The organism is Streptomyces sp. NPDC030021 (genome assembly GCF_055574035.1).
In genome coordinates this window covers 56,387-102,186 of sequence record NZ_JBVIAH010000019.1, presented here as the reverse complement: position 1 = coordinate 102,186, position 45,800 = coordinate 56,387, and the positions used below count along the sequence as shown (strand labels likewise).

Genomic DNA, 45,800 nt, shown 5'->3' with positions numbered 1-45,800 from the left:
CCTAGAACCCCAACTGAAATAACAGTTACGCGCTCGACCCCGCTCTCACGGGGAGAGGGAAATGGCCCTGGGGGATTGGGTCCCACTGGCCCCGTTCCCGTATCCGTCTCACTCTTCCGAGTTGGTGCCGCCTCCGCCACCGCCACCGCCGGGACCACCGGCGCCGCCGGTCGTCTCCGTGGGCTTGGTCGACGGGGTCGTCGAGGGCTTCGTCGGCGGGGTCGTCGGGGACTTCGTCGCCGCCGAGCTGCTCGGCGAGGCCGTTCCCGTCGGGGTGTGCGTCGCGGTGGCCGTCGGCGTCGGGCTGAAGCTCTGCGTCCGGCTGCGGGTCGCCTGGGGCGAATTGTCGCTGGTCGGCGGGGTGTTGTCCTGGGTCTGCGGCGGCGGAGTGAGGTTCGGGGACGCCGACTTGCTCGGCTGGTCGCCCGGCGTGGTCTGGGTGGTCTCGGGCTTCTTCTTGCCGCCCTGGCCCACGCTGTTGACGGCGTAGGCCACCCCGCCCATCACCGCGACGATCGCGAGGACCGCGAACAGCCACGCCTTCCAGCGGCTGCCGCCGCCACCGCGGTCGTCGTAGCCGTCGTAGCCGCCGTTGCCGACCGGGCCGTGGCCACCGGGGAAGGCCGAGCCGTCGTCCGGGTTCAGCGACGGCACCATCGGCTGCTGGAACTGCGAGGTCGAGGCGTGCGCCCCGTACTGCTGGCCGCCGGTCCCGCTCACGGGCATGGCCGTGGTGGCGGCGGCACCGCCCCGCCCGTGCGGCAGGGACATGGTGACCGGGCCGGTGCCCCAGGTGCCGGTGTTCGGCCCCTGGTCGTGCAGCATCTGGAGCGCGTACTGCACCAGCCCGCGCATCTCCTCGGCGCTCTGGAACCGGTCGTCCGGATCCTTGGCGAGGGAGCGCATGACCAGGCCGTCGAGCTCCTGCGGGAGGTGACGCCCCTCCGGCAGCTGCGAGGGCGGCACCGGCGCGTCCTGGACGTGCTGGTAGACCACCGACAGCGGGGTCTCGCCGGTGAACGGGGGACGCAGCGCGAGCAGTTCGTAGAGCAGACAGCCGGTCGCGTACAGGTCGGAGCGGTGGTCGACGGCCTTGCCGAGGGCCTGCTCGGGCGACAGGTACTGCGGGGTGCCCATGACCATGCCGGTCTGGGTCATCGTCGACTGGGCGCCGTGCAGGGCGCGGGCGATGCCGAAGTCCATCACCTTGACCGCGCCGGTCTCGGTGATGATGACGTTCGCGGGCTTGATGTCCCGGTGCACGATGCCGTGCTGGTGCGAGTACGCCAGGGCTTCGAGGACGCCCGAGGTGATGATGAGCGCCTGCTCGGGGCCCGGGGCCTCGGCGCTGAGCAGGAGGTCGCGGATGGTGCGGCCCTCGACGAGCTCCATGACGATGTACGGGACGGTGTTCGGGCCGACCCGGTCCTCGCCCGAGTCGTACACGGCGACGACGGCGTGGTGGTTGAGTCCGGCGACGGACTGCGCCTCGCGCGTGAAGCGGGCCTTGGACACCGGGTCCTCGGCCAGGTCCGCGCGCAGCAGCTTCACGGCGACGGTGCGGCCCAGCCGGACGTCCTCGGCCGCGAACACCTCGGCCATGCCGCCGCGGCCCAGCCGGTGCGTCATCCGGTAACGGCCGTCTCCCACCAGGCCGCCGGCGCCCCAGTGCTCAGGACCATCGGTCATCCCGGCGCCGTTTCCATCGGGTTCGGGTGCCATCAGTCCTCGCCGTCGTATCTCTCGGCCGCCGCTCAGCGGTCGTCCTCTTCGTCGGTGCTCCGGTGAACGCTACAGCCTCGGAACCGGTCACCGTTCGGACAAGGCGGCCTGTGCCCGTGTGGTCACGGAACGGGCACCTGGCTTGACGTGTGCTTGCCCTCGGGCAGACTGGGCGCCATATGCGCCCGGCCAGCGGCGTGGGGACACATCCCGAGGGGAAGCAACAGTCATGAGCCAGGACGGCACTCAGGGCCAGTACGCGGGCGGCTCTCTGGCCGGTGGCCGTTACCAGCTAAGGGACTTGCTGGGTGCGGGCGGCATGGCGTCCGTGTACCTGGCGTACGACTCGGCCCTCGACCGGCAGGTCGCCATCAAGACGCTGCACAGCGACCTCGGCCGCGAGCAGTCCTTCCGCGAACGATTCCGCCGCGAGGCCCAGGCTGTAGCGAAACTGTCGCACACGAACATCGTCTCGGTGTTCGACACCGGCGAAGGCGAAGTCACGTTCGGCGGCGGCGGCGCCGCGGGCGACGGCACGGTGATGCCGTACATCGTCATGGAGTACGTGGAGGGCCGGCCGCTGGGCTCGGTGCTGGAGGAGGACATCCGCCTGCACGGGGCCATGCCGGCGGACAAGGCGCTGAAGGTGACGGCCGATGTGCTGGCCGCCCTGGAGACCAGCCACGAGATGGGGCTCGTCCACCGCGACATCAAGCCCGGCAACGTCATGGTGAACAAGCGCGGCGTGGTCAAGGTGATGGACTTCGGCATCGCCCGCGCCATGCAGTCGGGGGTCACCTCGATGACGCAGACCGGCATGGTCGTCGGCACCCCCCAGTACCTCTCGCCCGAGCAGGCGCTGGGGCGCGGGGTCGACGCCCGTTCCGACCTCTACTCGGTCGGCATCATGCTGTTCCAGCTGCTGACCGGGCGGATCCCGTTCGACGCGGACTCGCCGCTGGCCATCGCGTACGCCCACGTGCAGGAGGAGCCGGTCGCCCCGTCCTCCGTCAACCGGTCGCTGACCCCCGCGATGGACGCGCTGGTGGCACGGGCCCTGAAGAAGAACCCGAACGAGCGTTTCCCCACGGCCGCGGCCATGGGCGACGAGGTCGCGCGGGTACTGGGCGCCGGGCAGACCGGAGCGCCGGTCATCGTCCAGGGCCAGGGTCCCCTGAGCAGCGGCGCGGGCGTGGCCTCGGCCGTGTTCCCGCCGGTGGAGTCCGGGTACCAGGCGCCCCCGCAGTCGGTGCAGCAGCCGTACCAGGCGCCGCACACCCCGACGCCGGCCCCGTACGCGCCGACGCCGGCCCCGCAGCAGCACGCGCAGGGCGGCTACGCCTACCCGCACACGCCCCCGCAGCAGCAGCAGTACGCCCCCCAGACCCCGCCGCCGTACACGATCTCCCCGACGGGCGCGCCGTCCGCGGCGGGCTCGTCCGCGGCGTCCGGTGACGGCAAGCGGAACAGGCCGGTGGTCATCGGCGCGATCGCGGTGGCCCTGCTGGCCGTCGGCGGTCTGATCGCGGCGATCTCGATGAACGGGGACGACAAGGACAAGGGGGAGACCACGGCGGACCCGGGGAGCTCCGCGTCCGCGTCGGCCTCCGCGAAGGCCGGGTTCAAGGGGCCCGACCTCACGCGCACGATCGACAAGAAGAAGTGCACGGAGCCGGTGAAGCACTACAGCGAGGCCGGCAAGTACTCGGCGCCGGACCTCAAGTACAAGAACCTGCTCTCCGTGAAGGAGTGCATCCAGGCCTCGGGCGGCAGGTACAACATCGTGCCGAAGGACGAGGCCGTGTACGGCAAGGACACGGTGCTGTTCCAGTCCCCGGCCGCCGGCGAGAAGATCGACAAGGAAGGCACGGAGTACACGCTGACCGTGTCGACCGGCAACCCCGAATAGCGCGACAGGCTCCGCCGGGCGCCGCCGCGCGGCGGCGCCCGGCGGAGCCCCGGCGGCGCGGTACGCAGCGCAGTCCGACACACCGGCATCCCGGACACTCCGATGAGGCGTCCGAGATGCCGGTTTTGCCCCACCATGTAAATCTGGGCGCATATCTCTGACGCGCAGCGAGCAGCTCGTGGCTCGGGACGGGAGGGGCTCCCCGTGATCCAAGGCTTCCGCCCGCCGCACTGGCTGGCCTGCGCGGCCCTGGCCGCCGCCGCGCTCGCACCCACCGCTTCCGCGTCCGCCGGCCCTTTCCTCACCCCGGCCCGGCAGGTCGCCGCACCCGCCTCGCCCGACGACCCCTATGAGGAGCTGGCCGGAAGCGTCGCCGGGGTCGGGCGCGAGCGCCCCGGGCGGCCGGTGGGCGAGCCCGCCAACCCGGAGCTGACGGTGGCCTCCCGCCCGCTGCCGGCCCGCCCGCGCACCGAGCCCGCCGAACCCGCCGAACCCGCCGCCACCGCCACCGCCACGCGCCCGCCGACGGCCGCCGTCGCCGCCCCGAGCCCGCCGTCGGCGGTGGTCACCGCCCTCGGCACCGGGACCAACGACCGGGCCGCCGACCTCGCCGCGCACATACTGCCGCTCGGCACCGGATTCGCCCTGATGGGCCTTGGTCTCGGCTACCTGGGGATGCGTCTGCGCCGGGGGATGTGAGCGGCCCGGACCTCCCGTTCCGGGCGGCGTCCCCCTTGCGGCGTACACCTCACGACGGTTGCCGCACGTGAACATACTCGGTATATATACCGAGTATGTCGATCCGTCACGGGCTACTCGCCCTGCTGGAACGGGGTCCTCGGTACGGCTCCCAGCTGCGCACCGAGTTCGAATCCCGCACCGGCTCCACCTGGCCCCTCAACGTCGGGCAGGTGTACACGACCCTCGCCCGTCTCGAACGGGACGGCCTCGTCGCCCCCGGCGGCGAGGACGCCGCCGGCCACACCCTCTACGCCATCACCGACGCCGGGCGCACCGAACTGCTCCAGTGGTACGAGCGGCCCGTCGACCGGGCCAACCCGCCCCGCGACGAGCTGTCCATCAAGCTCGCCATGGCCGTGGGCGCCCCCGGCGTGGACATCCGCGCCGTCATCCAGTCCCAGCGGCACGCCACGATCAAGGCGATGCAGGACTACACCCGGCTCAAGGCCAGGGCGCTCGCCGCGGTCGAGAGCGGCCAGTCCCGCGAACGCGACGACGTGGCCTGGCTGCTCGTCCTGGAACAGCTGATCTTCCAGACCGAGGCCGAGGCCCGCTGGCTCGACCACTGCGAAGCCCGGCTCGTCCGGCTCTCCCTGCCGGCCGACCGGAGAGCCGCGGAACCCGAACGACCCCAGGCCGCCGCAGCCGGAACTCCGGCCCCGACCACGACCACGACGCCCCGTACCGCTCGTACGCGCCGTGGCTGAACCACCGTTCCAGGGGGGACACTCCATGCCTGACCAGCCCCAGTCCCAGCAGCCCGTGCTGCAGTTGGACCGACTCGTCCGCACGCACGGCAGCGGCGCCACCGAGGTGCACGCCCTGCGCGGGATCGACCTCTCCGTCTTCCCCGGCGAACTCGTCGCCGTCATGGGCCCTTCCGGCTCCGGCAAGTCCACGCTGCTCACCCTCGCGGGCGGCCTCGACACCCCGAGCAGCGGCCGGGTGATCGTCGAGGGCACCGACATCACCGCGGCGAGCCGCAAGCAGCTGGCCGCCCTGCGCCGCCGCAGCATCGGTTACGTGTTCCAGGACTACAACCTGATACCGGCCCTCACCGCCGCCGAGAACGTGGCGCTGCCCCGGGAACTCGACGGGACCTCCGCCCGCAAGGCCCGCGCCTCCGCGCTCGCCGCACTGGAGGAGATGGGCCTCGGCCAGCTCGCCGACCGCTTCCCCGACGAGATGTCCGGCGGGCAGCAGCAGCGCGTGGCCATCGCCCGCGCCCTCGTCGGCGACCGCCGCCTGGTCCTGGCCGACGAGCCGACCGGCGCCCTCGACTCCGAGACCGGCGAGTCCGTCCTCGCCCTGCTGCGCGCCCGCTGCGACGCGGGCGCCGCCGGAATCCTCGTCACGCACGAGCCGCGCTTCGCCGCCTGGGCCGACCGCGTGGTCTTCCTGCGCGACGGCAGCGTGGTCGACGAGACCCTGCGCAGCCACGCCGACTCCCTCCTCTCCGGGCAGGCGGCCGGCCAGTGACGTCTCCGCTCCAAGGCTGGTACCACTCCTGGGTCGCGGCCCTGCGCATAGCCCGCCGCGACGCCTGGCGCGCCAAGGGCCGCAGCTCCCTCGTCCTCGCGATGCTCGCCCTGCCGATCGTCGGGGTGAGCGCCGCCGACCTCACGCTGCGCAGCGCCGAACTCTCCCCCGAGCAGGCCGTCACCCGGATGATCGGCGCCGCCGACGCCCGGGTGAGCCACTCGCACGTGTCCGGGCCCCTCAACCAGACCCCCGACGGCACGAGATCCGTGCCCGTCGGCGGCTACAAGGACTACGACCCCTCGAAGGCCTCGCGGGAGAAGCCGGAACCGGTGGAGTCCCTGCTCCCGGCCGGGTCGCAGGTCCTCAAGGACAGCAGCGGCTACGCCAAGGTCCGCACCACGCACGGGCTGCTCGACACCCAGCTGCGCGAACTCGACACGCACAGCCCCCTGGTGAAGGGCCTGATCACGCTCGACCGCGGCCGGCTGCCCGAGGCCCCGGGCGAGGTCATCGCCACCCGGGCCTTCCTGAAGGACTCCGGCCTCTTCGTCGGCTCCTCGGTCACCCCGCGCGGCGCCACCTCCCCGAACAAGATCGTCGGCGCCTACGAGCTGCCGGACGAACTCGGCCGCCCCGAGATCATCGCCCCGCCCGGGACGCTGATCGCCCCGCTGAACAAGGCGCTGACGGCGTCCGGCGGGCGCACCGTGACCGCCGACGACAACTACCTGGTCAAGGTCGGCGGCTCGGGTGTCACCTGGGACGCGGTCAAGGCGGCCAACGCCAAGGGCCTGGTCGTCGTCTCCCGCGCCGTCATCCTCGACCCGCCCGCCGACTCCGAGGTCCCGCTCTACCGGGACGAGCCGAAGGCGATGTTCGAGAGCAACGCCAACAAGGCCGTCGAGATGGCGATCCTGGCCACCGTTGTGGGCCTGGCCATGCTGGAGATCTGCCTGCTCGCCGGACCGGCCTTCGCGGTCGGCGCCCGCCGCTCGCGCCGCCAGCTGGGCCTGGTCGGCGCCAACGGCGGCGACCGGCGCCACATCCGCTCCATCGTGCTCTCCGGCGGCCTGGTCATCGGCGCCGTCGCCGCCGTCATCGGCACCGTCGTCGGCGTGCTGCTCACCGTCGTGCTGCGGCCGGTGCTGGAGGAGACGCTCGGCAACCGCTTCGGCGGCTTCGACTTCCGCCCGCTGGAACTGGCCGGCATCGCCCTCCTCGCCGTGATCACCGGCCTGCTGGCCGCGATCGTCCCGGCCGTCACCGCCTCCCGGCAGACCGTGCTGGCCTCGCTGACCGGCCGCCGCGGCATCCGCCGCGCCAACCGGGTGCTGCCCGTCCTCGGCCTGATCGCCGTCGCCGCCGGCGCCGCGATCGCCCTCTACGGCACCACCTCGAAGCTGGGCAGCACCGTCGTCGCGGGCGGCAGCGCCCTCGCCGAACTCGGCATCGTCGCCCTCACCCCGGTCCTGGTCGGCCTGTTCGGCCGGCTCGGGCGGTGGCTGCCGCTGTCGCCGCGGCTCGCGCTGCGCGACGCCGTGCGCAACCGCGGGCGTACGGCCCCCGCCGTGGCCGCCGTACTGGCCGCCGTCGCCGGAACCGTCGCCGTGGCAACGTACCAGCAGAGCTACGACGTCCAGATGCGCCAGGAGTACCGGGCCGTGCTGCCGCACGGCACCGGGCTGCTGGAGACCGGCGAGAACGGCGCCTACAAGGAGGTGCCCGCGCTGCGCGAGACCCTCTCCCGGGAACTGCCGCTGGCACAGCGGGCGGACATCGACCGGGTGGTCGTCGGCAAGCCGGGCTGCGAGTCGTTCTCCTCGGACCCCGGCTGCGGCCGCGCCGAGGTCATCACGCCCAAGGAGCAGCGCTGCCCGCTCTACGAGGACGCCAAGGGCAGCGCGGCCTTCCCCGAGGAGCAGCGCAAGGAACTGCGCCAGGACTGGCGCTGCCAGGAACCCCGGCACGGCACGCAGCACTCCGTCGTCGTCGGCGACGAGAAGGTACTGAGCGTGCTCGCGGTCACCGACCCGGGCTCCGTGGCCGCGCTCAAGGCCGGCCAGGCCGTCTCCTTCGACAAGCGCCAGGTCAGGCACGGCCAGATCACCCTGCGGATCATCACCGAGCAGGGCGAGGACGACATCATGCGCGGGCGCTACGACGATACGCCCGGCGAGGACAAGCTCCTCGCCGTCCACCAGGCACCCGACTCGGCCGAGAGCTGGGGCGTCGAGCTGATCCTGCCGCCCTCGGCGGCCAAGGCCGCCGGGCTGGTCACCGCGCCCGTGGGCTCGTACTTCAGCCTCGACGGGACGCCGGCCAGCGAGCAGCGCCAGCGGATGGACGGGGAGATCGACCGGATGGGCGTGGAGGCCTCCCTGCGCATCGAGGCGGGCTATGAGGGCGACAACAGCCTCGTCATGCTGGCCCTCGCCGTCTTCGCGGGGCTCGTCACCATCGGCGCGGCCGGCATCGCCACCGGGCTGGCCCAGGCCGATGCCGAGGCCGACCTGAAGACGCTGGCCGCCGTGGGCGCGGCGCCGCGGGTGCGGCGGACGCTGAGCGGCTTCCAGTGCGGGGTGGTCGCCCTGATGGGCGTCGTCCTGGGCTCGGCGGCCGGGATCCTGCCCGCCGTCGGCCTGCGCCTGACGGAGCAGCGGGAAGCGGAGGCGCTCTACCGGGAGTCGATCGAGCAGGGCTTCTCGACGATGACGGAAGCGGTGCCGTTCGTGCCGATCTCCGTGCCGTGGGAGACCCTCGGCGGGCTGGTCGTCGTGGTTCCGCTGGGCGCGGCCCTGCTGGCGGCCCTGGTCACCCGCTCCAGCGGCGCGCTGGCCCGCCGGGCCGCAGGGTAGGGCTGGGGCCCGGGGCCGGTGCCACGCTTGGTGCCCCTGTACAGGGTGGATCACGACTGTACGGGGGCACACCGTGTGAGTACGGAGGTGTGCGAGAGAATGACGGCATGGAGATGCCGAGGAGTGAACGGTCGCAGGACAGCCCCCCGCACGTCCTGATCGTGGGACAGGACGGGACGGCGGTCGGCGACGCCGATGACGAGTCGCGCGAGGTCCCGGTGACGGAAATGGTCGAACAGCCCGCCAAGGTCATGCGGATCGGCAGCATGATCAAGCAACTCCTGGAAGAGGTACGTGCCGCGCCTCTCGACGAGGCGAGCCGGGTCCGGCTCAAGGACATCCATGCCGCCTCGGTCAAGGAGCTGGAGGACGGCCTGGCTCCGGAGCTCGTGGAGGAACTGGAGCGCCTGTCGCTCCCGTTCACCGAGGAGGCCATTCCCTCCGAGGCCGAACTCCGGATCGCCCAGGCCCAGTTGGTGGGCTGGCTGGAGGGCCTCTTCCACGGCATCCAGACGGCCCTGTTCGCGCAGCAGATGGCGGCGCGGGCCCAGTTGGAGCAGATGCGCCGCGCCCTCCCGCCGGGCGGGCCGCACGACGACGAGGACGGCGGCCACGGCGCGATCCGCTCGGGCCCCTACCTCTAGCCCCCGTCGGACAGCGGAAAGCGGGTCCGGCCCACGCCCACAGGCGCGGCCCGGACCCGCTTCAGCCGTCTTCAGCCTTCTTCAGCCCTGCCGGCGTTTGAGGCGCGGGGGTCCGGGGGCAGCGCCCCCGGCAACGGCGCCGCACTTGGCACCCGGCGGCAGAAGCCCCCGAGAAGTGCGGCTCCCGGCCAGGGACATGGCCGCCGCATACTCAAGGGCATGAGCTACGACGCGATCGTGCTGGCCGGCGGCGCCGCTCGGCGACTCGGCGGGGCCGACAAGCCCGCGCTGAGCGTCGGCGGCCGCGCACTCCTCGACCGCGTCCTCGACGCCTGCCCGGACGCCCGGACCACCGTCGTGGTCGGCGGTCGCCGCCCCACCGCGCGCCCGGTCCACTGGACCCGCGAGGACCCGCCCGGCGGCGGCCCCGTGGCCGCGCTGGACGCCGGGCTGCGCCGGACCACCGCCGAGCAGGTCCTCGTACTCTCCGCCGACCTGCCGTTCCTCGACCGGGAGACCGTACGGGCCCTGCTGGACGCCCCCGGCGCGGACGGGGCGATGCTGCGCGACCCCGACGGCCGGGACCAGCCGCTGGTCGCCGCCTACCGGGCCGAGCCGCTGCGCCGCGAGATCGCCCTGCTCGCCGCCGAGCACGGCACCCTCACCGGGCTCCCGCTCCGTGCCCTCACCGCCGAACTGGACCTCGCCCGCGTCACGTCACGGCCACTCGCCTCCTTCGACTGCGACACCTGGGACGATCTCGCCGCCGCCCGCGCCAGGATCAGGGAGCATGGAAGCGTGCTGGACCAATGGATCACCGCCGTCAAGAGCGAACTGGGCATCGACCTCCCCGTCGACACCAAGACCCTGCTCGACCTCGCCCGGGACGCCGCCCACGGCGTCGCCCGGCCCGCCGCCCCGCTGACCACCTTCCTGGTCGGCTACGCGGCCGCCCACGCCGCCGCCACCGGCGCCGACCCCGCCCAGGCCGTCGCCGAGGCCTCCCGCAAGGCGGCCGACCTGGCGCTGCGGTGGGCCGACGAGGCAGCGGCCGACACCGCCGAACAGAACGGCTCCGGATGACCCCCACGAACTCCGCCGAGCAGGCCCTCGACGAGGCCCTGGCGCTGGTCAGCCGCGCCCCGGAGGGCGGCGGCACGGGCAGCGCGGGCGGCGGCGCGGGCGGCCACCGCGCCTCCGGCTGGCAGCGGGCCCGGGACACCGCCGCCCACGCCGGGAGCAGGGTGCGGCCCCGCACCCACCGCGTGCCCCTCGCGGACGCCCTCGGCGAGGTCCTGGCCACCCCCCTGGACGCGCTGACCGACCTGCCGTCCTTCGACACCTCCGCCATGGACGGCTGGGCCGTCGCGGGCCCCGGCCCCTGGAGCGTGCGCGCCGGCGGCGTCCTGGCGGGCTCCGAGCGGCCGGAGCCCCTCACCGACGGCGAGGCCGTACGGATCGCCACCGGCGCCCGGATCCCCACCGACGCCACCGCCGTCATCCGCAGCGAGCACTGCCGCGAGTCCGGCACCCAGCTCTTCGCCGACCGGCCCGTCCTCACCGGCCAGGACATCCGCCCGCGGGGCCAGGAGTGCCGCTCCGGCGACCTGCTGCTGCCCGCCGGCTCCCTGGTCACCCCGGCCGTGCTGGGGCTCGCCGCGGCCGCCGGGTACGACGAGCTGACCACCCGGCCCCGCCCCCGCGTGGAGATCCTGGTGCTCGGCGACGAGCTCCTCGCCGAAGGCCTCCCGCACGAGGGGCTGGTCCGCGACGCCCTCAGCCCCATGCTCGGGCCCTGGATGGAGCGCCTCGGCGCCGAGGTCATCGGCACGCGGCGGCTCGGCGACGACCCGGCGGGGGCCGCGGCCCTGCTGGAGGCCGTCACCACGAGCACCGCCGATGTCCTCGTCACCACGGGCGGCACCGCCTCCGGACCCGTCGACCACGTCCACCCGGTGCTGCGCGAGGCCGGCGCCGAACTGCTGGTCGACGGGGTGGCGGTGCGCCCCGGCCACCCCATGCTGCTGGCCCGCATCGGGTCCGGGACCCCCGACGGGGACGCGGTGCGCCATGTGGTCGGACTGCCCGGCAACCCGCTGGCCGCCGTCTCCGGGCTGCTGACCCTCGCCGAACCCCTGCTGCGCGCCCTCGCCGGCCGCCGCAGGCGCCCCCGCTACACGGCGCCGGTGCAGGGCGACGTGCCGGGCCACCCGTACGACACCCGGCTGGTCCCGGTCCTGCTGAGCGACGAGCACGCGGTGCCGCTGCGCTACCACGGACCTGCGATGCTGCGCGGTGTGGCCGCCGCCGACGCGCTGGCCGTCGTACCGCCCAAGGGTGCGCGGTCCGGGCAGGAACTGGAGATTCTCGATCTGCCCTGGGCTTCTGGAGGATGTTTCACGTGAAACTGCACGGCCATGACTCCATGGCCCGCGGCGCCGACGAGAAGCTCGTATCCCGGCGCATCAAGCTGCCCAAACGCATCGTCGAGGCGCCGCTGAGCCAGGTCGGCAAGCGTCTGCTGATGGCCCTGTTCGTGCTCTTCCTGACGGTCTTCGTCGTGTGGCTGGACCGCGACGGCTACCACGACAACGCCAACGAGCAGGTCGATCTCCTCGACTGCTTCTACTACGCGACGGTGACGCTGTCCACGACCGGTTACGGCGACATCGTGCCGTACAGCGACAGCGCACGGCTGATCAACATCATGGTGATCACGCCGCTGCGCGTGCTGTTCCTGATCATCCTGGTCGGTACCACCCTGGAAGTCCTGACGGAACGGACGAGGGAAGAGTGGCGGCTCAAGCGCTGGAGGAAGAACTTGCGTGAGCACACGGTCGTCGTCGGCTTCGGTACGAAGGGCCGCTCGGCCCTTCAGACGCTGCTGGCCACCGGCCTCTCCAAGGAACAGGTCGTCATCGTCGACCCCAGCGCCAAGGTGATCGACATGGCCAACGCGGAGGGGTTCACGGGCGTGATCGGCGACGCCACCCGCTCCGACGTCCTGCTCCGCGCCGAGCTGCAGAAGGCCCGTCAGATCGTCATCGCCACCCAGCGGGACGACACGGCGGTCCTGGTCACCCTGACCGCCCGGCAGCTCAACCGCGGCGCGAAGATCGTCGCGGCGGTGCGCGAGGAGGAGAACGCCCCGCTGCTGCGCCAGTCCGGCGCGGACGCGGTCATCACGAGCGCGAGCGCGGCCGGGCGGCTGCTGGGCCTCTCGGTGCTCAGCCCGAGCGCGGGCACCGTGATGGAGGACCTGATCCAGCAGGGCAGTGGCCTCGACCTCATCGAGCGCCCCGCCCGCAAGGCCGAGGTCGGCAAGTCGGTACGGGACACCGAGGACCTGGTGGTGAGCGTGCTGCGCGGACACCGGCTGCTCCCGTACGACGATCCGCACGCGAGCCCGATCCAGCTGACGGACCGTCTCATCACCATCGTGCGGGCGGCGCCGCCGACTTCGCCGCCGGTGCGGCTGGGTCCTGCCGAGTAGCCGCGCCGTGGCGTAGCCTCCGGGCCATGCATGCGATCACCATCGAGCAGCCCGGCGGCCCCGAGGCTCTGGTCTGGGCCGACGTACCCGATCCGGTGCCGGGCGAGGGCGAGGTCCTCGTCGAGGTCGCGGCGAGCGCCGTGAACCGCGCCGACGTACTCCAGCGACAGGGGTTCTACGATCCGCCGCCCGGCGCCTCGCGCCATCCGGGGCTGGAGTGCTCCGGACGGATCGCCGCGATGGGGCCGGGGGTGTCCGGGTGGTCCGTGGGCGACGAGGTGTGCGCCCTGCTGGCGGGCGGCGGATACGCGGAGCGGGTGGCCGTGCCGGCGGGGCAGCTGCTGCCGGTTCCTGCGGGAGTGGACCTGGTGACGGCGGCCGCGCTGCCCGAGGTCGTCGCGACCGTGTGGTCCAACGTGTTCATGGTGGCGGGGCTGCGCCCCGGCGAGACCCTGCTGGTGCACGGCGGGTCCAGCGGGATCGGGACCATGGCGATCCAGCTGGCGAAGGCGGTGGGCGCGACGGTCGCCGTGACGGCGGGCGGCCCGGAGAAGCTGGCGCGCTGCAAGGAGCTGGGCGCGGACATCCTGATCGACTACCGCGAGCAGGACTTCGTGGCCGCGCTGCGCGAGGCGACGGGCGGGGCCGGGGCGGACGTGATCCTGGACATCATGGGCGCGAAGTACCTCGCGCGGAACGTGGACGCCCTGGCCGTGAACGGGCGGCTCGCGGTGATCGGGCTCCAGGGCGGGGTGAAGGCCGAGCTGAACCTCGGCGCGCTGCTGGCCAAGCGGGCGGCCATCACCGCCACCTCGCTGCGCGCCCGCCCGCTGGAGGAGAAGGCGGCCATCGTCGCCGCCGTACGCGAGCACGTGTGGCCGCTGCTGGCCGCGGGACGGATCCGCCCGGTGGTCCACGCGACGTTCCCCATGGCCGAGGCGGCCGAGGCCCACCGCGTGCTGGAGTCCGGCAGCCACGTGGGCAAGCTGCTGCTCACGGTGTGAGAGCCGGGCGCGGCGCCGCTGCGGCCGCCGCCCCCGAACCCCCGGCCCTCAAACGCCGGACGGGCTGAAATACAGCCCCGCCAGGGGGGTACCTCCCAGCGGTAGCCGGGGGAGTTTGAGGACCGGGTTCGGGGGCGGAGCCCCAGAACGCCAGCCCGCGCTGAGCTAAAGGCTGCGCAGCAGGACCGCCGGGGATTCGACGCAGTCCGCGACGTAGCGGAGGAAGCCGCCCGCCGTGCCGCCGTCGCAGACCCGGTGGTCGAAGGTCAGTGACAGCTGGACGACCTTGCGGACCGCCAGCTGACCCTCGTGGACCCACGGCTTGTCGATGATCCGGCCCACGCCCAGCATCGCCGCCTCGGGGTGGTTGATGATCGGCGTGGAGCCGTCGACCCCGAACACCCCGTAGTTGTTCAGGGTGAAGGTGCCGCCGGTCAGATCGGCCGGGGCCAGCTTCCCGGCCCGGGCCAGCTCGGTCAGCCGGGCGAACTCCGCCGACAGGGACTCCGGGTTGCGGTGCTGCGCGTCCCGGACCACCGGGACCACCAGGCCCCGCTCGGTCTGCGCGGCGAAGCCCAGGTGCACCGACGGGAGCCGCACGATCTCCTTGGCCGCGAGGTCCACGGTGGAGTTGAGCTCCGGGTACCGGGCCAGGGCGGCCGTGCAGATCCGGGCCAGCAGCGCGAGCACCGAGATCTTGGGACCGCCCACGGCGTTCATCGCGGCCCGGGCGGCCATCAGCTCGGTGGCGTCCGCGTCAACCCAGCAGGTGGCTTCCGGGATCTCCCGGCGGCTGCGCGACAGCTTCTCGGCGACCGCCCCGCGCACCCCCTTGAGCGGGATCCGCTCGCCCTGTGCCGACACCGCCGCCGGCGGCGCCACCGCAGCGGCCGGGGCCGGCTCGGGCGCCCGCAGCCCGGCCAGCGCCGCCTCGACGTCGGCCCGCAGGATCAGCCCCTCGGGCCCCGACCCCCGCAGCGCGCGCAGGTCGACCCCGCCGTCCTTGGCCAGCTTGCGCACCAGCGGCGAGATCACGGGAACCGGCCCGGCAGGAGCCACCGGGACCGCCGGAGCCGGAGCCGGAGCCGCGACGGGCGCCGAGACCGCGGCGGTGACGGGTCGCACCCGTCGCCGACGCGCCGGACGCGAGTGGTCCTCGCCGTAGCCGATCAGGGGCCGGGGCACGTTGCCGGAACCCTCGGCCTCGGCCGCCTGAGCGGCCGGGGCCTCCGGGAGCGACGCCGCCCCCACCGCCACGGTGATCAGGGGTGCTCCGACGGGCAGTTCCGTGCCCTCCTCCCCGAAACGGGCGGTGACCACACCGCCGTAGGGGCACGGAACCTCCACCATCGCCTTGGCCGTCTCGACCTCGACCACAGGCTGGTCGATGGCGACGACATCGCCCACCGCGACCAGCCAGCGGACGATCTCGGCCTCGGTCAGACCCTCCCCGAGATCGGGAAGCTTGAATTCCATTACCTGCGGCATCAGTTCTCCCACTGCAGGCGGGCCACGGTGTCCAGGATCCGGTCCACACCCGGCAGGTGGTGCTTCTCCAGCATCGGCGGCGGGTAGGGGATGTCGAAGCCCGTCACCCGCAGCACCGGCGCCTCCAGGTGGTGGAAGCACCGCTCGGTGACCCGGGCGGCGATCTCCGCGCCCGGTCCGCCGAAGCCGCCGGCCTCGTGGACCACCACCGCGCGCCCGGTGCGGCGTACGGACTCCACGACCGTGTCCTCGTCGAAGGGGACCAGCGAGCGCAGGTCGACGACCTCAAGGTCCCAGCCCTCCTCGCGCGCCGCCTCGGCCGCCTCCAGGCACACCGGCAGCGAGGGGCCGTAGGTGATCAGGGTGGCGCTCGTGCCGGTCCGCCGGACCAGCGCCTTCCCGATGCCCGGCACGGCCGCCGGCGCCTCGGGCCGCCAGTCGGCCTTCGACCAGTAGAGCCGCTTCGGCTCCAGGAAGACCACCGGGTCGTCGCTCGCGATCGACGCGCGCAGCAGCCCGTACGCGTCCTCGACCGTAGCCGGGGTCACCACGTGCAGGCCGGGCGTGGCCACGTAGTACGCCTCGGAGGAGTCGCAGTGGTGCTCCACGCCGCCGATCCCGCCGCCGTACGGCACCCGGATGGTGATCGGGAGCGGCATCGCGCCGCGGGTGCGGTTGCGCATCTTCGCCACGTGCGAGATCAGCTGTTCGAACGCCGGGTAGGCGAAGGCGTCGAACTGCATCTCCACGACGGGCCGCAGCCCGTACATGGCCATGCCGACCGCCGCGCCCAGGATTCCCGCCTCCGCGAGCGGGGTGTCCGTGCAGCGTTCCTCGCCGAACTCCTTCGCGAGCCCGTCCGTGATGCGGAAGACCCCGCCCAGCGTCCCGACGTCCTCGCCCATCACGTGGACCGTCGGGTCCTCGGCCATCGCGTCGCGCATCGCCCGGGTCAGGGCCTGCGCCATCGTCGCGGGCTTGGCCCCCGACTTCGCGGACTTCGCCGCCACCGTCGTCACGCCTGGTCCTCGGCTTCCAGCTCTGCGCGCAGCATGGCCGCCTGCTCCCGCAGCCGGTCCGTCTGCTCCGCGTACACGTGCGCGAACAGGTCCATCGGGTCCACCACCGGGTCCGCGTTCATCCCCTCGCGGAGCGCCGCGGCCATCGCCTCGGCGTCGTCGCGCACCGCCTGGATCGCCGCCTCGTCGATGATCCCGCGGGCGGTCAGCTCACGCTCCAGCAGCTCGACCGGGTCGTGCGCCTTCCAGGCCTCGACCTCGGCGTCACCGCGGTAGCGGGTCGCGTCGTCGGCGTTCGTGTGGGCCTCCATGCGGTACGTGACGGCCTCGATCAGGGTCGGACCACCACCCGCCCGGGCCCGCCGGACCGCCTCGGTCAGCACCTCGTGCATGGCGGCGATGTCGTTGCCGTCGACCAGCCGGCCGGGCATCCCGTACCCCACGGCCTTGTGGGCGAGGGTCGGGGCCGCGGTCTGCTTGGCGAGGGGGACGGATATCGCGAAGCCGTTGTTCTGCACGAGGAAGACCACCGGGGCCTGCCAGACGGCGGCGAAGTTCAGTGCCTCGTGGAAGTCGCCCTCGCTGGTACCGCCGTCGCCGACCATGGCGAGGGCGATGACGTCGTCGCCGCGCAGCCGGGCCGCGTGGGCCAGGCCCACCGCGTGCGGCAGCTGGGTGGCGAGCGGGGTCGAGAGCGGGGCTATGCGGTGCTCACGCGGGTCGTATCCGGTGTGCCAGTCGCCGCGCAGCAGGGTCAGGGCCTGTACGGGGTCCAGTCCGCGCGCCACGGCCGCCAGGGTGTCCCGGTAGCTCGGGAACAGCCAGTCCTGGTCCTCCAGGACCAGTGCGGCCGCGATCTCGCAGGCCTCCTGGCCGACGGTGGAGGGGTACACGGCGAGCCGGCCCTGCTTGGTGAGCGCCGTGGCCTGGGCGTTGTAGCGCCGGCCGCGCACCAGCTCGGCGTAGCAGCGGCGCATCAGCTCCGGGTCGAGCCCGTCCGCCGCCTCGGTGCCCAGCACCCGGTAGGGCTCGGGGTCCGGAAGCAGCGGCGCGGCGTCCGTGCGGGGGCTCCAGGCGGGCGGCTGGGTGGAACGGTGGGACGCACCGGCACCGGGCAGCTCTTGGACCGTCATGGCGGCGTACACCTCCTCGTGGGAAGCGGGCAGGGGGTGCCCCGGATGTGAGGCCCCTCACCTACCGATTGTTCGGTTGTCTGCGCAATTTGGCTACAGGCGGCTCCAGGCTGTGGACAAACGGGCGCCGGGGCCCTGGGATGGATGCAGGACGTCCAGGAGAGGGAGGCATCGGGCAATGCCGGATGAACAAATGGCCGGAACGGGTTCCGCACCGGCTGCGCCGGGCGGCGCCCCGGGAGCCACTTCAGGCCCGCCCGTCGCACCCCGTCCCCTGGATCCGATCGACCGGTCGATCATGCGGCTGCTCCAGGCGGACGGCCGCGCGTCGATACGTTCGGTGGCGGAGCAGGTGCACGTCTCGCGGGCGAACGCCTACGCCCGGATCAACCGGCTCATCGACGACGGGGTGATCCGCGGGTTCACGGCCCGCGTCAACCACGAACGCGCAGGCCAGGGCGCCTCCGCCTACATCACCCTGAAGATCGTCCAGAACTCTTGGCGCACGGTCCGCGAGCAGCTGCGCGAGCTCCCCGGCGCGGCGCACATCGCGCTGGTCAGCGGCGATTTCGACGTCCTGCTGCTGGTGCACACCCCGGACAACCGGACCCTGCGCGAGCTGGTCCTGACCCGGCTCCAGGCCATCCCGGAGGTCCTCTCGACGCGCACCCTGCTGGTCTTCGAGGAAACGGATCTGCTGGACACCGGCCCCGGCCCGGGCGGCGGCGCCCCGACGATCGCCGAGGACACCCCTTAGGCGGGTCCTCGGCCGTCCGGGTGCGACCGGGTACGACAGCGCCCCCGGTGCGGCCCGTACGGCCGTTCCGGGGGCGGTCGGGTGCCCGGAGGGGTCAGCGGGCGGTGCGCAGGCCGTCGAAGGCGAGGTGGACCACCGCGTCGGCGAGCTGGGCGTGGCCGTCGCCCGGGTGCGGGCGGTACCACTCGACCAGGGAGTTGACCATGCCGAAGAGGAGCCGGGTGGCGAGGCGTATGTCCACGTCGGCCCGCAGGTCGCCCTCCGCAGCGGCGGCCTTGAGCAGGTCAGCGACCTGGTGGTCGAACTCGCGGCGGCGTTCCAGCGCCCAGCGCTCGGTGCGGGTGTTGCCGCGTACGCGCAGCAGCAGCGTCACGTAGGGCAGCTCTCCGACCAGTACCTCGACCGTGCGGCGCGTGACGTACTCGACGCGCTCGACCGCCCGGCCGCGCACCGCGCCCGACTCTTCCAGGATCCCGAAGAGCCCGTCGAGGGCACGGCTCACGGCCCGCCGCAGCAGTTCCTCCTTGCCCGCGACGTGGTGGTAGATCGAGGATTTCGAGATGCCCGCGGCCTTGGAGAGGTGCTCCATCGAGGTGCCGTCGTAGCCGCGCTCGTTGAAGACCTGGACGGCGACCGACAGCAGTGTCTCGGGGGTGTACGTGTCCCGCTTGGCCGTCGTCATTCGTTCTCCCCCGTGTCGTCCTGGTCGCCCTGGTCGTCGCCGGCCTCGTCGCCGGCCTCGTAGCCCAGTTTGAACAGGGCGAGGGAGGGTGCGTAGCGGCCGCCGGGGACGCGTTCGTCGAGGTTGTGCAGCAGGTCGTAGGCCCAGTCGCGGCCGAGCCTGTCGTGCCATTCGGCCGGCCCCAGCGGGTAGTTGACGCCCAGCCGCATCGCCGTGTCGATGTCCTCGGCGGAGGCGGCCCCCCGGGCGACCGCGTCGGCCGTCAGGTCGATCAGCATCGCGACCGTCCGCGCGACGATCATGCCGGGGACGTCGCCGATCACGGAGACCTGCTTGCCCAGCTTCTGGAAGAGGCCGATCGCCTCGGCGAGGGTCCGCTCGCTGGTGTCCTCGCTCGCGGAGAGCGCGATCCGGGTGGCGCCGCGGTAGTCGAGGGCGAGGTCGAAGTAGACGACGTCCGCGAACTCCACCGAGGTCTTGCCGTCCGCGAGGACCAGCTGGCCCTCGCCGGGGAGCTGGATGTACGGGCCGCCCTGCTCGGTGGCCGCGACCGCGATCCCGGCCTCTTCGAGCAGCTCCACCAGGCCGGCGGCCGGGCCGAGGTCACCGACGACGGTGACCTTCGCCGGGGCCTGCTCGGGCGCGGCGGTGTGCGGGAGCGCGGGCTCGGCGTCCGGACCGTACGGGTACCAGCCGTGCCCGTTCTTGCGGCCGAGGCGGCCCGACTGGACGAGGCGGCGCTGGGCGAGGGAGGGGGTGAACTTCGGGCTGCGGAAGAAGGACTCCCACACCGAGCGGGTCACGGCCTCGTTGACGTCCTGGCCGATCAGGTCGGTCAGCTGGAAGGGGCCCATCTTGAAGCCGCCGCTCTCGCGGAGCACGGCGTCGATGGTGGCCGGGTCGGCGCCCTGCTCCTCGTACACCGCGAAGGCCTCGGCGTAGAAGGGGCGGGCGATCCGGTTGACGATGAAACCGGGGGTGTCGGCGCAGCGGACCGGCGTCTTCCCCCAGCCGAGGACGGTGCGGTACGCGCGCTCGGCGGCGGCCGGGTCGGTGGCGAAACCGCTGACCACCTCGACGAGCGGGAGCAGCGGAGCCGGGTTGAAGAAGTGCAGGCCGAGGAAGCGGCCGGGGTGCGTGAGCCCGGCGGCGAGCTCGGTGACCGAGAGGGAGGAGGTGTTGGTGGCCAGCAGCGCGTCCGGCGCGACCACCTCTTCGAGGGCGGCGAAGAGCGTCTGCTTCACGGTGACGTTCTCGACCACCGCCTCGATGACGAGGGCGGCCCCGGCGAGGTCCGCGAGGTCGCCGGCTGATGCGATCCGGCCGATCGCCTCCTCGGCCTCGGCGCGGTCCAGCCGGCCCTTGGCGGCCATCCGGTCGATCCGGTCCTGGACGAAACCGACGCCGTCGGCGGCGAGCGCGGCGTTGATGTCGTAGATCAGCACGCGGTGACCTGCGAGAAGGGCGACCTGGGCGATGCCCTGTCCCATGGTGCCGGCGCCGACGACCGCCACAGTGCGGGACCGCTCGATTGCTGTCATGCCCTGATCCTCCCGCACACACTTGTCCACAGGTCGGCCGGGCCCTCTTGTCCCGACCGATCGTTCGGTTACTCTAACTCCAGTCTGCTCTTCTTCGCCCGGCTCAACGAGGAGTTGGTCCCTGATGGCCGCCGAGCTCACCGTCCCCCAGCTGTCCGCCAAGCACCGGCCCACCCTGGACCAGGCCCTGTCGGCGATCCGCAGCCGCGCCTACTGGTCCCCGCATCCCGAACATCCCAAGGCGTACGGCGAGACCGCACCCGCCGACGGGCTCGCCGCCTTCGAGGCCGTCCGCGGCACCCGGCTGGACCTGGGCCAGCCCGGCACCGACGGCTGGACGGGCGCCGAGGTGTCCCCCTACGGCCCGGAGCTGGGTGTCGAGTACCCCCACGTGGACCCGGACGTGCTCCTGCCCGCCATGAAGGCCGGCATGGGTGCCTGGCGCGACGCGGGACCCGAGGCGCGCGCCCTGGTCTGTATCGAGATCCTGGCCCGCATCTCCGCCCGGACCCATGAGTTCGCGCACGCGGTCATGCACACCAGCGGCCAGGCCTTCATGATGGCGTTCCAGGCCGGCGGCCCGCACGCGCAGGACCGCGGCCTGGAGGCCGTGGCCTACGCGTACGAGGAGCAGACCCGGGTCCCGGGCCAGGCCGACTGGTCGAAGCCGCAGGGCAAGAAGGACCCGCTGCAGCTCGGCAAGACCTTCACCGCCGTCCCGCGCGGCATCGCCCTCATGATCGGCTGCAACACCTTCCCGACCTGGAACGGCTACCCCGGCCTGTTCGCCTCCCTCGCCACCGGCAACGCGGTGCTGGTCAAGCCGCACCCGCGGGCCGTGCTGCCGCTCGCGCTGACCGTCAAGGTCGCGCGGGAGGTGCTGGCCGAGGCCGGCTTCGACCCGAACCTGGTGGCCCTCGCGGTCGAGCGCCCGGGCGAGGGCATCGCCAAGACCCTCGCGGTCCGCCCCGAGATCAAGCTGATCGACTACACCGGGTCCACGGAGTTCGGGGACTGGCTGGAGACCAACGCCCGCCAGGCGCAGGTCTACACGGAGAAGGCCGGCGTCAACACCGTCGTCCTGGACTCCACCGACAACTACAAGGGCATGCTGTCCAACCTGGCGTTCTCGCTGTCCCTGTACAGCGGCCAGATGTGCACCACCCCGCAGAACCTGCTGATCCCGCGCGACGGCATCGCGACGGACGCCGGCCACAAGACCTACGACGAGGTCGTCGCCGACCTCGCGGCCTCGGTCGGCGGTCTGCTGGGCGACGACGCCCGGGCCAACGCGCTGCTCGGCGCGCTGGTCAACCCGGACGTCAAGACCCGGCTGGAGGCCGCGGCCGCCCTGGGCGAGGTCGCGCTGACCTCCCGGGAGGTCGTGAACCCCGAGTTCCCGGGCGCGGTGGTCCGCACCCCCGTCATGGTCAAGCTGGACGCCGCCAAGGCGGACCCGGAGGCGCCGTACCTCTCCGAGTGCTTCGGCCCGGTCTCCTTCGCGGTGGCCGTGGACACCACCGCCGACGCCCTCGACCTGCTGCGCCGCACGGTGCGGGAGAAGGGCGCCATGACGGTGGGCGCGTACACCACGTCCCCCGACACCGAGCGGGCCGTCGAGGAGGTCTGCCTGGAGGAGTCCGCGCAGCTCTCCCTGAACCTGACCGGCGGGGTGTTCGTCAACCAGACCGCCGCGTTCTCGGACTTCCACGGCTCCGGCGGCAACCCGGCGGCCAACGCTGCCCTGTGCGACGGCGCCTTCGTCGCGAACCGCTTCCGGGTGGTGGAGGTCCGCCGCCAGGCGTAACCGCGTCACCGCAGACCCCCGGCCCGGGTGGACCGCGCCCTCCTCCTACTCCTGCCGCTCCTCGGCGAAGAGGCGGGAGGAGGCGTCCACCTGGGCCATCCTGCGCAGGGCCGCGAACACCGCGTCGCCCACCACCGTGCCCACGACCACCGCCTCGACCAGGCCCTCGCGGTCCGCCCGGCGGGCCGTGTACTCCAGATCCGCACGGGCCACCCGCTCGGCCGCGTCGGCGTAGTCGTCGAGCAGTTCGGCGAAGGAGCCGTGGCCCACCCGCACGAGTGAGGCGAGGGCCGCCGCAAGCGCGTCGGCCGCCTTGTTCCCGGGCTGGATGCGCCAGCCGCGCACCTCGATCAGCCGCGTCACCCGTTCCCGGGCCAGCACCGCCTCGGCGTCGTCGTGGCCCCCGCCGTCGCCGTACTCGGGCACCAGCCGCTGGGCCGCAGCGCCGAGCAGCTTGTGCACCGGCCGCTCCTTGTCGTCGATGGCCACGAGGACGTCCCCGATGGCCGCCACCGACAGTCCGCCGACTTCCAGCAGGGCACGGATCAGCCGCAGCCGCCGCTCGTGCCCGTCGTCGTAGCTGGCCTGGTTCGGGCTGCTCAGCTCGCCCGGCGGAAGCAGGCCCTCCCGGACGTAGTACTTGATCGTCGGTACCGGGACCCCGGTTCGGCGGCTCAACTCTCCGATGCGCATGGCGTTTTCACTCGTTTCTTCTTGCCCCGTCCCCGCCCATCATAGATAGTGGGGCTATCAGATAGCGGCGAGCGTCACTATCCATTCTCCTGGGGGCTCCATGTCTGCGTTACGTACCTGGCACCGTCCACTGACCGTGTTCGCCGGCGTGATGGCGGTGTGGGCCGTCGGCTCGGCCGTGGGTCTCGCCGTCGACGGCCGCGTGCTGGTCGGCGCCCCGATCTGGGCCAAGCCCTTCAAGTTCGCCGTCTCGTTCGTCGGCTACGCGCTCAGCCTGGCCTGGATGCTCTCCCTGGCCGTCGCCGCCCGCCCTCGCCTGCGCAGGCCCGCCTGGTGGGCCGGTACCGTCGTCGTCGCGGCGAGCATGGTGGAAATGCTGCTCATGACGGGTCAGGTGGTCCGCGGCCGGCAGAGCCACTTCAACCGGCAAACCCCCCTCGACGCACAGATCTACAGCGCCATGGCCATCACCGTCGTCGTGCTGTGGACGGCCACGCTCGTCATCGCCGTCCTGCTCTTCCGGTCCCGCGTCGCCGACCGGGCCACCACCTGGGCGATCCGGATCGCCGCCGTCCTCGCCCTCGCGGGCGCGGGACTCGGCTTCCTGATGACCACCCCCACCGAGGCCCAGCTCGCGGTCGACGACGCACCGGTGGCGGGCGCCCACAGCGTGGGGGTGCCGGACGGCGGACCCGCCATGCCGCTGACCGGCTGGTCGACCACCGGCGGTGACCTGCGCATCCCGCACTTCTTCGGCATGCACGCCCTGCAGCTGCTCCCCCTGTTCGTGCTCCTGCTGGCCGCCCTCGCCGGGCGCTTCGCCCTGCTGCGCCGGGAGCGGGTACGGCTGCGGCTGACCCTGGTCGCGGCCGGGGTCTACGCGGCGGTGTTCGCGCTGGTGACCTGGCAGGCGCTGCGCGGCCAGGCGCTGGTCCACCCGGACGGGGCGACGCTCGGCGCGGCCGCGGCGATCGCGGCCGGGGGCCTCCTAGGAGTCCTCGCCGCCCTGTTCGTGGGCCGCCGGGGGGCCGCCCCAGTGGAAGAGGGTCATGGCCACGCTGGTGGCGAGGTTGTAGCTGGAGACCTGGGGGCGCATCGGCAGGGAGACGAGGTGGTCCGCCCGGGCGCGCAGCTCCGGTGAGATCCCGTGGCGCTCCGAGCCGAAGGCGAGCAGGGCGTCGTCCGGGAGGGTGAGGGCGCGGATGTCCGCGCCCTCGGGGTCGAGCGCGTAGAGCGGCCCGGGCGGCAGCTCCTCCAGTGCGAGGCGCTCGACGGTGGTGGCGTAGTGCAGCCCGGCCCCGGCCCGGACCACGTTCGGGTGCCAGGGGTCGAGGTCGCCGCGGGTCACGACGCCGGTGGCGCCGAAGCCGGCGGCGAGCCGGACGACGGCTCCGACGTTGCCCAGATTGCGGGGGTTGTCGAGGACGACGACCGGCGCCGGCCGGGGCATCCGCCCCAGCCCCGCGATGCCGGCGGCCCGGTCGGGCCGTACCGCGAGGGCCGCGACCCCGGTGGGATGCACGCGCGGCAGCACCTCCTTGAGCCCGGCCCGCCGCACCAGCCGCACCACGGCGGCCTCGACATCCGGAGCCAGCTCACGGGCCAGCGCCCATACGGCGCCGGGGTCCTCGGCGATGGCCATCCGCACATCGGCCCCGAACCGCAGGGCGTGCTTCAGCGCGTGAAACCCGTCGAGCAGCACGAGATCCCCCGCCTGCTCGGCCTCCCGCCATTCCCGCACCGTGTCGTCCATACCCCGACCCTACGGTCCACCGCACGCCGCCCGGACCGGATGATCCAGCCTCGCCGGCGATTGAGGCGCGGGGTCCGGGGCGGAGCCCCGGGAAGCGGCGCCGCAGGGCGCCGTCAGCGCGGCGCGGGCACCTGAACCGGCACCGGCGCGGCGGGATCCAGAACAGGTTCCGCAGCCCGCGCCCGCGAGCCCCGCGCAGCGCACCGTACCCCCACCCACACCAGGAACCCGGTCGGCAGGAACACCGCATCCGCGGCGATCATCGCCAGCGAGAAGAACGGCAGCCCCAGCAGCACCGCGATCCCCGCGTGCTCCAGCATCATCAGCGCGAGCAGCACGTTCTTGATCCGCCGGTTGAACAGCGTGAACGGAAACGCCACCTGCACCGCCACCGTCCCGTACGACAGCAGCATCACCAGCGTCCCGCTGCCCGCCACCAGCGCCGACAGCGCCGGCCACGGGGTGAAGTAGTCCAGCCCCAGCGGGTAGTACAGGGCCGTCCCGTCCTGCCACCGGGACCCCTGGATCTTGTACCAGCCCGCCGTCGCGTAGATCAGGCAGACCTCCGCCGTGATCACCAGCATGCCGGCGTTGTGCAGCAGGTTGGCCAGGACGTCCAGGACCGCCCGCCCCTCGCCCTGCGGCTCGTAGCGGTCGACCAGCCACCACAGCCCGCAGACCACCCACACCGCCGCGAGCGCCGCCAGCCAGCCGTAGCCGAACCGGCCGGTCACCGCGCCGAAGGCGAACACCGCGCCCAGCACACCCCACAGCACCGGCCCGGCCGCCCCGGCCGTCGCCGAGCCGCGCGTACGGGCCCTGCGCGCGTCCAGCGACCAGACCTGCGCGCACCGGGTCAGCACCAGATAGATCGCCATCAGGTGGATGACGTTGTCCCCGCCGTCGCCCATGAACACGCTGCGGTTCTGCAGCGACAGCACACCGACCATGAAGAGCACCGACGTCGCCCGCGTCCGCCAGCCCAGCAGCAGCCCCACGCTCGCCAGCACGGACACCAGGTAGACGAACTCGAACCACAACGAGGAGTCCGACCACATCAGCACCGTGAAGGCGTGGTTGGAATCGATCAGCCGCTCCGCGAGGTGCCAGCTCCACGGCCCGTCCGGCCCGTACAGCTCGGCGCGGTTCGGGAACTCGCGCAGCAGGAAGAAGAGCCAGGACGCGGCGAAGCCGATGCGGACCACGGCGCTCTGGTACGGGCCCAGCGCCCGCCCTGTGATCCGGGCGGCCGTCCGGCCCGCCGCCTCGCGGGCGCGCCTCACACCGTCCACCACGGCAGCTCCCGGTAGTAGGTCTGGGTGTCGGTGGTCTCGGTGCTCCACTTCGGCGCCGGCACCGCCGTGGTCGCCGAGCGCAGCTGGATCCGCAGGAGGATCCCGTCCCGCGAATGCGGGGGGAGCCTGTTCAGCGCGATCCGCCGGAGGTACTCCTCGGACAGCTGCCCGCGCTCGCCGTTCGGCTTGTTGTCCTCGTCGTGGGAGCCGGTGAAGAAGTCCCAGGCACGGCGGAGCTCGTTCTGCCGGGTGTGGCTCGGCATCAGGCTGTGCCGGATGGCCTCGCCGTCCTCGGCGCTCAGGTCGTGCCAGGGCGTGGTGACCACCTCGCCGTGGCCCATCCTGACCTCCGCGCGCACCTCCACCGCGATGTTCTGCTGCAGCGGGTTGGGGGCGAACAGCTTCCAGTTCTGTTCGAACTCGGGGTAGACCCAGCCGTCGATCGTCTTCGCGTGCTGCTTGCTGAGGGTGTTGCTCGGGGCCACGTGCAGGAAGACCAGTGCGAGGTGCGTACAGGCGGCCACCGCGATCACCCCCAGGGCCAGGGCGGTCACGACCCGGTACGGGGCGGACAGACCGGCGATTCCGGGCGTCCGCGGGGGCGGCGGAGCGGCCCCTTCGGACGGCTCGTGCTCGTTCGAATCCATCCCCACCCGATCGTCCGGCATCCACAGGGTTGACCTCAGAGGTTGACACCCTACGGGCCGCCGACCCACCATTGAAGCGAATGAACCGAACGATCGGTCGGTCGGGCGGACGGCGGACTCTGGCAGGGGGCCGGAATGGTGGCAGTGACCCCGGAGACGGGGCCGGACACGGCCCTCGGGACAGACGGGACGGACGGGACAGGCATGACTGCTGACCTGGGCGCACAGCTCGCGGCGGCATTCGACGCGGCCGTGGCGGCCGACGAGCGCGTGGAACCGCGCGACTGGATGCCGGACGAGTACCGCGCCTCCCTGGTGCGCCAGATGGCCCAGCACGCCCATTCCGAGATCATCGGCATGCAGCCCGAGGCCAACTGGATCACCCGCGCGCCCTCGCTGCGCCGCAAGGCGATCCTGATGGCCAAGGTCCAGGACGAGGCCGGCCACGGGCTGTACCTCTACAGCGCGGCCGAGACCCTCGGCACCAGCCGCGACGAACTGCTCGACAAGCTCCACTCGGGCAAGCAGAAGTACTCCTCGATCTTCAACTACCCCACCCTGACCTGGGCGGACGTCGGCGCCATCGGCTGGCTCGTGGACGGCGCGGCGATCACCAACCAGGTGCCGATCTGCCGCTGCTCCTACGGGCCCTACGCACGCGCCATGGTCCGGATCTGCAAGGAGGAGTCCTTCCACCAGCGCCAGGGGTACGAGCTGCTCCTCGCCCTCTCCCGCGGCACCGAGGCCCAGCACGCGATGGCCCAGGACGCGGTGGACCGGTGGTGGTGGCCGTCGCTGATGATGTTCGGCCCGCCGGACGACGAGTCGGCGCACTCGGCCCAGTCGATGGCCTGGCGCATCAAGCGGCACTCGAACGACGAGCTGCGCCAGCGGTTCGTGGACATCGCCGTCCCGCAGGCCGAGTCCCTCGGTCTGACCCTGCCCGACCCGGACCTGAAGTGGAACGAGGAGCGCGGACACCACGACTTCGGCGCCATCGACTGGGCCGAGTTCTGGAACGTGCTCAAGGGCAACGGCCCCTGCAACGAGGAGCGGATCGGCCAGCGGCGCAAGGCCCACGAGGACGGCGCCTGGGTGCGCGACGCGGCCGCCGCGTATGCGCGCAAGCAGACGGCACAGCAGGTGGCACAGCAAGCGGCGAAGCACGCCGGACAGAACGAGGAGGCACGGGTATGACGCAGAACTGGCCCCTGTGGGAGGTCTTCGTGCGTTCGCGCCGCGGCCTCTCGCACACGCACGCGGGCAGCCTGCACGCCCCCGACGCGGAGATGGCCCTGCGCAACGCCCGCGATCTCTACACCCGGCGTGGCGAGGGCATCTCGATCTGGGTGGTGCCCTCCACCGAGATCACCGCCTCCTCCCCGGACGAGCGGGACCCCTTCTTCGCACCGTCCGCCGACAAGCCGTACCGCCACCCCACCTTCTACGACATCCCGGAGGGGGTGAGCCACCTGTGACCAGCACCGACACCACGCGCCTCACCGGCGCCACCGCCGCGGCGGCACTCGCGCTCGGCGACGACGCGCTGATCCTCTCCCACCGCCTCGGCGAATGGGCCGGACACGCCCCCGTCCTGGAGGAGGAGGTCGCCCTCGCCAACATCGCCCTCGACCTGCTCGGCCAGGCCCGGATCCTGCTGTCCATGGCCGGCGACGAGGACGAGCTGGCGTACCTGCGCGAGGAGCGGTCCTTCCGCAACCTCCAGCTGGTCGAGCAGCCGAACGGCGACTTCGCCCACACGATCGCCCGCCAGCTCTACTTCTCCTTCTACCAGCACGAGGTCTACGGGGAGCTCGCCCTCGGGGACGGCCCGTTCGCGCCGCTGGCGGCCAAGGCCGTCAAGGAGACCGCGTACCACCGCGACCACGCCGAGCAGTGGACCCTGCGGCTCGGGGACGGCACCGAGGAGAGCCGCAGCCGTATGCGGGCCGCCCTCGACGCGCTGTGGAAGTTCACCGGCGAGATGTTCCAGCCGGTGGACGGCCTCGACGGCCTGGACCTGACCGCCCTGGAGGAGCGCTGGCTGACCGCGCTGACCGGCGTACTGGAGCAGGCCGGCCTCGACCTGCCCCAGGGTCCGCGCACCGGCGCCTGGGCGGCCGGAGCCGGACGGCAGGGCCTGCACACCGAGTCCTTCGGCCGGATGCTCGCCGAGATGCAGCACCTGCACCGCAGCCACCCGGGGGCCTCATGGTGACCACCGACGCCGGAACGACCCGCCTGGAGGCGGAACTGGCCGCGCTGGCCGGCTCCGTCCCGGACCCGGAGCTGCCCGTGCTCACCCTCGGTGAGCTCGGCGTGGTGCGCGGGGTGCGGATGCACAAGGACGGCCACGCCGAGGTCACCCTCACCCCGACCTACACCGGCTGCCCGGCCATCGAGGCCATGTCCGCCGACATCGAGCGGGCCCTGAACGGCCACGGCATCCCCGAGGTGCGCGTGACCACCGTGCTGGCCCCCGCCTGGTCGACCGACGACATCAGCGCCGAGGGCCGGCGCAAGCTCGCCGAGTTCGGCATCGCCCCGCCCCGGCCGCACGCGGCCGGCGGACCGGTCCCGCTGACCCTGTCGGTCCGGTGCCCGAACTGCGGATCGACCGACACCGAGCTGCTCAGCCGCTTCTCCTCCACCGCATGCAAGGCGCTGCGCCGCTGCACCGCCTGCCGCGAACCGTTCGACCACTTCAAGGAGCTCTAGATGGCCGCCCCCCGCCACGGCGCGTTCCACCCGCTGACGGTGGCGGCTGTCGACCGGCTCACCGACGACTCGGTGGCACTGACCCTGCGGGTTCCCGAGGAGCTGCGCGAGGACTACCGGCACGCCCCGGGCCAGCACCTGACGCTGCGCCGTGCCGCCCCCGAGGGCGGCACCGAGGTCCGCCGCACCTACTCGATCTGCTCCCCGGCACCGTCCGCGGACGGCCCGGGCCCGGAGCGGCTGCGGGTCGGCGTGCGACTGGTGGAGGGCGGCGAGTTCTCCACCTTCGCCCACAAGGAGATCGCCGCCGGGGACGTGCTGGAGGTCATGGTCCCGGCCGGGCGCTTCGTGCTGGAGCCCGCCGCCGCCCCGGCCGCGGGGCACTACGCGGCGATCGTCGGCGGCAGCGGCATCACGCCCGTGCTGTCGATCGCGGCGAGCCTGCTGGCCGCCCGGCCCGACACCCGTTTCTGCCTCGTGCGCAGCGACCGTACGGCGGCCTCGACGATGTTCCTGGAGGAGGTCGCCGACCTCAAGGACCGGTATCCGGCGCGGTTCCAGCTGGTGACGGTCCTCTCCCGGGAGGAGCAGGAGTCCGGGCTGCCCTCCGGGCGGCTGGACGAGGAGCGGCTGGCGGCCCTGCTGCCCGCGCTGCTGCCGGTGACCGAGGTGACGGGCTGGTTCCTGTGCGGCCCCTACGGCCTGGTGCAGGGCGCGGAGCGGGCCCTGGGCGCGCTCGGCGTGGCACGGACCCGGGTGCACGAGGAGATCTTCCACGTCGAGGACACCGCGCCGGCGGCCCGCCCCGCGGGTTCCCCGGCCTCCGCGCAGGGACGGGTCACCGCACGGCTCGACGGCCGTTCGGGCACCTGGCCGGTCCAGGACGGCGAGTCCCTGCTGGACGCGGTGCTCCGCAACCGCGCGGACGCCCCGTACGCCTGCAAGGGCGGCGTCTGCGGCACCTGCCGGGCGTTCGTGGTCTCGGGCGAGGTCCGGATGGAGCGCAACTTCGCACTGGAGGCCGAGGAGACGGAGGCCGGATTCGTCCTGGCCTGCCAGTCGCACCCGGTCACGGAGGAAGTGGAGATCGACTTCGACCGCTGAGCGGAACGACGTCCCTCGGGTCCGGCCCCTGTCCCACGACAGGGGCCTGTCCATTTTCAAGAACCTGTTCTATCTTGACGCACCGTCAGACGCGACAGCCGTCAGAGGCGACACCGTCAGACCCGAACGTGCGGGAGGACAGGCAGTGGACTTCACCTTCACCGAGGAGCAGCAGGCCGCCGTCGAGGCGGCCCGGGCCGTCTTCGCGGATGTCGCGCCCGACGGCGTGCCCAGCCCCGCGCTGACCCCGGGGGCCGTCGCCGACGACTTCGACCGCCCGCTGTGGGCCAAGCTCGCCGCATCGGACCTGCTGAGCCTGGTCCTCGCCGAGGAGCACGGGGGAGCGGGCCTGGACTCCGTCGCCCTGTGCCTGGTGCTGCGCGAGGCCGCCAGGGTGCTGGCGCGGGTCCCGCTGCTGGAGCACTGCGCCACCGCCATGGCCGTGCAGGCCCACGGCAGCCCCGAACTGGCCACCGCCCTGCTGCCCGGCGCGGGGCGCGGCACCCTCGTGCTCACCGCCGCCGCCCACGGGCGCTCCGGCCACGACCCGGCCGAACTCGCCGTCCTCGCCCGCCGCGAGGGCGAGGCGTGGGTCCTGGAGGGCACGCAGACCGCGGTCCCCTGGGCGCACAGCGCGGACTGGATCGCCGTACCCGCGCACACCGGCGAGGGCGAGGCCGTCCTCGCGCTCGTCCCGCGGGCCGCCGAAGGGCTGGCCCTGGCCGAGCAGGTCTCCACGAGTGGGGAGCGGCTCGCCGAACTCGCCCTGGACGGCGTGCGGGTGGACGGGACGCACCTCATCGAAACCCCGGGAGCCTGGGAACGGCTGCGCCAGCTCCTGGCCACCGGAACCTGCGCGCTGGCGCTCGGACTCGGCGAGAACGTACTCACCATGACCAGCGGGTACACCGGCAAGCGCGAACAGTTCGGCTTTCCGGTGGCCACCTTCCAGGCCGTCGCCGTCCAGGCCGCCGACCGGTACATCGACCTGCGCGCCATGGAGGTCACCCTGTGGCAGGCCGCCTGGCGGCTCGACGCCGCGACCGGCGGCGCCGGTGGTCCGCTGCCGAGCTCCGGTGATGTCGCGGTCGCCAAGATCTGGGCCTCGGAGGGCGTGCGCCGGGTCGTACAGACCGCCCAGCACCTGCACGGTGGCTTCGGCGCGGACACCGACTACCCGCTGCACCGCTACCACGCATGGGCCAAGCAGCTGGAGCTCCAGCTCGGCCCGGCCGCCGCGCACGAGGAGGCCCTGGGCGACCTGCTGGCCGCCCACCCCCTCGCCTGAGCCGGCTCCGCGGACAGGGCCTAGAGCACGAAGGCCGGGTTCCCGTTGTCCGTCACCATCGGGCGCCCGGCACCGTCCCAGGCCTGCATCCCGCCGTCGACGTTCACCGCGTCGATCTCCTGGCGCACCAGGTACTGGGTGACCTGCGCGGAACGCCCGCCGACCCGGCACATCACGTACACCCGGCGGCCGTCATCGACGGCCTCGGTCAGCTCGCCGAAGCGCGACACGAAGTCGCTCATCGGGATGTGCAGAGCACCCTCGACGTGGCCGGCCGCCCATTCGTCGTCCTCACGGACGTCAAGGACAAAGCCTTCGGAGGGCACCGCGGTGGCGTCCACCGAGGGGAGCGGTCCGAAGTTCATAGCTGTCGCCTTCTCTCTTCACGGATCTGCTGCCAACCTATCCGACCGCCCGGTACGGGCGGACCCGGCTCACTCGGCGGCGAGCTCCGCCGCCAGCTCCGCCTCACGCTCGGAGACCTGCGCGAGCAGCTGCTCCGCGATCTCCTCCAGCAGCCGGTCGGGGTCTTCGGGCGCCATCCTCAGCATCGACCCGATCGCGCTGTCCTCCAGCTCCTTGGCCACGAGCGACAGCAGCTCCTTGCGGCGTGCCAGCCACTCCAGCCGGGCGTACAGCTCCCCGCTCTCGCCCGGTACCGCCGCCTCGGGTGCCGGTCCGGCCGCCCACTCCTCGGCCAGCTCCCGCAGCAGTCCCTCGTCGCCGCGCCCGTAGGCCGCGTTGACCCGCGCGATGAACGCGTCGCGCCGCTCCCGCTCGGATTCCTCCTGGGCGAGGTCGGGGTGGGCCTGACGGACCAGCTCGCGGTAGAGGCGGCGCACCTCCTCCGAGGGCCGCACCCGCTCCGGCGGCCGCACGGGCCGGTCGGTCAGCATCGCGGAGGCGTCGTCGGAGATCCCGTCCGAGCCCAGCCAGTCGTGGAACAGCTCGTCCACCCCGGGCATCGGCATGACCAGCGAGCGCGCTTCCGCCGCCCGTCGCAGGTCCTCGGGATCGCCGCTGCGGGACGCCTTCGCCTCGGCGATCAGGGCGTCCAGTTCGTCGAGCCTCGTGTACATCGGGCCGAGCTTCTGGTGGTGCAGGCGGGAGAAGTTCTCCACCTCCACCCGGAAGGTCTCCACCGCGATCTCGAACTCGATCAGCGCCTGCTCGGCGGCCCGCACGGCCCGCTCCAGGCGCGCCTCCGGGCGCTCCCCACCGGTGACGGAGGAGTCACCGGAATCACCGGGGACTGTCTGCTCAGGCTGCTCGGTCTGCTCGCTCACCCGGCCAGCCTACGGCCCGTCCGCGCGGGCGGTGTTTCACGTGAAACACCGCCCGCGGCGACAGGGCCCGCCGACACCGTCAGACCCCGGTCTCCGCCGCGATCCGTCCGGCCCGTACGGCTGCCACCAGGTCGGCGTGATCGGCCTCGGTGCGGTCGGCGTAGGCCACGGCGAAGGTCGCCATCGCCTCGTCCAGCTCGTCGTTCTTCCCGCAGTACCCGGCCAGCAGCCGCGGGTCGACGCTGTGCGCGTGCGCCCGGGCCAGCAGGGCGCCGGTCATCCGCCCGTAGTCGTCTATCTGGTCGACGGCCAGCGCCGCCGGATCGACGCTGCCCTTGCGGTTGCGGAACTGCCGCACCTGGAAGGGGCGGCCCTCCACCGTGGTCCAGCCCAGCATGATGTCGGAGACCACCTGCATCCGCTTCTGCCCGGCCACCACCCGGTGGCCCTCGTGCTCCTCCGGCGCCGAGACGAAGCCGAGCCCGGGCAGGTGCGGCAGCAGCACCGAGGGCCGCGCCTCCTTGACCTGGAGCACCAGCGGCTCGCCCCGGTGGTCCAGCAGCAGGACCACGTACGAGCGGGTGCCGACGCTCCCGGTGCCCACCACGCGGAAGGCCACGTCCTGGATCGCGTACCGGGCCAGCAGCGGCAGCCGGTCGCCCTGGAGCGTGTGCAGGTAGGGGCCGAGCGAGGCCGCCACCGCCGCCGCCTCCGCGTCCCCGACCCGGCGCAGCACGGGCAGCGCGTCGACGAAGCGGCGGCCGCCGTCCGGCCCTATCTCCGTCGACTTGGCCGCGAACCGCGCGGAGGTGTTGTTGCGGGCCTTCTCCGAGACCCGCTCCAGCGTGCCCAGCAGATCGCGGGCGTCGGCGTGCGAGACCAGTTCCTCGTCGGCGATGGCGTTCCACGCGTCGAGCGCGGGCAGCCTGGACAGCAGCCGCATGGTGCGCCGGTAGGCGCCGACCGCGTCGAGTGCGGCCGCCCGGCAGGTGTCCTCGTCCGCGCCGGCCACCCGGCCCGCCAGCACCAGCGAGGCCGCCAGCCGCTTCACGTCCCATTCCCACGGGCCGAACACGGTCTCGTCGAAGTCGTTGAGGTCGATGACGAGCCGCCCGCGCGCGTCCCCGTACAGACCGAAGTTCGCCGCGTGCGCGTCGCCGCAGATCTGCGCGCCGACCCCGGTCACCGGACCGCCGGACAGGTCGTGGGCCATCAGCCCGGCCGCCCCGCGCAGGAACGCGAAGGGGTTCGCGGCCATCCGGCCGACCCGTATCGGAGTCAGCTCGGCGACCCGCCCGGCGTTGGACTCCTCCACCGCGCGCACGGCGTCCGGCCGCCCGGCCGGCGCCACGAAGGCGGCGTGCGCCGACCGTGGCAGGCGGGCGCGCAGCGCCTTGCCCTCCTCCTTCGGCGAACCGGCCGCCACCCTCGGCGCGAAGCCCGCCACGTCCGGAATCCGCTGACCCGCAATCGCCGCCATCGACGCCGCCCCCACCCGTTCACTTCATTGATCGCTTCTCGAACGGGCTGACCGTATCTACAGCCCGGCGTCCCTGGCCAGCAGTGCCGCCTGTACGCGGTTCTCGCAGTCCAGCTTCGCCAGGATCCGGCTCACGTACGTCTTCACGGTCGCCTCGCTCATGTGCAGCCGCCGGCCCGCGTCCGCGTTGGACAGCCCCTCGCCCAGCAGCGCCAGCACACCGCGCTCCCGCTCGCTGAGCTCCGCCACCTGACGCCGGGCCACCTCACCGCGCACGGCGGCCTTCCCGGACGCCAGCTGGTCCACCACGTGCCGGGTCGCCCCCGGCGAGAGGTACGCGTCCCCGGCCGCGGCCGCCCGGACCGCCCCGATCAGCTCGCCCGGCGCCGAATCCTTCAGCAGGAATCCCGCGCCGCCCTCGCCCAGGGCCCGCAGCACGTTCTCCTTCTCGCCGAAGGTGGTCAGGATCAGCGCCCGCACCTCCGGCGCGGCGCGCCGCAGCTCCCCCAGCGCCGTCAGCCCGTCCATCACCGGCATCTGGATGTCCAGCAGCATCACGTCGGGCGCGTGCGAGCGGGCCAGGTCCACCGCCTCCCTGCCGTTGGCCGCCTCCGCGACGACCTCGATGTCCGGCGCCGAGGTCAGGATCATCCTGATCCCGGCCCGGATCAGTGGCTCGTCGTCGGCGATCACCACTCTGATCACTTCGGCTGTCACACCGCGCTCCTACTGCTTGACCTCGTACTCCTGCTTGTCCACGAGCTTGCCGTCCTTGAAGCAGAACCGGAAGATCCGGTCTGTTCCCAGGCCGCTCGGCTGGTCTTCGGCCAGCAGGGCCAGACACTCCGAGCCCGCCGGCTTGGGCGGCCCCTTGCGGGCGGCCCCGGCGGTCAGGAAGTTCTCCCCGCTCGGCAACCGGTCGCGGACGGCCTGTTCCGTCTCGCCCACGTGCACGGCGTCGAACTCGTCCTGGTCGATCATCGCGTCACTCGCCGAGTCGATCATCAGCACCACTGCGGCGCCGAACACGACCACCAGCAGCACCACCGCCGCGAAGGCGATCCCGCAGCCCACCGCGAGGCCGCCGGACCGGCTGGGCATGCGCACGGCCAGCTCCCGGTCCACCGCCTCCCAGTCCATCGGCTGCTCCCCGCCGCGGCCCCGCCCCCGTACGCGGCCGCGCGTGCGGGCCTGCGCCTGGGCCCGCTGCCCGAAGTCGTCGGCCACGTCCTCCACCCCGGCCGGCTCCGCCCCGTACGGCAGGACCCCGGCCACCCGGAACCCGCCGCCCTCGACGGGGCCCGCGTGCACCATCCCTCCGACGAGCCGGGCCCGCTCGCGCAGCCCCGTCAGGCCCTGCCCGCCCGACACCACCTCGTCGTCCGCCGGACCGGCCGACGGACCGTTGGCGATCTCCACGACCAGCGAGTCGTCCTCGAACCGCAGCTCCACCGCGATCGGCGCCCCCGGCGCGTGCTTGTACGCGTTCGTCAGGGCCTCCTGCACGATCCGGTACGCGGCGTGGTCGCAGGCCGCGACCAGCGGCCTCGGCTGCCCCGACGTGGTCATCCGGACGTCGGTCCCCGAGCCCCGTGCCGCCTCCACGACCCCCGCGATACCGGCCACACCGCGCGCCGCGGGCTGGGCCTCCTCCACGGGCGCGGGCGCCTCCACCCCGTCGCGCAGGATGCCGACGACCTCGCGCAGCTCGTGCATCGCGGCCACCGAGGCCTGCCGCAGCACGCCCACCGCCTCGCGCTGACGGTCGGTGAGTTTCGGATCCACCTCCAGCGCGCCGGTGTGCACGGAGATCAGCGCCAGCTGGTGACCCAGGCTGTCGTGCATGTCCTGGGCGATGCGCTGGCGCTCGCGCAGCCTCGCCTGCCCGGCGACCATGGCCCGCTCGCGCAGCAGCTGCCCGTTGCGCTCCTGGAGCGCGCGCAGCAGGGTCCGGCGCTGCGACCAGTACCGGCTGGCCAGACCCGGCATCACCGTCATCGCGAGGAACATCAGCGTGGAGAACACGATCACGAGCAGCGGTCTCATCTGCGACCACTGGTCCAGCACGCTGAAGCCGACCGCCGCGACGAAGGCCAGCGTGAAGGCGGCCAGCGCCCGGCCCACCCCCACGATCCGCCGCCCGGCCGACCAGCCCATCAGGGGCAGGATGAAGAACGCCCCGGGCAGAGCGGTGATCACCGCCGCCCCGAGCACGAGCGTGGTCCCCGGCAGCCTGCGGCGCAGCAGCGTGAGCACCATCACCGCTGCGGCTCCCCCGAGCATGCGCGGAGCGGAGGCGTGGCTGAGCTCCTCGACGCCCAGGCCGAGGATGGCCAGCACACCGCCGAGCGCCAGGTCCCCCGCCAGCATCCGCCGGGTCCACGGCTCCGGGCCCCTCAGCCAGTCCCAGCCGGCCCGCGTCTTCGCCTTCGCATCCACGCGCCCGACCCTAGACACCCGCACCCCGGCCCGGCCGCCCTCTTTCGTCTCGCCCCGCACGACGAAAGTCGACCGCGGCCCCACCGCGGCCTTCCCTCACCGGTACCGGACCACCCGGACACCGGACTCGCGGAAACCGTCCAGGTCCCGCAGCTCTTCGGCGGAGGAGTCGATCAGCCCCACCATCCCCGACTCGCTGTGCAGTCCCGCGAGGAGCACTCCGGTGCTCTCCCGCCCCCGCGCGTCCAGCCGCCTCACCCACACCAGGGCCCGGCCCCCGGCCGGCAGGGCCCTGAGGCCCCCGACCGCCGCGGCCACGGTCGGATGCTCCGAGACGGACAGCACCGGGCCCAGCTCCGCCATGGTGGAGCTGAACCAGTCGGCCTTGTCCGGCGCGGGCACCGGCCCCGCGGGCTCGTTCCGGTCCCAGGCGGCCAGGAACCCCCAGGGGTCGGCGTTGGGCAGCAGGAACGGCTCCTGCGGCCCCTTCGGCACGACCACCGCGGCGTCGAGCATCGCGTGGCGCCAGTCACCGGTGCGCAGCGCGGCGGTGGTCTGGCAGGCGAACAGCCACCCCCGGGCGGTCTCGTCCTCGGCGGCCGGCTCGACCAGCTCGACGGGATCCGCGAACGTGTCCCTCAGCCACCGCTCGGCCTTGTGCCGGGCGGTCCTCAGATCGGGTGCGGCCGACGGCACCCCGGCCCCGGGCTCGACCCGGGCGAAGACCAGCTGCAGCACACCGACCTGGTCCAGCCGTGCCAGCCCGCCGGTCATCCCGTCCAGGAACACCACCTGACCGTTGTTGTTGTGCGCGTAGAGCAGGTGCCCGCTGACCTCGGTGCCGCCGATGACGCGCCGCACCCACACCACGCCCTGGGTGTCCGGTCCGGTCTCCTCGGCCCGCGTGATCACCTCGTCCCAGCTCGCGCACCGCAGCTCGCGCGCGGCAGGGAAGTAGCGGCGCAACAGCAGCTCCCACCAGCCGGGCGCCTCGTGCGCGGGCTGCCACGGCAGCGGCGACGAGGGGCCGCCCGCGATCGCGGCGGCCGTCGTGACCACGCAGCCGCGGGCGTTCAGCCGCCTCGCCTGCGCCTGCGGGTCGCGCTCGACCGGATCGCGCGTGTACGCCGAGGCGTCGCCCCACGGATCGTACGAGGCGGGGTGGAACGGCTCCCCGTAGTCCTTGGGCACCACGAGCGACGCCGCCAGCATCGGCGTGCGCGGATAGCCCGGCTGCTCGGTGGTCCGGCAGGCGAACAGCCAGGTCCCGGCGTCCTCCGTGACGGGCTCGATGCTCACCAGCTCGACGAGCCCGTTGTACGTGGACAGCAGCCACTCCAGCGCGGTCTGCCACGGCTCGGCCTTCGAGGTCTTCGCCGTACCGGCCCGCTCCCAGCCGCCGTGGCGCACGTAGGCGAGGTACTCGTCGAGGGGCAGGTGCGTCGGCGGGAAGTCCACACGCGAGCCGTCCTTGGCCACGATCACCAGTTTGTTGAACGGACCCACCAGGGGATCCCCGGCGTCGATGCTCTCCTGGGTGTCGTACCGGACGATCCAGGCCAGCTCGTGCTCCTGGGTGAGCTCCGGCTGCAGCACGATCGTCCACGGCTCCGAGGCGAACGCCTGATCGAGGCGGACCCGGGCCGCTTCGACGGCCTCGTTCAACGTGATCATTTCTGATTCCTGACGACGCTAGCGGTAGGGGACATGCGCGATCTCGCTGATGTTGTGTGTCTCAAGTGTGGCCAGCTTCCCCGTCTGGCCGTCCAGGAAGACGACTCCGTGGGGGGTGTTCACCGCGTTGAAGACGTGGCCGGCCGTCCCGTGGCGGGAGATCGCGACGACACTGCGCGAATCCGGCCCCCGCTGTTCGAGGTCCTTGACGATGTCGTCGTAGCTGCTGACGACCTTCTTCGCGCTCGGTTCGACACCGAGTTCCTTGTACGGGATGTCGCCCGGCCCGGTCTTCGGCGCGGCCGAGACCTCCACACCGTCCAGCCGGCGGTCCAGCGTCACCACGTTGTTGGTGCAGTTGTACTGGTAGCCCGGCATGTTCGTGTTGTTCATGTCCTTGAGCCACGGGTACTGGTCGTCGATGAACTTCTGGGCGTCCTTCTTCCCGACCGAGTCGGCGTGGATCGAGGGCCGCTCGGTCACGCCCTTGGTCGGCTTCGCCAGATGCGACCAGGCCGACGGCTTCGCCGCCGCAGCCTCCGCGACCCGCACCCCCGCCCGGGCACCGCCGAAGCCCTTGGTGCCGATGAGCTCCGGCACGAGCCGGCCCAGGCCCTCCGACGGGTCGTTCTTGAAGCTGTCGATCAGGGCGCCCGGGATCCGCTCCGGGTGGGCGGCCGTCGACACCAGGCCGGCCAGCGTCATGTTGAGGTTCTGCTGGTATTCGGCGGGGTGGGTGAGGTTGTACGGGTCCATCGGGTTCAGGCCGCGCGCGAAGTTGAGCAGCCCCGCCGTGCCCTTGACCACGCCGCCGACGAAGTGGTTGAGCTCCACCGCCTGGCCGCCGTAGTAGTCCGTGAGCCCGGCCAGGGCCCGGTCCGTCGCCGAGGGCTCCTTCGGGGCGTGCTCCAGCGCCGCCTCCATCGCCTTGGCCACGGCCCCTGCGGCCTCGTCGCGCTGCCTGCGGGCCTCCTTCAGGATCTCGTGGGCCCGCGTGCCGTCGGCCTTGCCGACGTCGACCGGTTTCTGCGGCTCCGGTCCGGGATCCCGGCCGGCCTTCGCCGCTGCGGTGTAGGTCTCGGCCTTCGCGACGTACGCCTCGTGGGCGTCCTTGGCGGCCTTGACGGCCGCCTTGTACAGGTCGATGGCCTGCTGCGCCTGCGTCTGCGCCCATTCCACCGTCTCCGCGTACCGGTTCAGCGCGCCCGCCGCCGCCTCGCAGGCGTCGGCGGCGTGCAGCCAGTCCGTGGGGTGCATCGCGAACTTCTGCCGGAACGCGTCGGCCGCCTGCCCCTTCCAGTGGCCGGAGTCCAGCGCCCGCATGCCCTGGCCGACCCGGTCGAACGCCCCCTTGAAGTCCGTCAGGTGCTTCGCCGACTCCCGGATCTTCGCAGGCTTGCCGTGCACCAGCTCGTTCGCCTGCTCGGTCTGGCCGAGCTGCTGCTCGCCGACCGAGGCACCCAGGTTCGAGGCGACGTCGTCGCCCCAGTCCTCGACCTTGTCGGCCCAGTCGTCCGCCCCGACGTATTCCAGGCCCGCGCCGATCCCGTCGGTGGCCTTGTCGACACCCTGACCGACGACCTTCTTCGCACCCTCCCAGCCGTCGTCCAGCTTCTCCAGACCCTTGTCCAGGAGACCGCCCCAGTCCGCCATCAGCGCTCACCGCCCGAGGGCTGCACCTGCGGCTGCGGCGCCGGGCCGACCCAGTCGTCGACCGCCGCGTCCACCTCGTCCCGCATCCCCGTCGCGTTGATGATCTGGTTGCCGAGGAGCATGTCCGAGCTGTTGACGTCCCGCACCGCGCCCTTCCAGGCCTCCTTGCTGTTCTCGCGCGCCCGTTCGAAGGACTCGTCGCTGTAGTCCGCGTCCCGGATCTGCGTGTACGGGTTGTCGGAGAGGACCTCGCCCCAGTCCTTGTCGATGACGTCCTTCTCCGACGCGTACGGATTGCCCATCGCGGAGTTCGTCAGCACCTTGAAGCTGCCCTGGATGTACTGGTCCTGCTCGTGCATCACACCCGCCGACAGACCGACGTCGAACGCGAACTGGTTCCCCTGCTGCACGAGCGCCCGTACGCCCCACTCCCAGCGCTCGCAGAACGTCTTCATCGAGGCCGTCAGGCCCTCGTTCCCGCTCTCCATCCCCGACAGCGCCAGATCCGTGAAGCCCCGGCCCATGCTGGCCGAACCGACCATCCCGAGCTCCTTCAGCTCGCCCAGCGTGTCCGTGATGCCCTTCGCTATCTGTCCCAGCGCCTGCTTCGAGACATCGACGTCCGCCCCGTCCCCGCTCACACCTTCTCCTCCCGTCCGTCCCCGTCGAGCGCCGCGCCGTCCGGCACCAGCCCTCGCACCGGCGGGAAGACGATCCCGTCCGGCCCCGCCGCGTCCAGCGCCACCCCGCACGGGAAGTCCAGCGCCGGGATCACCTCGTCCAGCAGCCGTGCCCCGACGATCCGCCGGTACGGCCACTCCCGCTCGGCCTCACCGCGTGCGTCGGCGAACCGGGCCAGCGTCTCGAGCCCCGAGAACGCGCAGATCCAGTCCAGTCCGCCCAGCTCCGCCGTCCACAGGCCGCCGCGCTCGTCCAACGGCACGAGCACCGCCCGGCTGCGGAAATCCGCCAGCCGCTCCAGTACCGCCTCGCGGGCCGCCGCCGCATCCACCGCACCGGCAGGTTCCGGCTCACGCGCCGGAGCGGCCGGCTCCACCGGCACCCCTGCGTCCACGCGCCCCGTCGCGGCGGCCCGCAGCCGCCCCCACTCCTCGTCGAAACCCACTCACGACTCCTCGTACCGACCGGGAAGCACACTCGTGCACATCCGTCAGCCACAACTCGTCTCGAAATTCGGACAGTTGGCTCAACCCTAACCCTGCCTTCGGACAGGACCGCAGCTCAGGGGCCCCAAGGAGGGACGTACGTCACACATACGCCGGGGCGGGGAAACACGAAACGGCCGCCACCGCTTTCGCAGTGACGACCGTCTCGTCGATGTGGGCGAGGGGGGATTTGAACCCCCACGTCCCGAAGGACACTGGCACCTGAAGCCAGCGCGTCTGCCGTTCCGCCACTCGCCCGAGCAGCGTCCCAGTGGATCTTCCCTTTCGGGCCTTTCCCCTGGCGACGTCGAAACATTAGCACGGAGAACGGGGTGGATTCACATCGCTTTCCCGGCACCCCCGCGCCCCGCCGCGGACGGCCCCTCCCGCACTCCGCTCCCGGTGCGGGACACTGTCCTGGGAGCCCCCCTACGATCCCCTGTGAGGACCAACACTCGTCCTCACAGGAACGATGGGGAACCACCCGAATCCGCCACGCGTGGATACGATCAGTAAGCAGTACAGGGCGACAGCGACGGAGGAGGTGCCCCATGGGAGTTCTGAAGCGGTTCGAGCAGCGACTCGAAGGTCTGGTGAACGGCACCTTCGCCAAGGTGTTCAAGTCCGAGGTCCAGCCGGTGGAGATCGCCGGAGCCCTCCAGCGGGAGTGCGACAACAACGCCACCATCTGGAACCGCGAGCGGACCGTCGTCCCCAACGACTTCATCGTCGAGCTCAGCGCCGGTGACTACGACCGCCTGAGCCCCTACTCCGGGCAGCTCGGCGACGAGCTCGCGGGCCTGGTCCGCGACTACGCCAAGCAGCAGCGCTACAGCTTCATGGGCCCCATCAAGGTCCACCTGGAGAAGGCCGACGACCTCGACACCGGGCTCTACCGGGTCCGCAGCCGCACCCTCGCCTCCAGCACCTCCCAGCCGCAGGCAGGGCCGCCGTCACCCCAGGGCGGCTACGGCTACCCGCCGGAGAACCAGCCGCAGGGCGGCTACGGATATCCGCCGGTCGCGGCCCCGCCCATGCCGAGCGCCCCGCCCCCGGGCGGACCCGGCGCTCGGCGGCCCACTCCGGGCGGACCCGTCGGGACGGCCCCCGCGGCCGGCCCGGGCGGCGCCCGGCGCCACTGGATCGAGATCAACGGCACCCGCCACCAGATCTCGCGTCCCACGCTCGTACTCGGCCGAAGCACGGAAGCCGACGTGCGGATCGACGATCCCGGCGTATCCCGCCGGCACTGTGAGATCCGGACCGGAACGCCCTCGACGATCCAGGATCTCGGGTCCACCAACGGCATCGTGGTGGACGGGCAGCACACCACCCGCGCTACGCTCCGCGACGGCTCGCGGATCGTCGTGGGCAGTACCACCATCATTTACCGGCAAGCCGAAGGGTGAAGCGGGGGCAATGTCAGAGCTGACCCTGACGGTCATGCGGTTGGGTTTCCTGGCCGTTCTGTGGCTGTTCGTCATCGTGGCCGTCCAGGTCATCCGCAGCGATCTCTTCGGGACGCGCGTGACCCAGCGCGGATCGTCCCGTCGTGGTGGCGGAGGCGCCGGCGGCGCCCCGCAGCAGGCGGGCCGCCAGGCCGCGCCTCCGCAGCAGCGCCAGCGGCGCGGCGCACCCACCAAACTCGTCGTCTCCGAGGGCATCCTCACGGGAACCACGGTGGCCCTCGCCGGCCAGACGATCACGCTGGGCCGCGCGCACGACTCAACGATCGTGCTGGACGACGACTACGCGTCCAGCCGCCATGCCAGGATCTATCCCGACCGTGACGGCCAGTGGATCGTCGAGGATCTCGGGTCCACCAACGGCACGTATCTCGACCGGACCCGGCTGACCACCCCGACGCCCATTCCGCCGGGCGCACCGATCCGCATCGGCAAGACCGTCATCGAGCTGCGGAAGTAGTACGAGAATGAGCGAGCGGAGCGAGCGCGCGGCGGCGATCCGTCCCACCGAGGACACGGACCCGAGCGCGCTCCCGACCGGAGGGTGGGCAGTGTGGCTCGAGACCGGTTGTACCCGGAGGCAGCTTCGTCGACAGGGCAGGTGCGCATGAGTCTGTCCTTGCGGTTCGCCGCCGGATCACACAAGGGCATGATCCGCGAGGGGAACGAGGACTCCGGCTACGCCGGTCCCCGGCTCCTCGCGATCGCCGACGGCATGGGAGGCCAGGCCGCCGGCGAGGTCGCGAGCTCCGAGGTGATCTCCACGCTCGTGCAGCTCGACGACGACGTCCCGGGCTCCGACATCCTCACCTCCCTGGCCACGGCCGTGCAGCGCGCGAACGACCAGCTGCGCGTGATGGTCGAGGAGGATCCGCAGCTCGAAGGCATGGGCACCACGCTGACCGCCCTGCTGTGGACCGGCCAGCGCCTCGGCCTCGTCCACGTCGGCGACTCCCGCGCCTATCTCCTCCGCGACGGCGTCCTCACCCAGATCACCCAGGACCACACCTGGGTGCAGCGCCTCGTCGACGAGGGGCGCATCACGGAGGAAGAGGCCACCACCCACCCGCAGCGCTCCCTCCTGATGCGCGCGCTCGGCAGCGGCGACATCGTCGAGCCCGACCTCTCCATCCGTGAGGTCCGGGCCGGTGACCGCTACCTGATCTGCTCCGACGGGCTCTCCGGCGTCGTCTCCCACCAGACCCTGGAAGAGACCCTCGCCGACTACCACGGTCCCCGCGAGACCGTGCAGTCGCTGATCCAGCTCGCGCTGCGCGGCGGCGGACCCGACAACATCACCTGCATCGTCGCCGACGTCCTCGACACCGACAGCGGCGACACCCTCGCCGCCCAGGTCAGCGACACCCCGGTGGTCGTCGGCGCGGTCGCCGAGAACCAGCACCAGCTCTTCGACGGCGGCAACGCCATGCAGACCCCGGCCGGCCGGGCCTCGGGCCTCGGCCGCCACGGCCAGCCCCCCGCCGGCGCCTTCGGCCCCCCGGGCAGCGGCGACGCCCCCGGCTACGGGTACTCCGACCAGGGCCAGGGCGCGGGCGGCTACGGCACCTTCGGCGAAGCCGACGCCTACACCGGCGACCCGGGCTACGAGGACACGTACGACCACCCCCGCAGGCGCCGCAGCAAAGGGCGCAAGTGGACCACCCGTACGCTGACCCTGCTCATCGTCGCCGGCGTCATCGGCGGCGGCCTCTACGCGGGCTGGCGCTGGACTCAGACCCAGTTCTACGTGGGCGTGAAGGGCGAGCACGTCGCGCTCTTCCGCGGCATCAGCCCGAAGCTGGGGCCGCTGGAGCTCTCCAAGGTGGAGACCGACCGCCCCGACATCGAACTGAAGTACCTGCCGCCCTTCAAGCGGAAGCTGGTCGAGGCCACCATCAGCGAAGGCAGCCTCGACGCCGCCAAGAGGAAGCTCGACGACCTCGGCGTCCAGACCTCCGCGTGCAAGAAGGACGAGGAACGCCGCAACGCCGAGGCGCAGAACAGCCAGACGCCCGCCCCCAGCCTGACTCCGGAGGAGCAGCAACTGGTCGGGCTGTGCGGCAAGTAGTAGACATACGCGGGCGCAGGGGGCCTGCCACACCATGAGCGTAGTCACCAATACGACCACCATCGGCGCCATCGAGCTGCCGAGCAGGCGGAACACCGAGCTCCTGCTGCTCGGCTTCGCCGTGCTCATCCCGATGTTCGCCTACGCCAACGTGGGCCTCGCGATCAACGGCACCCTGCCCCCCGGCATGGTGCTCTACGGCCTCGGCCTCGGCGCCCTCGCCGGGATCGCGCACCTCGTCGTGCGCCGGTACGCCAAGTACGCCGACCCGCTGCTGCTGCCGCTGGCCACGCTCCTCAACGGACTGGGCCTCGTCCTGATCTGGCGCCTGGACCAGTCCGAGCGCCTGCAGAACCTCGCCAAGCGGGCCTTCGGCGGGTTCTCCCCCTCCGCTCCCCGCCAGATGATGTACACGGCGCTCGCCATCGCCCTGTTCGCCGCCGTCCTGCTGATCCTCAAGGACCACCGCGTCCTGCAGAGGTTCACGTACATCTCGATGGCCGGCGCCCTGATCCTGCTGATCCTGCCGGTCGTCCCGGGCCTCGGCGCCGACGTCTTCGGCGCGAAGATCTGGATCAGCGTGGGCGGCTTCTCCATCCAGCCCGGCGAGTTCGCCAAGATCGTCATCGCGATCTTCTTCGCCGGCTACCTGATGGTGAAGCGCGACGCGCTCGCGCTGGCCAGCCGCCGCTTCATGGGCCTCTACCTGCCGCGCGGCCGCGACCTCGGCCCGATCCTGATGATCTGGGCCATGAGCCTGCTCGTCCTCGTCTTCGAGAACGACCTCGGCACC

General features: G+C 72.6%; 41 protein-coding genes, 1 tRNA gene and 1 pseudogene (1 of these 43 cut by a window edge). 23 read left to right on the top strand and 20 right to left on the bottom strand.

All coding sequences use genetic code 11. The features are described 5' to 3' along the window. Positions 1 to 108: 108 nt before the first annotated feature. The gene (locus ACZ4YL_RS31155; RefSeq protein ID WP_468121150.1) at positions 109 to 1,722 is read right to left on the bottom strand and encodes a protein kinase domain-containing protein; all 1,614 of its coding nucleotides are present in this window, start codon (positions 1,720 to 1,722) and stop codon (positions 109 to 111) included. Positions 1,723 to 1,951: 229 nt separating this feature from the next. Between ACZ4YL_RS31155 and ACZ4YL_RS31150 the strand changes: the two genes are divergently transcribed. The 10 genes from ACZ4YL_RS31150 to ACZ4YL_RS31105 all read left to right on the top strand — a co-directional run bounded on the left by ACZ4YL_RS31150 (position 1,952) and on the right by ACZ4YL_RS31105 (position 13,850). Next, positions 1,952 to 3,631 (top strand): protein kinase domain-containing protein, encoded by a 1,680-nt coding sequence (locus ACZ4YL_RS31150; protein WP_468121149.1) that lies wholly within the window; start codon positions 1,952 to 1,954, stop codon positions 3,629 to 3,631. Between the two features lie 204 nt (positions 3,632 to 3,835). Then, entirely contained in the window at positions 3,836 to 4,330 is a 495-nt protein-coding gene (locus ACZ4YL_RS31145) for a hypothetical protein (RefSeq protein WP_468121148.1), read from the top strand. 95 nt (positions 4,331 to 4,425) lie between these two features. Beyond that, positions 4,426 to 5,079, top strand: a complete 654-nt coding sequence (locus ACZ4YL_RS31140; protein WP_468121147.1) for a PadR family transcriptional regulator — start codon at positions 4,426 to 4,428, stop codon at positions 5,077 to 5,079. Between the two features lie 25 nt (positions 5,080 to 5,104). Continuing rightward, positions 5,105 to 5,851 carry an ABC transporter ATP-binding protein gene (locus ACZ4YL_RS31135; RefSeq protein ID WP_301368810.1) on the top strand — a complete coding sequence of 249 codons (747 nt, stop codon included), beginning with the start codon at positions 5,105 to 5,107 and terminating at the stop codon, positions 5,849 to 5,851. Positions 5,852 to 5,952: 101 nt separating this feature from the next. Further along, positions 5,953 to 8,709, top strand: a complete 2,757-nt coding sequence (locus ACZ4YL_RS31130) for an FtsX-like permease family protein (RefSeq protein WP_468121242.1) — start codon at positions 5,953 to 5,955, stop codon at positions 8,707 to 8,709. 107 nt (positions 8,710 to 8,816) lie between these two features. Then, positions 8,817 to 9,353, top strand: a complete 537-nt coding sequence (locus ACZ4YL_RS31125) for a bacterial proteasome activator family protein (RefSeq protein ID WP_314243029.1) — start codon at positions 8,817 to 8,819, stop codon at positions 9,351 to 9,353. A 219-nt stretch (positions 9,354 to 9,572) separates the two neighbouring features. Beyond that, positions 9,573 to 10,436, top strand: a complete 864-nt coding sequence (locus tag ACZ4YL_RS31120; RefSeq protein WP_351152249.1) for an NTP transferase domain-containing protein — start codon at positions 9,573 to 9,575, stop codon at positions 10,434 to 10,436. Further along, complete coding sequence (locus ACZ4YL_RS31115; RefSeq protein WP_468121146.1) at positions 10,433 to 11,758, top strand: molybdopterin molybdotransferase MoeA; 1,326 nt, start codon at positions 10,433 to 10,435, stop codon at positions 11,756 to 11,758. The genes ACZ4YL_RS31120 and ACZ4YL_RS31115 overlap by 4 nt, the downstream gene beginning before the upstream one ends. Then, positions 11,746 to 12,846, top strand: a complete 1,101-nt coding sequence (locus ACZ4YL_RS31110) for a potassium channel family protein (protein WP_468121145.1) — start codon at positions 11,746 to 11,748, stop codon at positions 12,844 to 12,846. Before ACZ4YL_RS31115 ends, ACZ4YL_RS31110 begins: the two co-directional genes overlap by 13 nt. A gap of 26 nt (positions 12,847 to 12,872) precedes the next feature. Continuing rightward, a complete protein-coding gene (locus ACZ4YL_RS31105; RefSeq protein WP_468121144.1) occupies positions 12,873 to 13,850 on the top strand; it encodes an NAD(P)H-quinone oxidoreductase in 978 nt (325 codons plus the stop codon). Positions 13,851 to 14,015: 165 nt separating this feature from the next. Here ACZ4YL_RS31105 and ACZ4YL_RS31100 read toward each other — a convergent pair whose 3' ends face one another. Genes ACZ4YL_RS31100 through pdhA form a run of 3 tightly spaced genes read right to left on the bottom strand, consistent with a single transcriptional unit; the run spans position 14,016 to position 17,490 of the window. Beyond that, a complete protein-coding gene (locus ACZ4YL_RS31100; RefSeq protein WP_468121143.1) occupies positions 14,016 to 15,338 on the bottom strand; it encodes a dihydrolipoamide acetyltransferase family protein in 1,323 nt (440 codons plus the stop codon). Continuing rightward, on the bottom strand, positions 15,338 to 16,306 hold the full coding sequence (locus ACZ4YL_RS31095; protein WP_189738634.1) for an alpha-ketoacid dehydrogenase subunit beta: 969 nt from the start codon (positions 16,304 to 16,306) through the stop codon (positions 15,338 to 15,340). Before ACZ4YL_RS31095 ends, ACZ4YL_RS31100 begins: the two co-directional genes overlap by 1 nt. A 47-nt stretch (positions 16,307 to 16,353) precedes the next feature. Further along, positions 16,354 to 17,490 (bottom strand): pyruvate dehydrogenase (acetyl-transferring) E1 component subunit alpha, encoded by a 1,137-nt coding sequence (pdhA, locus tag ACZ4YL_RS31090; protein ID WP_468121142.1) that lies wholly within the window; start codon positions 17,488 to 17,490, stop codon positions 16,354 to 16,356. A gap of 178 nt (positions 17,491 to 17,668) precedes the next feature. On the opposite strand from pdhA, the gene ACZ4YL_RS31085 reads away from it, so the two are divergent. Beyond that, positions 17,669 to 18,247, top strand: a complete 579-nt coding sequence (locus ACZ4YL_RS31085; protein WP_468121141.1) for an Lrp/AsnC family transcriptional regulator — start codon at positions 17,669 to 17,671, stop codon at positions 18,245 to 18,247. Between the two features lie 94 nt (positions 18,248 to 18,341). Here the strand turns inward: ACZ4YL_RS31085 and ACZ4YL_RS31080 are convergent, their stop codons facing one another. Further along, a complete protein-coding gene (locus tag ACZ4YL_RS31080; protein ID WP_468121140.1) occupies positions 18,342 to 18,929 on the bottom strand; it encodes a TetR/AcrR family transcriptional regulator in 588 nt (195 codons plus the stop codon). Then, positions 18,926 to 20,470 (bottom strand): 3-hydroxyacyl-CoA dehydrogenase, encoded by a 1,545-nt coding sequence (locus ACZ4YL_RS31075; RefSeq protein ID WP_468121139.1) that lies wholly within the window; start codon positions 20,468 to 20,470, stop codon positions 18,926 to 18,928. The genes ACZ4YL_RS31080 and ACZ4YL_RS31075 overlap by 4 nt, the downstream gene beginning before the upstream one ends. Before the next feature lie 124 nt (positions 20,471 to 20,594). Here ACZ4YL_RS31075 and paaN point away from each other — a divergent pair, with 124 nt between their 5' ends. Continuing rightward, a complete protein-coding gene (paaN, locus tag ACZ4YL_RS31070) occupies positions 20,595 to 22,277 on the top strand; it encodes a phenylacetic acid degradation protein PaaN (protein WP_468121138.1) in 1,683 nt (560 codons plus the stop codon). 45 nt (positions 22,278 to 22,322) lie between these two features. On the opposite strand, the gene ACZ4YL_RS31065 is transcribed toward paaN, so the two are convergent. Continuing rightward, positions 22,323 to 22,970, bottom strand: a complete 648-nt coding sequence (locus tag ACZ4YL_RS31065; RefSeq protein ID WP_468121137.1) for a MerR family transcriptional regulator — start codon at positions 22,968 to 22,970, stop codon at positions 22,323 to 22,325. A gap of 100 nt (positions 22,971 to 23,070) precedes the next feature. On the opposite strand from ACZ4YL_RS31065, the gene ACZ4YL_RS31060 reads away from it, so the two are divergent. Continuing rightward, positions 23,071 to 24,111 carry a hypothetical protein gene (locus ACZ4YL_RS31060; protein ID WP_468121136.1) on the top strand — a complete coding sequence of 347 codons (1,041 nt, stop codon included), beginning with the start codon at positions 23,071 to 23,073 and terminating at the stop codon, positions 24,109 to 24,111. Here the strand turns inward: ACZ4YL_RS31060 and ACZ4YL_RS31055 are convergent. The 3 genes and pseudogenes from ACZ4YL_RS31055 to ACZ4YL_RS31045 all read right to left on the bottom strand — a co-directional run. Then, positions 24,073 to 24,420: pseudogene (locus tag ACZ4YL_RS31055) on the bottom strand (TrmH family RNA methyltransferase); the annotation flags it as partial. The gene ACZ4YL_RS31060 and the pseudogene ACZ4YL_RS31055 sit on opposite strands and share 39 nt — an antisense overlap. Positions 24,421 to 24,836: 416 nt before the next feature. Next, positions 24,837 to 26,015 carry an HTTM domain-containing protein gene (locus tag ACZ4YL_RS31050; RefSeq protein ID WP_468121135.1) on the bottom strand — a complete coding sequence of 393 codons (1,179 nt, stop codon included), beginning with the start codon at positions 26,013 to 26,015 and terminating at the stop codon, positions 24,837 to 24,839. Continuing rightward, complete coding sequence (locus tag ACZ4YL_RS31045; protein WP_468121134.1) at positions 26,003 to 26,665, bottom strand: DUF5819 family protein; 663 nt, start codon at positions 26,663 to 26,665, stop codon at positions 26,003 to 26,005. The genes ACZ4YL_RS31050 and ACZ4YL_RS31045 overlap by 13 nt, the downstream gene beginning before the upstream one ends. Before the next feature lie 135 nt (positions 26,666 to 26,800). Between ACZ4YL_RS31045 and paaA the strand changes: the two genes are divergently transcribed. The 6 genes from paaA to ACZ4YL_RS31015 all read left to right on the top strand — a co-directional run bounded on the left by paaA (position 26,801) and on the right by ACZ4YL_RS31015 (position 31,775). Then, entirely contained in the window at positions 26,801 to 27,862 is a 1,062-nt protein-coding gene (gene paaA, locus ACZ4YL_RS31040; RefSeq protein ID WP_468121133.1) for a 1,2-phenylacetyl-CoA epoxidase subunit PaaA, read from the top strand. Continuing rightward, positions 27,859 to 28,143, top strand: a complete 285-nt coding sequence (gene paaB, locus ACZ4YL_RS31035; RefSeq protein ID WP_030009045.1) for a 1,2-phenylacetyl-CoA epoxidase subunit PaaB — start codon at positions 27,859 to 27,861, stop codon at positions 28,141 to 28,143. Before paaA ends, paaB begins: the two co-directional genes overlap by 4 nt. Next, entirely contained in the window at positions 28,140 to 28,883 is a 744-nt protein-coding gene (gene paaC / locus ACZ4YL_RS31030; protein WP_468121132.1) for a 1,2-phenylacetyl-CoA epoxidase subunit PaaC, read from the top strand. Before paaB ends, paaC begins: the two co-directional genes overlap by 4 nt. Then, positions 28,877 to 29,383 carry a 1,2-phenylacetyl-CoA epoxidase subunit PaaD gene (gene paaD / locus ACZ4YL_RS31025; protein ID WP_468121131.1) on the top strand — a complete coding sequence of 169 codons (507 nt, stop codon included), beginning with the start codon at positions 28,877 to 28,879 and terminating at the stop codon, positions 29,381 to 29,383. The genes paaC and paaD overlap by 7 nt, the downstream gene beginning before the upstream one ends. Beyond that, a complete protein-coding gene (paaE, locus tag ACZ4YL_RS31020) occupies positions 29,384 to 30,487 on the top strand; it encodes a 1,2-phenylacetyl-CoA epoxidase subunit PaaE (RefSeq protein WP_468121130.1) in 1,104 nt (367 codons plus the stop codon). Between the two features lie 145 nt (positions 30,488 to 30,632). Then, entirely contained in the window at positions 30,633 to 31,775 is a 1,143-nt protein-coding gene (locus ACZ4YL_RS31015) for an acyl-CoA dehydrogenase family protein (RefSeq protein WP_468121129.1), read from the top strand. 20 nt (positions 31,776 to 31,795) lie between these two features. Here ACZ4YL_RS31015 and ACZ4YL_RS31010 read toward each other — a convergent pair whose 3' ends face one another. The 10 genes from ACZ4YL_RS31010 to ACZ4YL_RS30965 all read right to left on the bottom strand — a co-directional run bounded on the left by ACZ4YL_RS31010 (position 31,796) and on the right by ACZ4YL_RS30965 (position 41,731). Continuing rightward, positions 31,796 to 32,140 carry a rhodanese-like domain-containing protein gene (locus tag ACZ4YL_RS31010; RefSeq protein ID WP_468121128.1) on the bottom strand — a complete coding sequence of 115 codons (345 nt, stop codon included), beginning with the start codon at positions 32,138 to 32,140 and terminating at the stop codon, positions 31,796 to 31,798. Between the two features lie 69 nt (positions 32,141 to 32,209). Continuing rightward, positions 32,210 to 32,971, bottom strand: coding sequence for a hypothetical protein (locus tag ACZ4YL_RS31005; protein ID WP_468121241.1), 762 nt, complete (start codon positions 32,969 to 32,971; stop codon positions 32,210 to 32,212). Between the two features lie 169 nt (positions 32,972 to 33,140). After that, positions 33,141 to 34,541, bottom strand: a complete 1,401-nt coding sequence (locus ACZ4YL_RS31000) for a DUF2252 domain-containing protein (protein WP_468121127.1) — start codon at positions 34,539 to 34,541, stop codon at positions 33,141 to 33,143. 57 nt (positions 34,542 to 34,598) lie between these two features. Then, positions 34,599 to 35,258 carry a response regulator gene (locus ACZ4YL_RS30995; RefSeq protein ID WP_468121126.1) on the bottom strand — a complete coding sequence of 220 codons (660 nt, stop codon included), beginning with the start codon at positions 35,256 to 35,258 and terminating at the stop codon, positions 34,599 to 34,601. Between the two features lie 9 nt (positions 35,259 to 35,267). Then, a complete protein-coding gene (locus ACZ4YL_RS30990; RefSeq protein WP_468121125.1) occupies positions 35,268 to 36,980 on the bottom strand; it encodes a sensor histidine kinase in 1,713 nt (570 codons plus the stop codon). A gap of 96 nt (positions 36,981 to 37,076) precedes the next feature. Beyond that, complete coding sequence (locus ACZ4YL_RS30985) at positions 37,077 to 38,654, bottom strand: YrhB domain-containing protein (protein WP_468121124.1); 1,578 nt, start codon at positions 38,652 to 38,654, stop codon at positions 37,077 to 37,079. Between the two features lie 18 nt (positions 38,655 to 38,672). Beyond that, complete coding sequence (locus ACZ4YL_RS30980) at positions 38,673 to 40,307, bottom strand: putative T7SS-secreted protein (protein ID WP_468121123.1); 1,635 nt, start codon at positions 40,305 to 40,307, stop codon at positions 38,673 to 38,675. Beyond that, positions 40,307 to 40,948: a hypothetical protein gene (locus tag ACZ4YL_RS30975; protein ID WP_328962494.1), complete on the bottom strand. Its 642-nt coding sequence runs from the start codon at positions 40,946 to 40,948 to the stop codon at positions 40,307 to 40,309. The genes ACZ4YL_RS30980 and ACZ4YL_RS30975 overlap by 1 nt, the downstream gene beginning before the upstream one ends. Beyond that, on the bottom strand, positions 40,945 to 41,433 hold the full coding sequence (locus tag ACZ4YL_RS30970; RefSeq protein ID WP_468121122.1) for a hypothetical protein: 489 nt from the start codon (positions 41,431 to 41,433) through the stop codon (positions 40,945 to 40,947). Before ACZ4YL_RS30970 ends, ACZ4YL_RS30975 begins: the two co-directional genes overlap by 4 nt. A 215-nt stretch (positions 41,434 to 41,648) precedes the next feature. After that, positions 41,649 to 41,731 (bottom strand) — tRNA-Leu (locus tag ACZ4YL_RS30965). Positions 41,732 to 42,024: 293 nt separating this feature from the next. Between ACZ4YL_RS30965 and ACZ4YL_RS30960 the strand changes: the two genes are divergently transcribed. From ACZ4YL_RS30960 to ACZ4YL_RS30945, 4 genes are all read left to right on the top strand, one after another. Continuing rightward, on the top strand, positions 42,025 to 42,882 hold the full coding sequence (locus ACZ4YL_RS30960; protein ID WP_468121121.1) for an FhaA domain-containing protein: 858 nt from the start codon (positions 42,025 to 42,027) through the stop codon (positions 42,880 to 42,882). A gap of 10 nt (positions 42,883 to 42,892) precedes the next feature. Beyond that, entirely contained in the window at positions 42,893 to 43,399 is a 507-nt protein-coding gene (locus tag ACZ4YL_RS30955) for an FHA domain-containing protein FhaB/FipA (RefSeq protein WP_301368859.1), read from the top strand. A 147-nt stretch (positions 43,400 to 43,546) separates the two neighbouring features. Then, complete coding sequence (locus tag ACZ4YL_RS30950; RefSeq protein ID WP_468121120.1) at positions 43,547 to 45,007, top strand: PP2C family protein-serine/threonine phosphatase; 1,461 nt, start codon at positions 43,547 to 43,549, stop codon at positions 45,005 to 45,007. Positions 45,008 to 45,041: 34 nt separating this feature from the next. Further along, positions 45,042 to 45,800: the 5' portion of an FtsW/RodA/SpoVE family cell cycle protein gene (locus tag ACZ4YL_RS30945; protein WP_468121119.1), read on the top strand. It continues 666 nt past the right edge of the window; only the first 759 of its 1,425 coding nucleotides appear in the window; it begins with the start codon at positions 45,042 to 45,044; its stop codon lies off the right edge, out of view.

What these genes read in the sequence shown, in the direction of transcription:
- ACZ4YL_RS31155 (WP_468121150.1), bottom strand. Translation starts at nt 1,722, where the DNA reads ATGGCACCCGAACCCGATGGAAACGGCGCCGGGATGACCGATGGTCCT.
- ACZ4YL_RS31150 (WP_468121149.1), top strand. Translation starts at nt 1,952, where the DNA reads ATGAGCCAGGACGGCACTCAGGGCCAGTACGCGGGCGGCTCTCTGGCC.
- ACZ4YL_RS31140 (WP_468121147.1), top strand. Translation starts at nt 4,426, where the DNA reads ATGTCGATCCGTCACGGGCTACTCGCCCTGCTGGAACGGGGTCCTCGG.
- ACZ4YL_RS31135 (WP_301368810.1), top strand. Translation starts at nt 5,105, where the DNA reads ATGCCTGACCAGCCCCAGTCCCAGCAGCCCGTGCTGCAGTTGGACCGA.
- ACZ4YL_RS31130 (WP_468121242.1), top strand. Translation starts at nt 5,953, where the DNA reads ATGCTCGCCCTGCCGATCGTCGGGGTGAGCGCCGCCGACCTCACGCTG.
- ACZ4YL_RS31125 (WP_314243029.1), top strand. Translation starts at nt 8,817, where the DNA reads ATGGAGATGCCGAGGAGTGAACGGTCGCAGGACAGCCCCCCGCACGTC.
- ACZ4YL_RS31120 (WP_351152249.1), top strand. Translation starts at nt 9,573, where the DNA reads ATGAGCTACGACGCGATCGTGCTGGCCGGCGGCGCCGCTCGGCGACTC.
- ACZ4YL_RS31115 (WP_468121146.1), top strand. Translation starts at nt 10,433, where the DNA reads ATGACCCCCACGAACTCCGCCGAGCAGGCCCTCGACGAGGCCCTGGCG.
- ACZ4YL_RS31110 (WP_468121145.1), top strand. Translation starts at nt 11,746, where the DNA reads ATGTTTCACGTGAAACTGCACGGCCATGACTCCATGGCCCGCGGCGCC.
- ACZ4YL_RS31105 (WP_468121144.1), top strand. Translation starts at nt 12,873, where the DNA reads ATGCATGCGATCACCATCGAGCAGCCCGGCGGCCCCGAGGCTCTGGTC.
- ACZ4YL_RS31100 (WP_468121143.1), bottom strand. Translation starts at nt 15,338, where the DNA reads ATGCCGCAGGTAATGGAATTCAAGCTTCCCGATCTCGGGGAGGGTCTG.
- ACZ4YL_RS31095 (WP_189738634.1), bottom strand. Translation starts at nt 16,306, where the DNA reads ATGGCGCAGGCCCTGACCCGGGCGATGCGCGACGCGATGGCCGAGGAC.
- pdhA (WP_468121142.1), bottom strand. Translation starts at nt 17,490, where the DNA reads ATGACGGTCCAAGAGCTGCCCGGTGCCGGTGCGTCCCACCGTTCCACC.
- ACZ4YL_RS31085 (WP_468121141.1), top strand. Translation starts at nt 17,669, where the DNA reads ATGCCGGATGAACAAATGGCCGGAACGGGTTCCGCACCGGCTGCGCCG.
- ACZ4YL_RS31080 (WP_468121140.1), bottom strand. Translation starts at nt 18,929, where the DNA reads ATGACGACGGCCAAGCGGGACACGTACACCCCCGAGACACTGCTGTCG.
- ACZ4YL_RS31075 (WP_468121139.1), bottom strand. Translation starts at nt 20,470, where the DNA reads ATGACAGCAATCGAGCGGTCCCGCACTGTGGCGGTCGTCGGCGCCGGC.
- paaN (WP_468121138.1), top strand. Translation starts at nt 20,595, where the DNA reads ATGGCCGCCGAGCTCACCGTCCCCCAGCTGTCCGCCAAGCACCGGCCC.
- ACZ4YL_RS31065 (WP_468121137.1), bottom strand. Translation starts at nt 22,970, where the DNA reads ATGCGCATCGGAGAGTTGAGCCGCCGAACCGGGGTCCCGGTACCGACG.
- ACZ4YL_RS31060 (WP_468121136.1), top strand. Translation starts at nt 23,071, where the DNA reads ATGTCTGCGTTACGTACCTGGCACCGTCCACTGACCGTGTTCGCCGGC.
- ACZ4YL_RS31045 (WP_468121134.1), bottom strand. Translation starts at nt 26,665, where the DNA reads ATGGATTCGAACGAGCACGAGCCGTCCGAAGGGGCCGCTCCGCCGCCC.
- paaA (WP_468121133.1), top strand. Translation starts at nt 26,801, where the DNA reads ATGGTGGCAGTGACCCCGGAGACGGGGCCGGACACGGCCCTCGGGACA.
- paaB (WP_030009045.1), top strand. Translation starts at nt 27,859, where the DNA reads ATGACGCAGAACTGGCCCCTGTGGGAGGTCTTCGTGCGTTCGCGCCGC.
- paaD (WP_468121131.1), top strand. Translation starts at nt 28,877, where the DNA reads ATGGTGACCACCGACGCCGGAACGACCCGCCTGGAGGCGGAACTGGCC.
- paaE (WP_468121130.1), top strand. Translation starts at nt 29,384, where the DNA reads ATGGCCGCCCCCCGCCACGGCGCGTTCCACCCGCTGACGGTGGCGGCT.
- ACZ4YL_RS31010 (WP_468121128.1), bottom strand. Translation starts at nt 32,140, where the DNA reads ATGAACTTCGGACCGCTCCCCTCGGTGGACGCCACCGCGGTGCCCTCC.
- ACZ4YL_RS31000 (WP_468121127.1), bottom strand. Translation starts at nt 34,541, where the DNA reads ATGGCGGCGATTGCGGGTCAGCGGATTCCGGACGTGGCGGGCTTCGCG.
- ACZ4YL_RS30985 (WP_468121124.1), bottom strand. Translation starts at nt 38,654, where the DNA reads ATGATCACGTTGAACGAGGCCGTCGAAGCGGCCCGGGTCCGCCTCGAT.
- ACZ4YL_RS30980 (WP_468121123.1), bottom strand. Translation starts at nt 40,307, where the DNA reads ATGGCGGACTGGGGCGGTCTCCTGGACAAGGGTCTGGAGAAGCTGGAC.
- ACZ4YL_RS30960 (WP_468121121.1), top strand. Translation starts at nt 42,025, where the DNA reads ATGGGAGTTCTGAAGCGGTTCGAGCAGCGACTCGAAGGTCTGGTGAAC.
- ACZ4YL_RS30955 (WP_301368859.1), top strand. Translation starts at nt 42,893, where the DNA reads ATGTCAGAGCTGACCCTGACGGTCATGCGGTTGGGTTTCCTGGCCGTT.
- ACZ4YL_RS30950 (WP_468121120.1), top strand. Translation starts at nt 43,547, where the DNA reads ATGAGTCTGTCCTTGCGGTTCGCCGCCGGATCACACAAGGGCATGATC.